This is a genomic window from Ensifer sp. GW101-20A05, assembly GCF_059424735.1.
The window spans coordinates 139,001-195,983 of sequence record NZ_JBWKZT010000007.1 but is presented as its reverse complement, the minus strand read 5'-3'; the positions used below and the strand labels follow the sequence as shown (position 1 = coordinate 195,983).

At 62.2% G+C, this 56,983-nt stretch carries 49 protein-coding genes and 1 pseudogene (1 of these 50 only partly in view); 25 read left to right on the top strand and 25 right to left on the bottom strand.

All coding sequences use genetic code 11. From position 1 onward, the window contains the following. A protein-coding gene (locus AC070A_RS19225) for an SDR family oxidoreductase (RefSeq protein ID WP_057252655.1) crosses the window boundary here: on the bottom strand, positions 1-231 show its 5' portion. It extends 534 nt beyond the left edge of the window; 231 of the gene's 765 nt are visible here — the first part of the coding sequence; the start codon lies at positions 229-231; the stop codon falls past the left edge of the window. A gap of 368 nt (positions 232-599) precedes the next feature. Here AC070A_RS19225 and AC070A_RS19220 point away from each other — a divergent pair, with 368 nt between their 5' ends. Next, positions 600-1,238 (top strand): outer membrane protein, encoded by a 639-nt coding sequence (locus tag AC070A_RS19220; RefSeq protein ID WP_057252653.1) that lies wholly within the window; start codon positions 600-602, stop codon positions 1,236-1,238. 61 nt (positions 1,239-1,299) lie between these two features. Here the strand turns inward: AC070A_RS19220 and AC070A_RS19215 are convergent, their stop codons facing one another. The 4 genes from AC070A_RS19215 to AC070A_RS19200 all read right to left on the bottom strand — a co-directional run bounded on the left by AC070A_RS19215 (position 1,300) and on the right by AC070A_RS19200 (position 4,053). Further along, positions 1,300-1,890, bottom strand: coding sequence for a glutathione S-transferase (locus AC070A_RS19215; protein WP_057252648.1), 591 nt, complete (start codon positions 1,888-1,890; stop codon positions 1,300-1,302). 82 nt (positions 1,891-1,972) lie between these two features. Beyond that, positions 1,973-2,689 (bottom strand): ribonuclease T2 family protein, encoded by a 717-nt coding sequence (locus AC070A_RS19210; RefSeq protein WP_113479461.1) that lies wholly within the window; start codon positions 2,687-2,689, stop codon positions 1,973-1,975. Positions 2,690-2,691: 2 nt separating this feature from the next. Next, positions 2,692-3,132, bottom strand: a complete 441-nt coding sequence (locus tag AC070A_RS19205) for a hypothetical protein (RefSeq protein WP_113479462.1) — start codon at positions 3,130-3,132, stop codon at positions 2,692-2,694. 51 nt (positions 3,133-3,183) lie between these two features. Beyond that, the gene (locus AC070A_RS19200; protein WP_057252642.1) at positions 3,184-4,053 is read right to left on the bottom strand and encodes a 23S rRNA (adenine(2030)-N(6))-methyltransferase RlmJ; all 870 of its coding nucleotides are present in this window, start codon (positions 4,051-4,053) and stop codon (positions 3,184-3,186) included. A 68-nt stretch (positions 4,054-4,121) separates the two neighbouring features. Between AC070A_RS19200 and AC070A_RS19195 the strand changes: the two genes are divergently transcribed. The 5 genes from AC070A_RS19195 to AC070A_RS19175 all read left to right on the top strand — a co-directional run bounded on the left by AC070A_RS19195 (position 4,122) and on the right by AC070A_RS19175 (position 12,022). Next, a complete protein-coding gene (locus AC070A_RS19195; protein WP_058320208.1) occupies positions 4,122-6,257 on the top strand; it encodes a molybdopterin-containing oxidoreductase family protein in 2,136 nt (711 codons plus the stop codon). A 33-nt stretch (positions 6,258-6,290) separates the two neighbouring features. Further along, positions 6,291-7,184 (top strand): cation diffusion facilitator family transporter, encoded by an 894-nt coding sequence (locus AC070A_RS19190; RefSeq protein WP_110878174.1) that lies wholly within the window; start codon positions 6,291-6,293, stop codon positions 7,182-7,184. 146 nt (positions 7,185-7,330) lie between these two features. After that, positions 7,331-7,927: an NUDIX domain-containing protein gene (locus AC070A_RS19185; protein ID WP_058329471.1), complete on the top strand. Its 597-nt coding sequence runs from the start codon at positions 7,331-7,333 to the stop codon at positions 7,925-7,927. Positions 7,928-8,030: 103 nt separating this feature from the next. After that, positions 8,031-10,640: a bifunctional lysylphosphatidylglycerol flippase/synthetase MprF gene (gene mprF, locus AC070A_RS19180; RefSeq protein ID WP_093232191.1), complete on the top strand. Its 2,610-nt coding sequence runs from the start codon at positions 8,031-8,033 to the stop codon at positions 10,638-10,640. Next, positions 10,637-12,022 carry a virulence factor family protein gene (locus AC070A_RS19175; RefSeq protein WP_113479463.1) on the top strand — a complete coding sequence of 462 codons (1,386 nt, stop codon included), beginning with the start codon at positions 10,637-10,639 and terminating at the stop codon, positions 12,020-12,022. The genes mprF and AC070A_RS19175 overlap by 4 nt, the downstream gene beginning before the upstream one ends. Positions 12,023-12,081: 59 nt before the next feature. Here the strand turns inward: AC070A_RS19175 and purN are convergent, their stop codons facing one another. Further along, positions 12,082-12,750 carry a phosphoribosylglycinamide formyltransferase gene (gene purN / locus AC070A_RS19170; protein WP_113479464.1) on the bottom strand — a complete coding sequence of 223 codons (669 nt, stop codon included), beginning with the start codon at positions 12,748-12,750 and terminating at the stop codon, positions 12,082-12,084. Next, positions 12,747-13,817 (bottom strand): phosphoribosylformylglycinamidine cyclo-ligase, encoded by a 1,071-nt coding sequence (gene purM / locus AC070A_RS19165; RefSeq protein WP_057252631.1) that lies wholly within the window; start codon positions 13,815-13,817, stop codon positions 12,747-12,749. The genes purN and purM overlap by 4 nt, the downstream gene beginning before the upstream one ends. 372 nt (positions 13,818-14,189) lie before the next feature. Here purM and AC070A_RS19160 point away from each other — a divergent pair, with 372 nt between their 5' ends. The 4 genes from AC070A_RS19160 to ppx all read left to right on the top strand — a co-directional run bounded on the left by AC070A_RS19160 (position 14,190) and on the right by ppx (position 19,812). Continuing rightward, positions 14,190-15,311, top strand: coding sequence for an AI-2E family transporter (locus AC070A_RS19160; RefSeq protein ID WP_057252628.1), 1,122 nt, complete (start codon positions 14,190-14,192; stop codon positions 15,309-15,311). Between the two features lie 25 nt (positions 15,312-15,336). Continuing rightward, the gene (hdaA, locus tag AC070A_RS19155) at positions 15,337-16,026 is read left to right on the top strand and encodes a DnaA regulatory inactivator HdaA (protein ID WP_093232193.1); all 690 of its coding nucleotides are present in this window, start codon (positions 15,337-15,339) and stop codon (positions 16,024-16,026) included. A 64-nt stretch (positions 16,027-16,090) separates the two neighbouring features. After that, positions 16,091-18,277: an RNA degradosome polyphosphate kinase gene (locus tag AC070A_RS19150; RefSeq protein WP_057252898.1), complete on the top strand. Its 2,187-nt coding sequence runs from the start codon at positions 16,091-16,093 to the stop codon at positions 18,275-18,277. An 11-nt stretch (positions 18,278-18,288) separates the two neighbouring features. After that, complete coding sequence (gene ppx / locus AC070A_RS19145; protein WP_058329393.1) at positions 18,289-19,812, top strand: exopolyphosphatase; 1,524 nt, start codon at positions 18,289-18,291, stop codon at positions 19,810-19,812. Between the two features lie 65 nt (positions 19,813-19,877). On the opposite strand, the gene AC070A_RS19140 is transcribed toward ppx, so the two are convergent. Then, positions 19,878-21,236, bottom strand: a complete 1,359-nt coding sequence (locus tag AC070A_RS19140) for an esterase-like activity of phytase family protein (protein ID WP_113479498.1) — start codon at positions 21,234-21,236, stop codon at positions 19,878-19,880. A gap of 105 nt (positions 21,237-21,341) precedes the next feature. Further along, positions 21,342-22,238, bottom strand: a complete 897-nt coding sequence (locus tag AC070A_RS19135; RefSeq protein WP_082663721.1) for an AraC family transcriptional regulator — start codon at positions 22,236-22,238, stop codon at positions 21,342-21,344. Here AC070A_RS19135 and AC070A_RS19130 point away from each other — a divergent pair. Further along, the gene (locus tag AC070A_RS19130) at positions 22,237-22,644 is read left to right on the top strand and encodes a DUF2000 family protein (protein ID WP_058320201.1); all 408 of its coding nucleotides are present in this window, start codon (positions 22,237-22,239) and stop codon (positions 22,642-22,644) included. The genes AC070A_RS19135 and AC070A_RS19130 overlap by 2 nt on opposite strands. Positions 22,645-22,666: 22 nt before the next feature. Here the strand turns inward: AC070A_RS19130 and AC070A_RS19125 are convergent, their stop codons facing one another. The 4 genes from AC070A_RS19125 to AC070A_RS19110 all read right to left on the bottom strand — a co-directional run bounded on the left by AC070A_RS19125 (position 22,667) and on the right by AC070A_RS19110 (position 27,973). Further along, complete coding sequence (locus tag AC070A_RS19125) at positions 22,667-23,716, bottom strand: adenylate/guanylate cyclase domain-containing protein (protein WP_058320200.1); 1,050 nt, start codon at positions 23,714-23,716, stop codon at positions 22,667-22,669. A 289-nt stretch (positions 23,717-24,005) separates the two neighbouring features. Beyond that, a complete protein-coding gene (rnd, locus tag AC070A_RS19120; RefSeq protein WP_058320199.1) occupies positions 24,006-25,157 on the bottom strand; it encodes a ribonuclease D in 1,152 nt (383 codons plus the stop codon). 78 nt (positions 25,158-25,235) lie between these two features. Then, positions 25,236-26,636, bottom strand: a complete 1,401-nt coding sequence (locus tag AC070A_RS19115) for a multicopper oxidase family protein (RefSeq protein ID WP_113479465.1) — start codon at positions 26,634-26,636, stop codon at positions 25,236-25,238. 95 nt (positions 26,637-26,731) lie between these two features. After that, positions 26,732-27,973: an MFS transporter gene (locus AC070A_RS19110; RefSeq protein ID WP_057252893.1), complete on the bottom strand. Its 1,242-nt coding sequence runs from the start codon at positions 27,971-27,973 to the stop codon at positions 26,732-26,734. Positions 27,974-28,296: 323 nt separating this feature from the next. On the opposite strand from AC070A_RS19110, the gene aspS reads away from it, so the two are divergent. Further along, positions 28,297-30,084, top strand: coding sequence for an aspartate--tRNA ligase (gene aspS / locus AC070A_RS19105; protein WP_057252612.1), 1,788 nt, complete (start codon positions 28,297-28,299; stop codon positions 30,082-30,084). Between the two features lie 168 nt (positions 30,085-30,252). Here aspS and groL read toward each other — a convergent pair whose 3' ends face one another. The 5 genes from groL to AC070A_RS19080 all read right to left on the bottom strand — a co-directional run bounded on the left by groL (position 30,253) and on the right by AC070A_RS19080 (position 36,455). Then, positions 30,253-31,878 carry a chaperonin GroEL gene (gene groL / locus AC070A_RS19100; RefSeq protein WP_057252609.1) on the bottom strand — a complete coding sequence of 542 codons (1,626 nt, stop codon included), beginning with the start codon at positions 31,876-31,878 and terminating at the stop codon, positions 30,253-30,255. A gap of 112 nt (positions 31,879-31,990) precedes the next feature. Next, complete coding sequence (locus AC070A_RS19095) at positions 31,991-32,224, bottom strand: hypothetical protein (protein WP_057252607.1); 234 nt, start codon at positions 32,222-32,224, stop codon at positions 31,991-31,993. 134 nt (positions 32,225-32,358) lie between these two features. After that, positions 32,359-33,366, bottom strand: coding sequence for a lysophospholipid acyltransferase family protein (locus AC070A_RS19090; protein WP_057252605.1), 1,008 nt, complete (start codon positions 33,364-33,366; stop codon positions 32,359-32,361). After that, positions 33,353-34,786, bottom strand: coding sequence for a cytochrome P450 (locus tag AC070A_RS19085; RefSeq protein WP_113479466.1), 1,434 nt, complete (start codon positions 34,784-34,786; stop codon positions 33,353-33,355). The genes AC070A_RS19090 and AC070A_RS19085 overlap by 14 nt, the downstream gene beginning before the upstream one ends. A gap of 469 nt (positions 34,787-35,255) precedes the next feature. Beyond that, positions 35,256-36,455, bottom strand: a complete 1,200-nt coding sequence (locus tag AC070A_RS19080) for an aq_1923 C-terminal domain (RefSeq protein ID WP_058320196.1) — start codon at positions 36,453-36,455, stop codon at positions 35,256-35,258. Positions 36,456-36,880: 425 nt separating this feature from the next. Here AC070A_RS19080 and parC point away from each other — a divergent pair, with 425 nt between their 5' ends. Further along, complete coding sequence (gene parC, locus AC070A_RS19075) at positions 36,881-39,157, top strand: DNA topoisomerase IV subunit A (RefSeq protein WP_057252599.1); 2,277 nt, start codon at positions 36,881-36,883, stop codon at positions 39,155-39,157. Between the two features lie 168 nt (positions 39,158-39,325). Then, a pseudogene (locus AC070A_RS19070) lies at positions 39,326-39,652 on the top strand (helix-turn-helix domain-containing protein); the annotation flags it as partial. A 105-nt stretch (positions 39,653-39,757) separates the two neighbouring features. Here AC070A_RS19070 and AC070A_RS19065 read toward each other — a convergent pair. The 4 genes from AC070A_RS19065 to hemB form a co-directional block, all read right to left on the bottom strand. Beyond that, positions 39,758-40,654 carry a DMT family transporter gene (locus tag AC070A_RS19065; protein ID WP_113479467.1) on the bottom strand — a complete coding sequence of 299 codons (897 nt, stop codon included), beginning with the start codon at positions 40,652-40,654 and terminating at the stop codon, positions 39,758-39,760. Positions 40,655-40,657: 3 nt separating this feature from the next. Further along, a complete protein-coding gene (locus AC070A_RS19060) occupies positions 40,658-41,446 on the bottom strand; it encodes an arginyltransferase (protein WP_113479468.1) in 789 nt (262 codons plus the stop codon). A 140-nt stretch (positions 41,447-41,586) separates the two neighbouring features. Further along, the gene (locus AC070A_RS19055; protein ID WP_110878182.1) at positions 41,587-42,051 is read right to left on the bottom strand and encodes an RDD family protein; all 465 of its coding nucleotides are present in this window, start codon (positions 42,049-42,051) and stop codon (positions 41,587-41,589) included. A gap of 147 nt (positions 42,052-42,198) precedes the next feature. Continuing rightward, positions 42,199-43,215, bottom strand: coding sequence for a porphobilinogen synthase (hemB, locus tag AC070A_RS19050; RefSeq protein ID WP_113479469.1), 1,017 nt, complete (start codon positions 43,213-43,215; stop codon positions 42,199-42,201). Positions 43,216-43,401: 186 nt separating this feature from the next. Between hemB and AC070A_RS19045 the strand changes: the two genes are divergently transcribed. The 7 genes from AC070A_RS19045 (at position 43,402) to AC070A_RS19015 (ending at position 50,015) form a co-directional block, all read left to right on the top strand. Further along, positions 43,402-43,839 (top strand): DUF6163 family protein, encoded by a 438-nt coding sequence (locus AC070A_RS19045; RefSeq protein ID WP_110878184.1) that lies wholly within the window; start codon positions 43,402-43,404, stop codon positions 43,837-43,839. Between the two features lie 130 nt (positions 43,840-43,969). Then, positions 43,970-44,482 carry a transcriptional regulator LdtR gene (gene ldtR, locus AC070A_RS19040; RefSeq protein WP_058320190.1) on the top strand — a complete coding sequence of 171 codons (513 nt, stop codon included), beginning with the start codon at positions 43,970-43,972 and terminating at the stop codon, positions 44,480-44,482. Positions 44,483-44,977: 495 nt separating this feature from the next. Next, positions 44,978-46,303, top strand: coding sequence for a L,D-transpeptidase family protein (locus AC070A_RS19035; protein WP_113479470.1), 1,326 nt, complete (start codon positions 44,978-44,980; stop codon positions 46,301-46,303). Positions 46,304-46,486: 183 nt separating this feature from the next. Then, positions 46,487-47,782 carry a serine hydroxymethyltransferase gene (gene glyA, locus AC070A_RS19030; protein ID WP_058320188.1) on the top strand — a complete coding sequence of 432 codons (1,296 nt, stop codon included), beginning with the start codon at positions 46,487-46,489 and terminating at the stop codon, positions 47,780-47,782. A 10-nt stretch (positions 47,783-47,792) separates the two neighbouring features. Further along, positions 47,793-48,266, top strand: a complete 474-nt coding sequence (gene nrdR, locus AC070A_RS19025) for a transcriptional regulator NrdR (RefSeq protein WP_034803756.1) — start codon at positions 47,793-47,795, stop codon at positions 48,264-48,266. 19 nt (positions 48,267-48,285) lie between these two features. After that, on the top strand, positions 48,286-49,395 hold the full coding sequence (gene ribD, locus AC070A_RS19020; protein ID WP_113479471.1) for a bifunctional diaminohydroxyphosphoribosylaminopyrimidine deaminase/5-amino-6-(5-phosphoribosylamino)uracil reductase RibD: 1,110 nt from the start codon (positions 48,286-48,288) through the stop codon (positions 49,393-49,395). Then, positions 49,395-50,015: a riboflavin synthase gene (locus AC070A_RS19015; RefSeq protein ID WP_113479472.1), complete on the top strand. Its 621-nt coding sequence runs from the start codon at positions 49,395-49,397 to the stop codon at positions 50,013-50,015. Before ribD ends, AC070A_RS19015 begins: the two co-directional genes overlap by 1 nt. Positions 50,016-50,107: 92 nt before the next feature. On the opposite strand, the gene AC070A_RS19010 is transcribed toward AC070A_RS19015, so the two are convergent. The 3 genes from AC070A_RS19010 to AC070A_RS19000 all read right to left on the bottom strand — a co-directional run bounded on the left by AC070A_RS19010 (position 50,108) and on the right by AC070A_RS19000 (position 51,835). After that, entirely contained in the window at positions 50,108-50,458 is a 351-nt protein-coding gene (locus AC070A_RS19010; protein WP_058320185.1) for a hypothetical protein, read from the bottom strand. Positions 50,459-50,743: 285 nt separating this feature from the next. Then, positions 50,744-51,310, bottom strand: coding sequence for a GNAT family N-acetyltransferase (locus AC070A_RS19005; protein WP_057252574.1), 567 nt, complete (start codon positions 51,308-51,310; stop codon positions 50,744-50,746). A 24-nt stretch (positions 51,311-51,334) separates the two neighbouring features. Then, positions 51,335-51,835, bottom strand: a complete 501-nt coding sequence (locus AC070A_RS19000; protein WP_110878185.1) for a cupin domain-containing protein — start codon at positions 51,833-51,835, stop codon at positions 51,335-51,337. A 625-nt stretch (positions 51,836-52,460) separates the two neighbouring features. On the opposite strand from AC070A_RS19000, the gene ribH reads away from it, so the two are divergent. The 4 genes from ribH (at position 52,461) to AC070A_RS18980 (ending at position 56,968) form a co-directional block, all read left to right on the top strand. Further along, positions 52,461-52,922, top strand: coding sequence for a 6,7-dimethyl-8-ribityllumazine synthase (ribH, locus tag AC070A_RS18995; protein WP_034803742.1), 462 nt, complete (start codon positions 52,461-52,463; stop codon positions 52,920-52,922). Further along, positions 52,919-53,401: a transcription antitermination factor NusB gene (gene nusB / locus AC070A_RS18990; RefSeq protein WP_058329384.1), complete on the top strand. Its 483-nt coding sequence runs from the start codon at positions 52,919-52,921 to the stop codon at positions 53,399-53,401. Before ribH ends, nusB begins: the two co-directional genes overlap by 4 nt. A 5-nt stretch (positions 53,402-53,406) precedes the next feature. Beyond that, on the top strand, positions 53,407-54,636 hold the full coding sequence (locus AC070A_RS18985) for an MFS transporter (protein ID WP_162730578.1): 1,230 nt from the start codon (positions 53,407-53,409) through the stop codon (positions 54,634-54,636). Positions 54,637-54,832: 196 nt separating this feature from the next. After that, complete coding sequence (locus AC070A_RS18980) at positions 54,833-56,968, top strand: sodium-translocating pyrophosphatase (RefSeq protein ID WP_058320181.1); 2,136 nt, start codon at positions 54,833-54,835, stop codon at positions 56,966-56,968. Positions 56,969-56,983: the final 15 nt, after the last annotated feature.

Sequence of the window (56,983 nt, the reverse complement as noted above, 5' to 3'; positions counted from 1 at the left end):
GGCGCGTGCGATGAGCGTCGAAGTCTCCGCCGTATCGGTGAGGTCGGCGCGAAGCGCGATGGCCTTCGTTCCACCTTTCGAGAGTGCTTCGACCAGAGCTTCCGCTTCGTCAAATGAGGCGTCGGCATGAATGGCGACCGAAAAGCCATGGGCCGCGAGGTCCTCAACTATAGCTTTGCCGATCCGCTTGGCGCCCCCGGTCACGAGGGCGGCCTTTCGTGCTTTCTTCAACGTTTCATCCCGCTTTTTCGAATCTTCGCGTCAGCCGCCCAAGATATAGGCAAGAAACGTGAGCCTGAAACACTCCCTGACAGTTCCTTGCCGAAAAATTAATGGAATTGGCGTAAATTGTATTATTTTGTATGTGTATAGTATATCTTTCGTTAATCTTGAATCATGGTTAATAAATCCCCTGTTGCGCCAAGGCAACATCAAATTTCGGGCGTGTTTGTGCCACCAAAATTTCACATTTTGGCTCTTGTGAATCCGCATTTGCTGACCAATTTCAGCTCAACCGGGCGGGTTAATTGAAAGTTGTCCGATGTTTCACTGTGGGACCCCAAGCCCAAGGGGGCATCGGTACGAAAAGGAGAATATTTATGCGTACGCTCACCACCACCCTCATGGCTTCGGCTATGACCCTCATCGCCTTCCAGGCCGCCCAGGCTGCTGATGCGATCGACGAAGTTCCGGCTGCTCCGCAGGCCGAATACACCGAGCCGGCGCAGAAGAACTGGTCGGGCGCCTATGTCGGTGGTACCGCCGATTGGCACCATGGTCAGTTTGACGCGACCGGCAGCAACACGGCAGCCGGCTTCGGCGGCGGTCTCTACGGCGGCTACAACATGCAGAGCGGCCAGATCGTATACGGCGGCGAAGCGGATGTCGGCTACTCCGGTCAGGATTCGAGCAAGGGCAACCTGCGCATGAAGCAGGGCGTCAACGGCTCGCTGCGCGCACGCGTCGGCGTCGATCTGAACCCGGTTCTGCTTTACGGCACCGCCGGTCTCGCCGTCGGCCAGGCCAAGGGCACCGTTGGTGGCGCTTCCGACAAGAACACCATGGTCGGCTGGACCGCAGGTGCCGGCGCGGAAACCTTTGTCACCGACAACATCACCGCACGCGTCGAGTACCGTTACACGGACTACGGCTCGAAGGACTTCCGGATGGGCGGCACCAACGTCTCCTCCGGTTACGACGAACACAGCGTTCGCGTCGGTATGGGCGTGAAGTTCTGATCGGCTCTCGCCGGATCAAACAAGAAGGCCGGGGCGACCCGGCCTTTTTTGTGCGCGTTTCCTACGCTTTGAACTTGGAATAGTCGGGAAAGTGCTTTTCGAACTTCGCCGGCCAGTTCTTGAGTTTGGCGCGACCCTTCTGCCATTCGCCGGCAAAGCGCAACTCGATGTAGCGCAGCATCGCCGCAAGGGCGAAATGGCCGCCATGGAGCTTGGCTCCGGTCTTCGGCAGGTTGGCGTTCAGATGGTCGAGGCTGCGTTCGACCTTTTCCCATTGCCGGTCGATCCAGGGCTGATGCACCTTCTCCGGCGGGTGTGAACGTTTCTCGTAGACGATCGCCAGCAGGCTGTCGCAGACACCGTCGCACAAAGCTTCGAGGATCTCGACATCGGTCCGCTTGCCCGCGTTCTTCGGGTAAAGCTTGCCCTTCGTTTCCCGATCGATGAAGTGCATGATCGCGCGGCTGTCATAGACCGAACGCCCATCGTTAAGGATGAGTGTCGGTATCTTGCCGAGCGGATTGTTGCCGATCAGTTCGGGTGGATTGGCTCCGGTGTCGGTCAGCACGCTGTCGGCCGAGAACCCGGCATAATGCGCCGCCATCCGAACCTTGTTCGAATAGGGCGAGGCAGGAGAGTACAGTATCTTCATCGAGCGTCTTTCTTCTGGTCCAGAGCAATTCCGACAAGAGTGCGAAGCGGAATTGCGTCCGGAATTGCCTAAGAACAAATACCTATGGAGCCGGAGGCAGTGAAACGCTGTCTTTCCTGCATGCCTGGCGATCGACCGCCGGGCATGATCGGAAATTCAGCGACTTGTCGAAGCAGATCCGGATTTCTTCGAGCATGTTGCCTTCGCACGTGACCGCGACCGCGTCTTTTGTCATGCCAGGGTTTTTGGCGGCGAGCGCACTTTCGATCGCGTTGACGGACATGTTCGTTTGTTGCCGGGGCGGGGAGAGTTCTGGCGGCAGGGAGAGACTATTCCAGGCCGCGCGTGTGACGGCGAAATAGTCCTCCTGACTGAGCCCGGAACAGGTGCCGTGCTTGCGCCACTGATGGCCGATCAGGCCCATCGACGGAATGAGATCGAGATACTGCTTGCCGAGCGAGGAGGGCACACGGTCCGATTGCCGCGTCGGGCAGAAATCCGGGTATCCTTTTTCGTTCTGAGGCCATAGGCCGTGCACAATCAGGCCACGGTTGCCGCCGATTTCGCATTGGCTGGATTTTCCGTTGGGATCGTTGTCGCCGCACCAGGTCGGCGACCAGGAGAGCGAAAGCACATAGAAATCGAATCCGCTGCCGACCGGCACCGCGGCGATCGCTTTTGCAGGTTTCGTCTCGGCAGCCGGCGGCGCCTTCTCGGTACTCTGATCGCTGCAGCCGGCCAGGCTAGCCGCAACGAGAAGCGCCGGCAGAAGCCGGCGCGCATTCCGGATTGCTTTCATGGTTAGCGGAGCGAGGCGCAATGCGCGCCATAGACATACCAGGGATCAAGCCCGCCGACGCAGAACTCGATGCTTCTGCCGACGCCGGCAAAGCCCCAGGGGCGTTCGATGAGGTAGTAGAGCGAGCGCTGCTGGCCGTCGGTCATGACCGCCGTAGCATAGCAATATTCACGCTCGACCAGATGAGTCTCATCGCGGAACTCTTGCCGGTTCTGTCCCATGTTGCGGATATCGGCGATCGACAGATTGGCGTGCAGGTAGTTCGCATCCCGGTATTCGAAGCGCGAAGTGATGAAACCGAGCACCGAGGACTCGCTGCAAACACCTGCGTTATAGGATTGGACCTGGCCGCTGCCGATATAGTCGGCGGCGAATGCGCCCGGCGCTGCGGCGGCGGCGAGGGAAAGCGAGATGAGAAGCGTTGCTGCGAGCGTGCGAGTCATGGGCGTCTCCCTATATCGTCACAGGAGATTGCGGTGTGTCGCGCCCGTCCGTCAAGCCCCTCGGGTTGCCTGTTCTTCACCGCGCAGCCAGAAGCAGCGGGCGGAGGCGAAGCGATCCTGCGCCAACCGTGCTTTCAGGAACGGCAGCAGCAGATCGAGTTCGCCCTTCAGCGTGAAGGGCGGATTGACGATGATGAGACCGGAGCCCGAAAGGCCCGTGGTTTCGCGGTCGCTCCGGACCGACAGTTCGGCGCAGAGCATCTTCGGAATCTCGAGCGCCTTCAGTGCTTCGTGGAAAGCCTTGATCGGCGCGCCCTGCTTCAAAGGATACCAGAGGCAATAGATGCCGCCGGCAAAGCGCCGGTAGGCGCGCGCCAGGCCATCGGCGAGGCGTTCGTATTCGCCTTCCTTTTCAAAGGGCGGATCGACGAGGATCAGCCCGCGCTTCTCTTTCGGTGGCAGGTGGGCGCCGAGCGCCAGCCAGCCGTCCAGTTCGGTGATCCGGCTCTGGAAGTCGCCGTCGAAAAGCCGATGCAGGGTTTCATAGTCGTCCGGGTGCAACTCCATGGCAGACAGCCGGTCCTGCGGACGGAAGAGCATGCGCGTAAGCTTCGGCGAGCCGGGATAAAGCTTCAGCTCGCTGCCGGGATTGAGCGTACGGATGGTTTCGAGATACGGGGCGAGGATCGCAGCGATTTCGGCGGGTAGATCACCCTCGAGAAGCCGGCCGACGCCGTCGCGCCATTCCCCGGTCTTTTGCGCTTCTTCGCTCGATAGGTCGTAAAGCCCGGTGCCGGCATGGGTGTCGAGCACGCGAAACGCCTTCTCCTTCTGTTGAAGATAGCTGACGAGCCGCGCCAGCACCGCGTGCTTCAGGACGTCGGCGAAATTGCCCGCATGGTAGATGTGCCGATAGTTCATGAGCGCCGCCGATGGCTGGATCAATTGTTGCGATGGGTGAACGATTGGCTCTTTGAGCCCGTTTGTCGATGCCATATAGAAAAGCCATGAACGTTGCGACCCCCATCAAAGCAGAAAAATCGATCGGCCATTCGGTCTGTCCGCACGACTGTCCCTCCGCTTGCGCGCTGGAAGTGGATCTGACTGCCGAAGGGCGGATCGGCCGCGTGCGTGGCGCTTCCGCCAACACCTATACCGCCGGTGTGATCTGCGCCAAGGTGGCGCGCTATTCCGAGCGCATCTATCATCCGGCCCGTCTCATGGTGCCGCAGCGCCGCAAGGGTGCCAAGGGCGAGGGGAACTGGCAGGACGTCAGCTGGGAAGCGGCGCTCGACGAGATCGCCGACCAGTTCATCCGCGCCGAGCAAAAGCATGGCGCAGAGGCCGTCTGGCCATATTTCTACGCAGGGACGATGGGCCAGGTGCAGCGCGATTCCATCGAGCGCCTGCGCCACGCCAAGCGTTACTCCGGCTTCTTCGGCTCGATCTGCACCAACATGGCCTGGACCGGCTTCGCCATGGCGACCGGCGCCTTGCGCGGACCTGATCCGCGCGAGATGGCCAAGGCCGATTGCGTGGTGATCTGGGGGACGAACGCTGTCGCGACCCAGGTCAACGTAATGACGCACGCGGTGAAGGCCCGCAAGGATCGCGGCGCAAAGATCGTCGTCATCGACATCTACGACAACCCGACGGTCAAACAGGCGGATATGGGCCTGGTGCTGAAGCCCGGCACCGATGCGGCGCTGGCCTGCGCCGTCATGCACATCGCCTTTCGCGACGGCCATGCCGACCGGGCCTATATGACGGAATTCGCCGACGACCCAGCCGGCCTCGAAGCGCATCTCAAGTCGCGCGGGCCGGACTGGGCTTCCGCCATCACCGGTCTTTCGGTCGAGGAAATCGAAGCCTTCGCCAAGCTCGTCGGCACGACGCCGCGCACCTACTTCCGCCTCGGCTACGGCTTTACCCGCCAGCGCAACGGTTCGGTCGCCATCCATGCGGCGGCCTCCGTCGCCACCGTTCTTGGCTCCTGGAAGCATGAAGGCGGCGGTGCCTTCCACTCCAACAACGACATCTTCAAGCTCGACAAGCGCGAACTGATCGGCTCAGCCTTCCACGATCCGGATGTCCGCATGCTCGACCAGTCGCAGATCGGCCGCGTGCTGACCGGTGATGCCGAGGCGCTGCGCCACCGTGGTCCAGTGACCGCGATGCTGATCCAGAACACCAATCCGGTGAACGTCGCGCCGGAACAGCGGCTGGTGAAGCGTGGCTTCCTGCGCGATGATCTCTTCGTCGCGGTGCACGAGCAGTTCATGACCGATACGGCGGCGGTCGCCGATATCGTGCTGCCGGCCACCATGTTCCTCGAACATGACGATCTCTATCGTGGCGGCGGTCACCAGCACATCCTGATCGGCCCCAAGGTGGTGGAACCGCCGTCGTCCGTGCGCACCAATCTCTTCGTCATCGAGGAACTGGCCAAGCGCTTGGGCGTTGCCGACCATGCCGGCTTCGGCCTGACGGAGCGCCAGCATATCGACCGGCTGCTTGCCAACTACGGCATCGGCTACGAGGAGATGAGACAAGAGAAGTGGCTGGACTGCCAGCCGGCATTCGAAGACGCGCACTATCTCAAAGGCTTCGGTCATCCGGACGGCAAGTTCCGCTTCAAGCCGGACTGGACGGGAACGCCGGCGGCGAACCGGCCGCCGAAGTCCATGGGCATTCAGGGGCCGCATGCAGCGCTGCCGGAGTTTCCTGACCATGTCGACCTGATTGAGGTCGCTGATGCCGAGCATCCCTTCCGCCTCGCGACCTCGCCGGCCCGTTCCTTCCTCAACTCGACCTTTGCCGAGACGCCTTCCTCGATTCAGAAGGAAGTGCGCCCGGAAGTCATGCTCCATGCGGAAGACGCCGAGGCACTCGGCATCGCCGATGGCGATATCGTTCAGCTCGGCAATCAGCGTGGTGAGATCCGCCTGCATGCGAAGATCGGCGGGGGAACGCGTCGCGGCGTTGTGATCGCCGAGGGGCTCTGGCCGAACGGCGCCCATCTCGACGGGGAAGGGATCAACGTGCTGACCGGCGCCGATGCGGTGGCGCCCTATGGCGGTGCCGCCTTCCACGACAACCGGGTCTGGGTCAGGATGGCGCGCTAAATCAGGTTGTTCAACGGCAGACGGAAATCCTCCATGAGCGGCGACCACCACCATGCAGATGTCGGTAGCACGCCGGTTTCGAGGCTCTGGGCGTCGCTCGGCCTGACCGGCGGCTTCATGCTGGCGGAGGTCGTCGGCGGTGTACTGACCGGCAGTCTGGCTTTGATCTCCGACGCGATGCACATGTTGACCGACACCGCGGCCCTTGCGATCGCGCTCGTCGCCATCCATGTGGGCCGCCGCCCATCCGATCTGCTGCGCACCTACGGTTATGCGCGTTTCGAAATCCTCGCGGCCGCCTTCAACGCGCTGCTCTTGCTCGCCGTTGCCTTCTACATTCTCTACGAAGCCTGGAAGCGGCTGTCGGAGCCGCAGGAGATCCAGTCGGGCGGCATGCTGGTGATCGCCGTCATAGGCCTTCTCGTCAATCTCGCCTCGATGCGGCTCCTGACGAGCCACAAGGACGAGAGCCTCAACGTCAAGGGTGCCTATCTCGAGGTCTGGTCGGACATGCTCGGCTCGCTCGCCGTCATCGTCGGTGCCGCGGTCATCTGGTTCACCGGTTGGAAATGGGTGGACTCCCTGCTCGCCGTCGGTATCGGCTTCATGGTCTTCCCGCGCACCTGGGTGCTACTGAAGGAGTGCATCAACATCCTGCTCGAAGGCGTGCCGCCGGGCGTGCGGCTCGCCGATGTCCACGCGACGATCGCCGCCGTGCCTGGTGTCATCTCGGTGCATGATCTTCACCTCTGGGCAATCACCCAAAACCAACCGTCGTTGACCGCCCATGCGGTGCTCGCCGAGGGCGCCGATGGTGAAACGGTGCGCCGGGCGATCGAAGAGCGGCTGCGCCAGGAGTTCGACCTGCATCACACGACATTGCAGATGGAGCGCGAAGACCGCGCGACAACGGAACACATTCACTAGAACGCCGTGCGTTCAGACGAACGCACAAAGGACGCTCTAGCACTTTGATTGTAGAGCATCTTTCAGCTTTCGAGTGCTTCCACTTGAAAGCGGGATGCTCTAGAGGCAGGAACGGCCGGATGGCTGCCGCCAACGAAGGATTTCGCATGAGCACACATCACGATCCGCGCGTCAGGATCATCGGTCGCCGCACGCTTTGGGACGGGTTCATCCATCTTGAGGAAGTGACGCTCGAACAGGACATGTCGAACGGCATGACCGCGACCTTGAAGCGCGAGGTTCATGATCATGGCAGTGCCGCGACCATCCTGCTCGTCGACGCCAAGCGGCAAAGCGTGGTGCTTGTGCGGCAGCTGCGCGTTCCCGTGCTCTTGCAGGGGGACGAGGCCTACATGATCGAAGCGGTGGCCGGGTTGTTGGACGACGACACCCCGGAAGTTGCGATCGCCCGCGAGGCGTTGGAAGAGACCGGCTACCATGTCGAAGGCGCCACCCACCTTTTCGATGCCTATATGAGCCCGGGCGCGCTCACCGAGCGCACGAGCTTTTTCGTCGGCCACATCGACGTCACGGAAAAGCGTGGGGATGGCGGCGGGCTTGCGCATGAGGGAGAGGACATCGAAGTTCTCGAAATACCGCTTGATCGGGCCTTCGCTATGATCGCCACCGGCGAGATTTGCGACGCCAAGACGATCATGCTGCTGCAATGGGCAAAGCTCAACCGCAACGAACTCAGCGGCTAAATCATTGTTTTATAAGAAGATAATTTATTACGGATATTTCACTTTTTGATCGGTATCGGGTAAGCTAAAGCGCTGATGTTCTCATCATTGACATGGGCGCCCCATGACATCCTCCCTTTCGGAAAGCGCAACCGACGACGAGCAGCAGGCGGAGGGGGGCTGGATTTCCTTCCTGCGCCGCAACCGTCGCTCTCTTTCGGCCGCTGGTACGCTATTTGTGATCGCTCTCTTCGGCTTTGCGATCTTTCACCTGACATCCGAAGTTCAGTACGATGAAGTCGTCCAAGCCTTGGCAGATACGCCCTGGGCGTCGCTTGCGGCGGCGGTGTTCTTCACGGCGCTGAGCTTCCTGGCGCTGACCTTCTATGACGTCGGCGCGCTCGATTATGTCCGGCGCAAGCTGCCCTATGCCGATGTGGCGCTGACGGCCGCTTGCGCCTATGCGGTCGGCAACACCGCCGGTTTTGGCGCCTTGAGCGGTGGCGCGATCCGCTACCGGTCCTATTCCCGCCTCGGCATCGAGCCGGAAAATATTGCCCGGATCATTGCCTTCGTGACGCTTGCCTTTGGGCTCGGCCTTCTGACGGTGACCTGCCTCAGCCTGCTGGCGGTCGGCGAATATGTGGCGCCGATGACCGGGCTCGATCCGCTTTTGCTGCGCCTGATCGCCGTCGTCATCCTCGGCGGGTTGTTCACCGTGTTCTTCCTTGCGCGCGACGGCCGCGAGGTCAGCCTCGGACGCCTGACATTGCGGCTGCCGGATTCGCGCACGGTCTCGCGCCAGTTCCTGGTGACCGCGCTCGATCTCGCCGCTTCGGCAACCGTCCTCTATGTGCTCCTGCCGGCCGGCACCATCGGCTGGCCGGCTTTCCTCGCCGTCTACTCGCTCGCCGTCGGCGTCGGTGTTCTCAGTCACGTTCCAGCCGGCCTCGGCGTCTTCGAGACGATCATCATCGCGACGCTCGGCCACAACACCGATGTCGACACCATTCTCGGCGCGCTGGTTCTCTATCGCGTGATCTATCACGTGCTGCCGCTGGTGATTGCGATCGCCGTCGTTATCGGCATCGAGCTCCGCCAGCTCTCCGGCCATCCGGTCGCCTCAAGTGTGCGCCGCGTTGGCGGCCGGATGACGCCGCTGCTGCTGGCGACGCTCGGCGTCGTGCTCGCGATCATGCTGGTGCTTTCGAGCGTGACGCCGACACCCGACGAAAATCTGGCCTTTCTTGAAAGCCTGCTGCCCCTGCCGATCGTCGAGGGCGCCCATTTCCTCGCAAGCCTGCTCGGCCTTGCGCTCGTCGTCGTCTCCCGCGGCCTGGCGCTGCGCCTGGATGGTGCCTGGTGGGCGTCGATCGTGATTGCGATCGCCGCACTCCTGCTGTCGCTGATCAAGGCGATCGCGGTGGTGGAAGCGGGCATGCTCGCCTTCTTTCTCCTGGGGCTGCTCGTCAGCCGTCGCCTGTTCGTCCGTCCGGCATCCCTCTTTGGCCAGGCGCTCACCATACCGTGGCTGACGGCGCTTGGGGTCATCTGCCTCGGCGGACTGGTCGTCCTGCTCTTCGTCTACCGCGATGTCGAATACAGCCACGAGCTCTGGTGGCAGTTCGAATTTTCGGCCGAGGCGCCGCGCGGGCTGCGGGCGCTCCTTGGCGTCACCATCGGTGCCAGCATGCTTGCGATCTGGAGCCTGATGCGCCCGGCAACCGGGGCGGCGGAGCCCGCGTCCGACGATGCGATGGAGCGCGCCTTGGCGATCGTCGAGGCGCAAAACATGTCCGACGCCAATCTGGTGCGCATGGGCGACAAGAGCATCCTGTTCTCGGCCGACCGGCGGGCCTTCATCATGTACGGGCAGCGGGCCCGTTCCTGGATTGCGCTCTTCGATCCGGTCGGACCAATCGACGCCTGGCCGGAACTGATCTGGCATTTCATCGAGAAGGCGCGAGCCGCCGGCTGTCGTGCGGTTTTCTACCAGGTGTCGGCCGAAGGGCTTGCCTACTATGCCGATGCGGGGCTGCGCGCCTTCCGGCTCGGTGAACTGGCGCGCGTCGATCTCGCCCGTTTCGAGATGAAGGGCGGCAAGTGGGCAAACTTGCGCCAGCAGGTCAGCCGCGCCCAGCGCGACGGGCTGGAGTTCCAGGTCGTGCCGCCGGCGGACGTTCCTGAAATCATGGCCGACCTGACGGCTGTTTCCGATGCCTGGCTCGCCCATCACAACGCCAAGGAAAAGGGCTTCTCGCTCGGCGCCTTCGATCCGGACTATCTGACGGAGCAGCCGGTTGCGATCCTCACATGTAACGGACGCATTGTCGCTTTCGCCAATATCCTCGTGACCGGGACGAAGGAGGAGGGCACCGTCGATCTGATGCGCTTCTCGCCGGACGCGCCGAAGGGAGCCATGGATTTCCTCTTCGCCCAGGTAATGGAATATCTGAAGGGGGAGGGGTTCCGCGCCTTCAATCTCGGCATGGCACCCCTGTCCGGCATGTCGACGCGCCAGATCGCGCCGGTATGGGATCGGGCCGGCCGTACCTTCTTCGAACACGGCGAGCGCTTCTACAACTTCAAGGGCCTGCGCGCCTTCAAGTCGAAGTTTCATCCGCAGTGGCAACCGCGCTATCTTGTCGCCAGTGGCGGCATCAATCCGATCCTCGCCTTGATGGATGCGACATTCCTGATCGGCGGCGGTCTCAAGGGAGTGGTGAAGAAATGATCCGTGTCGCGAACGCCTGGAAATGCCTCACCTCGGCGGCGTTGCTGCTTTCGGTTTCCATTCTTCCTGCTGCCGCGGAAGGCGCGCCGAAGAGCTACGATACCGGGATGATCCCGTCGCCGCGCATCATGTTGCCCAAGGAAAAGGCGACCGCACTGGTCGTGCTGCTTTCGGATGCTTCAGGCTGGACGGACAAGGAGCAGGCGGTCGCTGATACGCTCACCGGTGACAAGACCATCGTCATCGGTGTCGATCTCAAGGCTTATCTCGCGTCGCTCGCCAAGGATGACGGCGACTGCATCTACATGGTCTCCGATATCGAATCGCTCAGCCAGCAGGTACAGCGCGCCATCGGCAGCGATGCCTACCAACTGCCGATCGTTGCCGGTGTCGGCGCCGGTGGCGCCATGGCGCTCGCGATTGCCGCCCAGACGCCGCCAGCCACGATCGGCCAGACGCTGGCGGTCGATCCGGAGGAGGGCATCGCGCTCAGGAAACAGCTCTGCACTCCGGCCGATAAGGTGAAGAAAGGCGACCGCATGGTCTATGGCTTGACCGATGGTGCCTTGCCGGACCCGGTCTCCGTCGTCTTCTCGCCGGCAGCCTCCGCGGATGGGCGCTCGCATGTGGCCGCGCTTATCGCAAAGCATCCGGATGTCGATCAGGAAGACAGTGACGATGATGCCTTCACGGCATTGTCCGACCATCTCTCGGATATCATCGACAGCGAAAGCGACGCCGGCAACCCGTTCGGCCTGCCGCTGACCATTCTCGACGCCAAGCCGACGCGCGATACGATGGCGGTGATCTATTCGGGTGACGGCGGCTGGCGTGACATCGACAAGGAAGTCGGCGACGTCCTCCAGCAGCAGGGGGTGCCGGTCGTCGGCTTCGATTCCCTGCATTATTTCTGGTCGGAACGCGATCCCCAGGCGACGGCGGACGACCTTGCCAAAGTGATGAGCTACTACCGCAAGCACTGGAACGTGCGCAACGTACTGCTGATCGGCTATTCCTTCGGTGCCGACGTTCTGCCGCGAACCTTCAACCTGCTGCCATCAGGCGAAAAGGCGCATGTCCGCCAGGTGACGCTGATGGCGCTGTCGCACTTGGTCGACTACAAGGTGTCGGTGCTCGGCTGGCTGGGTGCGGAAGGCGATGGCAAGGGCGGCGATCCGCTCGACGACATCAAGCGCATCGATCCGGCGCTGGTGCAATGCATCTACGGCACCGACGAAGAGGATGATGCCTGCCCTGAATTGAAGGGAACGGGCGTCGACGTCATCGGCATCGACGGTGGCCATCACTTCGACGAGGACTATCCGGCATTGACGCGGCGTGTGCTCGATGCGCTCGATCGCAGGCTGGCGTCGGCGAAGTGATGAATTGATCCAGCGCATCTTCCGCTTCCAGTAATTTCACTGAAAGCGGGGTGCTCTAATCAGGCGGCAGGCGAGATCAGCGTGGCGGTTGCTTCGGCAGCGCTATGGCTCACCGCGCGACCATCTTCCATGCGCACCTTGCCCTCGGCCATCAGCCGGAGCGCCATCGGATAGGTGCGGTGCTCGACGGTCAGCACCCGCGCTGCAAGGCTTTCGGATGTATCGCCGGGGAGAACCGGCACCACTGCCTGCGCGAGGATCGGGCCTTCGTCCATGCCTTCGGTCACGAAGTGCACCGTGCAGCCGGCGACCTTCATGCCGGCGTCGATCGCCCGCTGATGGGTGTGCAAGCCGGGGAAGAGCGGCAGCAGCGAGGGGTGGATGTTGAGGATCCGCCCTTGATGGCGCTGGATGAAGGTTGCCGAAAGCAGCCGCATATAGCCGGCCAGGCAGATGATATCCGGCGATAGGCGATCGAGCTCGGCAAGGATTGCCGCCTCGTGGGCGTCCTTGCTGTCGAAATCCTTGCGCAGGAAACTGCGTGTGGCAATACCGAGTGCTGCCGCCTTGACGAGGCCGCCGGCATCCGCCTTGTCGGCGATGACCGCAACGATCTCGGCGGGAAAACCTGGCTCGGCCGCGGCTTTCGCCAGCGCCAGCATGTTGGAGCCGCCACCCGAAATGAAGACGGCGACCCGCTTCTTGCCCGTCGAGACCTCAGTCGTCATAGGGCGAGGGTGCCCTTGTAGATCGTGCCGGCAGCACCTTCGTCGCGCGCGACCATCCGGCCGAGCGTGAAGACGGTTTCACCTTCGCCGGTCAGCACAGAGGCGATCTCCGCAGCCTTGTCCGCCGGGACGACGACGATCATGCCGACGCCGCAGTTGAAGGTGCGCAGCATCTCGTTGGCAGCAACGCCGCCGGTCTGTGCAAGCCAGGAGAACACCTTCGGCGCCTTGATCGCATCGAGGTCGATCTCGGCGGCGAGGTGCTTCGGCAGCACGCGCGGAATGTTCTCGGGGAAGCCGCCGCCGGTGATATGGGCGAGCGCCTTGATCGCGCCGGTCTCGCGGATCGCCTTCAAGAGCGGCTTCACATAGATGCGCGTCGGCGTCATCAGGAGATCGGCAAGCGTGCCTTCGCCGAACGGCGCGGGTGCGTCCCAGGCAAGGCCCGAGAGCGTGACGATCTTGCGCACCAGCGAATAGCCGTTGGAGTGAACGCCCGACGATGCGAGGCCGAGGATGACGTCGCCTTCGCCGATGTCTCCGGCCGGCAACAGTTGTCCGCGCTCGGCGGCACCCACGGCGAAGCCGGCAAGGTCATAATCGCCACCCGAATACATGCCGGGCATTTCGGCCGTCTCGCCGCCGATCAGCGCGCAGCCCGCTTCGCGGCAGCCGCTGGCGATGCCAGCGACGATCGCGGCACCCTGGTCCGGGTCGAGCTTGCCGGTCGCGAAATAGTCGAGGAAGAACAGCGGCTCGGCGCCCTGGACCACGAGGTCGTTGACGCACATGGCGACAAGGTCGATGCCGACAGTGTCGTGCTTGTTGGCATCGATGGCGATCTTGAGCTTGGTGCCGACGCCGTCATTGGCGGCAACCAGAACCGGGTCGGTGAAGCCTGCCGCCTTCAGGTCGAACAGACCGCCGAAGCCGCCGATCTCACCGTCGGCACCCGGACGCCTCGTCGAGCGCACATGCGGCTTGATCTTCTCGACCATCAGGTTGCCGGCGTCGATATCCACGCCCGCATCGCTATAGGTGAGGCCGTTCTTTCCCGACTGGCTCATGCTCGTTCTCCAAGGCTCGTCGTGCGACAGATATTTTGCGGATGCGATTGGCACGGCAGGCAAGGGAGTGCAAGCCGAGAGCACGGATTGGCGGCGTTTTTTCAACATTTTGCCCATATCCCACGGTAGAAGCGAAGCAGCATGGCTCCAAACCGTGCGGCCTTGCCCGGTTGGACTTGACCGGCGCCCGCGCCGCCCCCTATCTCCTTGCAGGGTTGTGATACGCGATCGGCGCATGCGGCGCGCCAGCGCGGGATGTGGAAAAGTGTGCGCGGTTTTCCGCCCGCACCCCGCTCCCGCTTGTGACAAGCGACCACGGTTATGATTTCAGGTCGATCCGACCTAAAATCATCGCGATCTAAAGGGAGTGTCATGGATATCAAGGTCAGCGGTTCCGGATTGCAGCGCCAGGTCATTTTCTGGCTGCTGGTGCTTGCCGCCTTCATTGCCTTCCTCATGGTTTTCAGCTCGATCCTGCTGCCTTTCCTTGCCGGCATGGCGCTTGCCTATTTCCTCGATCCGGTCGCCGACCGTCTCGAGCGGCTTGGCCTCAGCCGGTTGATGGCGACGGTCGTCATCCTGATCGGCTTCGTCGTGGTCTTCGTGCTGGCGCTCATGGTCATCATTCCTGTTGTCGTCAGCCAGGCGGCCGATTTCATCGCGAACATCCCCGGCTACGCCTCGAAGCTGCAAGTGCTGGTCAACGAAGCGCAGACGCGTCTGATCCCCGATTGGCTGGCGAGCCAGATGCCGTCGCTCAAGCAGAGCTCCGGCAAGCTGCTGGAACAGGGAGCCGCTTTCGTCGGCACGCTCTTCCAGCAGATCTGGAACTCCGGCGTGGCGCTGCTCGATGTCATTTCGCTGCTGGTCGTTACCCCTGTCGTCGCCTTCTATATTCTGCTCGACTGGGACCGGATGGTGGAGAAGGTCGATAGCTGGGTTCCGCGTGACTACGTCTCGGACGTGCGCCAGATCGCCCGCGACATGAACACGACGATCGCCGGCTTCGTGCGCGGGCAGGGCTCGCTCTGCGTCATCCTTGGCCTCTATTACGGTATCGGCCTGTCGCTGGTCGGTCTCAATTTCGGCCTGCTGATCGGCCTCTTCGCCGGCATGATCAGCTTCATTCCCTATGTCGGATCCATGGTCGGCCTGGTGCTCGCTGTTGGCGTTGCCCTGGTGCAGTTCTGGCCGGACTATCTTTGGATCGGCCTCGTGCTTGCAGTTTTCTTCAGCGGTCAGTTCATGGAGGGCAACATCCTCCAGCCGAAGCTGGTGGGTAAAAGCGTCGGCCTGCATCCGGTCTGGCTGATGTTTGCGCTCCTTGCCTTCGGCGCGCTCTTCGGCTTCGTCGGTCTGCTGGTGGCGGTGCCGGCAGCAGCCGCCATCGGCGTGCTTGTCCGCTTCGGCATCCAGCGGTACCTTGATAGCGACCTCTATCACGGGCACGGCAAGGCGGTGGAAAAGAAGGCGAAGAGCGACAAGGCCGCCTGATTCCGACGATTGTCCCGAGTACAGCATGACAAAACGCCCATTCGAACAAATACCCCTGGCCTTCGGCCACGACCCGGCGACGGGCCGTGAGGACCTGCTCGTCTCCGACAGGCTGAGCGCTGCGATCGCCATCGTCGACCACTGGCCGGACTGGCCGTCGCCGGTCGTCATCATCGCCGGGCCGGTCGGCTCCGGCAAATCGCATCTCGCCAGCATCTGGAAAGAGCGGGCAGGGGCCGAAACGATCCATCCGCTCGCCGGCTCCGATGCCGCCCTGATCGCCGCGGAAAAGCCTGTCCTCTTCGAGGACGCCGACCGCAGCGGCTTTGACGACACGACGCTTTTCCACGTCATCAACAACGTGCGCCAGCATGGCACCGGTCTCCTGATGACGACGCGGCTATGGCCGATGTCCTGGCCGGTGACGCTGCCGGATCTGCGCTCGCGCCTGAAGGCGGCGACCATCGTCGAGATCGGCGAGCCGGATGACGAGTTGCTGACGCAGGTGCTGATCAAGCTTTTCGCCGACCGCCAGCTCTTCGTCGACGAGCGGCTCGTGGGCTATATCGTTCAGCGCATGGAGCGGTCGCTGGAGGCGGCGCAGACGATCGTCGAGCGCATCGACCATCTGGCACTTTCCCGCGGAACGAAGCTCAGCCGGGCACTTGCTTCCGAAGTTCTCGAAGAACTGGGGAATCGGCGGCGGTCCGATTGACTGTCACAGAACCGTCGTCAAACTGAGATAGCCGGTGCAACCGGAGCAATGGGATCGAATGAGCATGGATAACGCGGTATCGGCGGTGAACGAAAACCAGGCGGCAGTGGAGGACATCGATCTGCTGACCAGCCCGCGGCGCTTCATCAACCGCGAATTCTCCTGGCTGCAGTTCAATCGTCGCGTGCTCGAAGAAACGCTGAATACGGCACATCCGCTGCTGGAGCGGATTCGCTTCCTGTCGATCTCCGCTGCCAACCTCGACGAGTTCTTCATGGTGCGCGTTGCGGGCCTGGAAGGGCAGGTGCGCCAGGGCCTTTCCATGCGCTCGCCCGATGGTAAGACGCCGGTCGAACAGCTCGAAGACATCCTCAAGGAAATCGACAATCTGCAGATGGAGCAGCAGGCCTCGCTTGCGGTCCTGCAGCAGTATCTCGCCAAGGAAGACATCCTGATCGTGCGCCCGGCGTCGCTGTCGGCGCAGGACAGGAGCTGGCTTGCCAACGAGTTCGACCAGTCGATCTTCCCGGTGCTGACGCCGCTCTCGATCGATCCGGCGCACCCGTTCCCGTTCATTCCGAACTTAGGCTTCTCGATGGGCCTGCAGCTCGTCAGCAAGACTGGCCGCGAGCCGATGACCGCGCTCTTGCGCCTGCCGGTCGCGCTCGACCGCTTTATCCGGCTGCCCGACGTCAAGAACGTCATCCGCTATATTACGCTCGAAGATATGGTCAGCCAGTTCATCGATCGGCTGTTCCCCGGTTACGAGGTCAAGGGTTCCGGTACCTTCCGCATCATCCGCGACAGCGATATCGAAGTGGAGGAAGAGGCCGAAGACCTGGTGCGCTTCTTCGAAACCGCGTTGAAGCGCCGTCGCCGTGGTTCGGTGATCCGCATCGAGACCGATTCGGAAATGCCTGCGTCGCTGCGCCAGTTCGTCGTGCAGGAACTCGGCGTTCCGGAAAACCGCATCGCCGTCCTGCCCGGCCTGCTGGCGCTCAACACACTCTCTGAAATCACCAAGGCGCCGCGCGACGATCTGCGCTTCGACCCCTACAATCCGCGCTTTCCCGAGCGCGTCCGCGAGCATGCCGGCGATTGCCTGGCGGCGATCCGCGAGAAGGACATGGTGGTCCACCACCCCTACGAATCCTTCGACGTCGTCGTGCAGTTCCTGTTGCAGGCGGCACGCGATCCTGAAGTGGTCGCCATCAAGCAGACGCTCTACCGCACCTCGAACGACAGTCCGATCGTGCGCGCGCTGATCGATGCGGCTGAAGCCGGCAAGTCGGTGACGGCGCTGGTCGAGCTCAAGGCCCGTTTCGACGAGGAGGCCAATATCCGCTGGGCGCGCGACCTCGAGCGCGCCGGCGTGCAGGTCGTTTTCGGTTTCATCGAACTCAAGACTCACGCCAAGATGTCGATGGTGGTGCGGCGTGAGGAAGGCAGGCTCAGGACCTACTGCCACCTCGGCACCGGCAACTATCACCCGGTGACGGCGAAGATCTATACCGACCTGTCGTTCTTCACCTGCAACCCGGTGATCGCCCACGACATGGCGAACATCTTCAACTTCATCACCGGCTATGGCGAGCCGGAAGCCGGCATGAAGCTCGCGGTTTCGCCGCACACGCTGCGCCCGCGCATCCTCAAGCACGTCGACGAAGAGATCGAACATGCCAAGGCCGGGCGCCCGGCGGCGATCTGGATGAAGATGAATTCTCTCGTCGACCCGGAAATCATCGACGCGCTCTACAAGGCGAGCCGCGCCGGCGTCGAGATCGACCTCGTGGTGCGCGGCATCTGCTGCCTTCGGCCGCAAGTCCCCGGGCTCTCCGACAACATCCGTGTCAAGTCCATCGTCGGCCGTTTCCTCGAACATTCCCGCATATTCTGCTTCGGCAACGGCCATGGGCTTCCATCGGAAAATGCCCTTGTCTATATCGGCTCGGCGGATATGATGCCGCGCAATCTGGACCGGCGGGTCGAGACGCTCGTGCCTCTCATCAACCGGACTGTGCACGAACAGGTTCTGTCGCAGATCATGCTGGGCAATCTCATCGACAACCAGCAGAGCTACGAAATTCTTCCTGATGGCACCTCTCGCCGGATGGAAGTCGGCAAGGACGCCGAGCCTTTCAACGCACAGCACTATTTCATGACCAATCCCAGCCTCTCCGGCCGGGGTGAAGCCCTGAAGTCCAGCGCACCGAAGCTCATAGCTGGCTGGAAGAGCGGCTGGCACAAATAAACTGGAATTGCATGGTCGAATCAGAAGCGCAGGGGCGTCTGCCCGGCATCCGCCCGGTTTCCGTTATCGATATCGGTTCGAACTCCATCCGCCTTGTCGTCTATGAAGGCCTGAGCCGCTCGCCGGCCATGCTGTTCAACGAAAAGGTGATGTGCGGTCTCGGCAAGGGCATCGATGCGACCGGACGCATGGACGAAGAAAGCGTCGAGCGCGCGCTCAGGGCGCTGCATCGCTTCCACGCGCTCTCGAAGCAGGCGCGTGCCATATCGATGTATGTGCTCGCCACGGCGGCAGCACGCGAAGCGAGCAACGGTCCGGCCTTCATCGAGAAGGCGGAGGCGATCCTCGGCCATAAGGTCCGTATCCTCACCGGCGAGGAGGAGGCCTATTATTCTGCGATGGGTATCGTCAGCGGCTATCACGATCCTGATGGCGTCGTCGGCGACCTTGGCGGCGGTTCCCTTGAGCTCGTCGACGTCTCGGGCACGAAGATCGGCAAGGGTATCACCCTGCCGCTCGGCGGCATCCGGCTGTTCGAACACAGCAATGGCTCGCTCACGAAAGCGCGCACCTGGGTGCGCAAGTTCATGAAGAACTCGGCCGTGCTGAGGACCGGTACGGGCCGCACCTTCTACGCCGTCGGCGGCACATGGCGCTCGATCGCCAAGCTGCACATGGAGACCCGGGACTATCCGCTGCACATGATGCAGGGCTACGAGATTTCCTACGACGAGGCGATGGCGCTGCTGCCTGAAGTGATCGAGCCGAAGAGCATCAAGCCGTCGGCCTATGCGACGATCTCGAAGAGCCGCCGCAGCCTTCTGCCCTTCGGGGCGATCGCCATGCAGGAAGCGCTCTCGATCATGAAGCCGGAGCGGATTTCCTTCTCGGCACTCGGTGTGCGCGAAGGCTATCTGTTCTCGTTGCTGAAGGACGAGGAACGCGCCCAGGATCCGCTGCTGACGGCGGCGAATGAAATCGCCATCCTGCGCGCCCGCTCACCCGAGCATGCGCGTGAACTGGCCGACTGGACGGGCCGCATGGTGCCGTTCTTCGGGATAGAAGAGACGGAAGAGGAAAGCCGTTATCGTCAGGCCGCGTGCCTGCTCGCCGATATCAGCTGGCGCGCGCATCCCGACTATCGCGGCCTGCAGGCGCTGAACATCATCGCCCACTCGACCTTCTCCGGTATCACCCATGCGGGCCGCGCCTATATCGCGCTTGCCAACTACTACCGCTTCGAAGGGCTGAACGATGACGGCGCCACGAACGCGCTTGCCGGTATCACCACGCCGCGCTTGCTGGAACTGGCGAAGCTGCTCGGCGGCCTGCTGCGTGTCGCCTACCTGTTCTCGGCGTCGATGCCGGGGATTACGCAGAACCTGACGTTCCGCAAATCGTCCCAGCCGGACGTGGATCTCGAGATCGTCGTTCCGGCCGCCTATTCGGAGTTTGCCGGCGAGCGGCTGGATGGGCGCCTGCAGCAACTCGGCAAGCTCACCGGCAAGAGGCTCGCTTTCCACTTCGAAAGCTGAGGCTGAGGAAAATCTTGTTTCTTGCGGAAAGGGCGCGCCAACCTGGGCTGGCGCGCCCTTTTTGATTATTCGGCCTTCAGGAAATCGCCGACTTCGAGCAGCACGAATTCATTGTCATCGGCCTTGTCGAGCGCGCGACCGGCCGAGAACGGCAGGTTGTTGTCGTTGCCGACGATGATGTGGGTCTCATTGACGCGGTCGACGTTCTCGATGGTGACGAAGGGCATGTCGTAGAAGCCTTCGCCGCCGCCCTGGCGCTTCTTGTTATCCGGGTCGGCGATCTTGAGCAGGTCGATGTAGCCGATCTTGCGGACGGCCTTGCCGACATTGCTGTCATCGAAGGCGATCTTGTAGATGCGCTTGACCTTGGAGCCGGTGGCGAAGCAGTCCGGCTTCGGGTCCTTCGGGTCGGCACACGCCTTGTCGACCGTGCCGGCGCCGTTGTCGCGTTCGATCACCAGCGCGGTCTTGTCGTCGAGCATGTTGAAGTCGCCGATCGCCTCGCCGCCTTCAGCCAGCGGATAGAGCCAGCTGCGACCGGTCCAGTCCTTGCTCGCGACATCGAGTTCGATGATGCGCAGCGCCGGGCGACCATCGGCCTGCTCGACCGTTTCGCCGTCCGTCCAGAGGGGGCCTTCGAGCAGGCCATAGAGCTTGCTGCCATCCTTGGAAAGGGCCATGCCTTCATAGCCGCCGGAGCGCTTCAGGTTGAAAGCGGGCGTCTTCTTCGACGGGTCGGCCTGCAGCGTCAGCGTCGGATTGTCGGGCGACAGGACCGGCTTGCCATCGACCGTCGTCGCAACGACGTCCGTCAGCTTGCCGTCGAGATCGAACTTGAGGATGTAGGGTCCGAATTCTTCGCCAACCCAGAAGCCGTCGGCGACCGGCTGGATCGATTCGACGTCGAAATCCGCCCCGGTGAGATAGCGCTTGTCAGAACCTTCCATGACGATCGGGAAGGGTGCCTTCTTGTCCGGGTCGGTGAGGAAGAGGGTCTTCAGCGCTTCGACCTTGCCCCCATCCCAGTCCATCTTGACGTGATGCAGCATCAGCATGGCGTCGGTGGAGTTCAGCTTGTTGCCGAAGCCATTGTCGGAGAGGCTCCAGAACGTACCGTCCTCCATCGCCTTGATGCCGGAAAAGCCTTGCATCGGCTGGCCGTTGAAGGGCAGCGAAAGCCCGGTCGGGCGAACGCCGTCCTTGCCCGGCACGGTGCCGAGCGCTTCTGCGCGCTTGCGGTCCGCGGAGGTGAACTTGCCGGAGGTCTTCAGGTAATCGGGTGCATCCGAGGGAGCGGCGATGATCGTGTTCGCCGGCAGGATCGCGTGACCCTTCAGCGTTGCGGTGAAGGACTTTTCCTCGGCCGAGGCGGCCATCGTCATCAAAAGTGAGAGCGCCGCGGTGGCGAGAAGCGTTTTCGTCATAAAAGTCACCATGGGTTGGATGCCAAAGACCGCAACCCGATAGGCGGCTTAGATGACGAAGGGGTGATGCTTGTCTGACAGACCGATGAAGCTTTGGTGACAGGCTTAGCCGGCAATGGCGAGGCTCGCCCAGCGCCCGGGCGTTATGCCATAGGCCCGCTTGAAGTGGCGGGTGAAATGCGCCTGGTCGGCAAAGCCGGTTTCGAGCGCAGCACCTGCAAGACTTTCTCCCCTGGCAATCATCTGCCGGGCGCGCTCCAGCCGGCGCATCAGGAGGTAGCGATGCGGGCTTGTGCCGAGAACTTTGCGGAACTGCCTCGCCAGCGTGAAGCGATCGAGCCCGCTGACGGCCTCGAGTTCCTGGGAACCCACGGGCCGCTCGAGATTGGCGCGAAGGTATTCGGTTGCCTCCAGAACGGCGTGCTTGTCGGCCTTTCCGGGCTTGATGTCCTTGGCGCCGGCATGCCGGTAGAGGCCCTCCGCGATCCGAACGAGGATGTCGTCAAGCGCCAGCTCGTCGATGCCATTGTCGAGGTCCATCACGGCTTCTCCGACCGCCTGCCGCAGGGCCTCGTCACCCACGACAGGTGCTGCGACGAAGGGCAGGGCGCGCCCCGTTTCTCCGAGCGCGGCGAGCAAGCGTTCCGGCTGCAGATACATCATCCGATAGCGCAGCCCGATCTCCGTTCCCGCGCCGCCATCGTGGATCTCGTCCGGGTGGAGGATGATGATGCTCCCGGGTTTGCTGAAGCGGCTTTCGCCGCGGTACTGGAACGTCTGGATGCCGCCCAGCGTCACGCCGATCGCATAGGTGTCGTGGCGGTGCGGCTCAAAGAATTTCCCATGCAGGCGCGCTTCTATGCGCTCGATGCCATCGACGGCGGGAGCGACCCGGATACCGTCACCTTGAGTCCCGCACAATCGTTCAAGATCGACGGCAGCACCCTCCGATAATGCGTCTTCCGGCACGCCCTGTCGGGCTGAAATGGAGATGACCGTCATGTTCGATACCAAATTTGCGATCGTATTGCGCGAAGACCTGGCAACCTGGCAAAAGCTGAACGTCACCGCCTTCCTCGCCACCGGTATTGCCGGGCAGAAGCCCGATATCATCGGTGAAGACTATCGCGATGGCGCTGGCAACGTCTACAACGCCTTGAGTGTTCAGCCGATCATCGTGCTCGCCGCAGATGGGAAGACGCTTGGCAACATTCAACGGCGTGCGATCGAAAGGGATGTGCGGACGTCGATTTATGTCGACGGCATGTTCGCCACCGGCCACGACAATGCCAATCGCGCGGTTTTCGCGGAAACCAGCCCGGACGATGCCGCGGTCGCCGGCATCGCCATCCATGCGGACAAGAAGCTGGTCGACAAGATTACCAAGGGCGCAAAACTGCACGGCTGAAGCGGCTACGGCCCGACGGTGACTATTCCGCCGCACTGGGCGCAAGGGCGGACGTCGAGCCTCCGACACGCAGTGCCAGAACGCCGAGCTTTTGACCGCGGCCCTTGATCGCGTGCTCGCCGAGATCCTCGACCCGGACATAGTGCGGCAGACGCATCTTGCGGGCGAGGTCGGTGGAGATCAGCACCTGGTGGCCGAGTGTCTTGCAAAAGCCTTCCAGCCGGGCGGTGGTGTTCACCGTATCGCCGAAATAGGTGATCTTGTGCCTGTCGAGGCCGATTTCGGCAGCGACGATGGTGCCGCCATGAAGGGCTGCGCGCAGGCGCGGGACCTCGCCGAATTCCTTCTGCCAGCGGTGCGCCTCCGCATCGATTATTTCCAGAATGTCGAAGACGCAATGAATGCAGGCCGCATTGTTGGTGGCGCGGTCGAAGGGCCAGGTGATGACGGCAGCGTCGCCCACATAGTCGTCTATCGACCCCCGATAGCGCAGCACAGGGTCGGCAATCGTCGCGAACAGCCGGCCGAGATATTCCTGCATCCTGAGGTCGCCGTGTTTCTCGGCGTAGCTGGTCGAGCCGGCGAGGTCGACGAACAGGAAGACGCGCTCTTCCTGAACCGGATTGCGGTAACGGCCCGTCAGCAGGCTCAGAAAGACGTCGCGGCCCAACAGTTCACGAACCCGGAGGATGAAGACGAGCGAACCCGAGATGCCCAATGCGAAGAGCAGGACCGTCTTGGATGGCGTCATCGCCTCCATCCAGTTGTCGTCCATAACGCCGCTTGTCTGCATGATCAGGCCGGCCGCCGCGTAGCCGACGTCGAGAAGCACAAAGTAGATCGCAAGCGAGGCGACAAAGAAGACAGGCGTCGAGAAGGCGTGGATCCGCCGATTGAGGCGCCGGAAGATGATGCGCCTCTCGAAAGCAATGATCGGCAGGCACATAAAGAGCGCGTAGGTGGCGCCGATCAGGGCGCCCTTTCCATAGAAAACCCATGCGTAAACTGCCCCTGCGCCCGCGATGACGAGCAGCAGCAGAAGTCCTTCGAAAGTGGAGAAGCGCCAACGCATAGAAAGCCCCGGTACGGAAGAAGCGGCATACGTGTCAGTCGGCACGCAACGTTGCCGCTCTGCCACGCCAACAGCGGCGCGCGTCTTATCAGACGCGCAAGGGTCGCTGTGGCACTTTGAATTTCTGCATGTTTTTGCCCTTTAATCGGGTACGATTAAAGGAAACATGCAGTAATCACCTTCGTTCGAGACGATGGTGATTCTGTTCCGCCCGACTTTCAGCTAGAGCCGGAATCGGGCGGAAACTTGACTCTGCCCGATACCGTTTGCCGCCTGTCGCAAACGCGATCTAGCTGCCGAGCTCCACCGTCTCGATCTTCTTGTCGACGAAACGAAGAGCCACTTCGCCGTTGATGAGCTTCAGCGCGGTTTCACCGAAGAGTTCGCGCCGCCAGCCCTTGAGCGCGCCGACATCGGCCTTCTCGCCCTCGGCGGCGATCCTGTCGAGATCGTCGCTGTTGGCGATGATCTTCGCGGCCACGCCTTGCTTTTCGGCGATAAGCTTCAAAAGAACCTTGAGCATTTCGCCTGCGGCAGCGGCGCCTTCCGGCGTATGGTTTTGGCGCGGTAGCTTCGGCAGATCGGTCTTCGGGATCGCGAGCGCCTCGTTGACCGCCTCGATGACCGCAGTTCCGGCGCTGGAGCGTTCCCAGCCCTTGGGAACGGTCCTAAGCCGTGCCAGGGCTTCCGCGTCCTTCGGCTGCTGCTGGGCAATCTCGTAGATGGCGTCGTCTTTCAGGATGCGGCCGCGCGGTACGTTGCGGGCGCGCGCCTCGCGTTCGCGCCAGGCAGCGACGGTCTTGAGGACGGCGAGTTCGATCGGTTTCTTGACGCGCATCTTGAGACGCTGCCAGGCGTCGTCCGGATGCAGGTCATAGGTGTCGCGTGCCTCAAGGATCGCCATCTCTTCAGTCAGCCACAACGAGCGCCCCTCGCGTTCCAGCTCTGCGGCCAGGTACTTGTAGATGTCGCGCAGATGCGTGACGTCGGCGAGCGCATAGTCGAGCTGCTTGTCGGTCAGCGGCCGGCGGCTCCAGTCGGTAAAGCGTGAGGACTTGTCGATCTGCGTGCCAGTCACGCGGTTGACGAGCTGGTCATAGGAGACGCTATCGCCGAAGCCGCAAACCATGGCCGCGACCTGTGTGTCGAAGATCGGGTGCGGAATGAGGTTGCCGAGATGGAAGATGATCTCGATGTCCTGACGCGCGGCATGGAATACCTTGATGACTTCAGGATTGGCCATCAGCGCGAAGAAGGGCGAAAGGTCGATGCCTTTGGCCATCGGGTCGACAATGACGGCGAGATCCGGACTCGCCATCTGGATCAGGCAGAGCTCCGGCCAGAAGGTCGTCTCGCGCAGAAATTCGGTGTCAATCGTAATATAATTTGAACGGGCCAGCTGCTCGCAGGCGGCCTCAAGGTCTGTGGTTGTTTCAATCATCAGATTTAAATCACTGTGGCAAAAATGCGGCTTAGATTTTCGTGTAGCTCTTCGCGGCATCTGTCACAATGGAAATTCTCAGACGATCTTGAAATAACCCGTCATGCCGGTCTTCTGATGCTCGATGATGTGGCAATGGATGACCCAGTCGCCCGGATTGTCCGCTACTAGCGCCACTTCCGCCTGTTCGTCGGGCAGGAGCAGGATCGTATCGGTCGGCGGCGGCAGGAAGGTCCGTTTGTTCGAGTTGAGAATACGGAAGCTCAGGCCGTGCAGATGGATCGGATGCGCATGCGGCGTCCGGTTGGCAACCTCAAGAACATAGCTCTTGCCGAGCTTCATTTCCTCGATCGGCGCGATCGGATCGGGCGTGTCGCCCGGCCACGGCACCTTGTTGATCGCCCAGAACGTATAGCCGAGAGAGCCGCAGATCGAAGGTGCCGCCTTGTGCTCGGCCGTCGCCGTCAGCTCGATTAGCACACGGGTCGCGGTGGAAAGGTCCGCTTCGGCGATCGGGTTGGCGGGCAGGGGGGCGACATCCCTAAGGTCGCGTTTCAGCGACGCGCCGGTTGCCCGGAAGCGTGCGATGGTCCAGGGATGCGATCCGCGGAAATTGCCGAGGGAAACGGTCTGGCCCTCGCCATCGGGCATGCGCAACGCCAGGTCGACGCGCTGGCCTGGGCCGAAGTCGTAGCGATCGAGGGAAAAGGGTTTGTCGACCGGGTTGCCGTCGAGCGCGATCACCATCGCCTCAGCGCCGTCGAGGCCGATGGTGTAGATGCGCGTGACGTCGGTCGCGGCGATGCGCACGCGAATGAGCCCGCCTGCCGGTGCGTCGTAAGTCGGTTCCTGCTGCCAGTTGGCGGTGCGCACCGTGCCATAGGTCCCGCCGCGCGCGGCATCGCGCGGCTTGAACGGATCGATGAAGGCGCCGCCGGTGCCAAGCCGCCAGTCACGGAGGTTGAGCACGATCTCGGCATCGAAATCCGGATCCTCGGGGTTCTCGACGACAATCACGCCGGTGAGCCCGCTGCCCATCTGGGTCAGCGTGTTGCAGTGCGGATGGTACCAGAAGGTGCCGGCGTCCGGCGGCGTGAAGAGATAGTCGAAGTGGTCGCCCGGATAGACATAGGGCTGCGTCAGCTCGGGAACGCCATCCATGGCGTTGGCGATGCGAAGGCCGTGCCAGTGCACCGTCGTCGGCTCGTCGAGCCGGTTGATGAGACGCGCGGCGTAAGGCTCACCCTTGCGCATGCGCAGGACCGGCGGCACGCCGCTGTTCTCAGCCTCGCCCAAACCGTAGGTCATCACCTTCGGCGTCACGCCATCCCTGGCGATCTGCGCCTCGGTGAGACGTGCCGTCAGGGTCTGCGGATCCGGCGCGGCCCCGGCGCGTGCCGCCATGCCCGCCCCGAGCGCAAAGGCACCTCCCAGAGCAGCGGAGCCTTGAAGAAAAGTACGGCGGCTGATGACGGGCATTTCGGCAATCTCGGCTGCTGTTCAGGTTGCTGCCGGTTCTAAACCTGATTGTGGAGTTCAGCAATTATCCGAACTGCGCGCATCTTGCCGCAGGCTCAGCCATCCTTGCGCTTGTGGTTGTTGCCGGTGGCGAGCTTGTTGAAGAAGGACGAGGTGCGCAAAAGGTTGCGGAACGGCATCGCACGCTCTCCGGCGGGCACTGGCCCGCGCGCCGTCATGCGCTGCAGGGTGTAGAGCATGAACAGGAAGAGGATCGCCGCCGTGTAGATGAACAGCGCCTGCGGCCCGAAGATGTCGAGCAGGAAGGACGCAAAAAGAGGCCCGATGATCGCGCCGAGCGACCAGAAGAACAGCATGCCGGCAGATACCAGCGCATGCTGCCCCTCGGCTGCGTGGTCGTTGGCATGCGCCGAGCAGAGCGAATAGAGCGGCATGGCAAAAGCGCCGAAGAGGAAGATGCCGGCAAAGTTCAGCCATTCGTCGTTGCCGGCGCCGAAGGCCAGGAACAGGCCGGCGAGCAGCGAGCCGAAAGTGGCGATCAGGATGATCAGCCGGCGGTCGATCCGGTCGGAATAATGGCCGAGCGGATATTGCAGCACGACGCCGCCGATGATGCCGGCGCTCATGAAGGTGGCGATCGCCGTCACGGAAAGGCCGATGCCCTGGGCGTAGATGGGCCCGAGCGAGCGGAAGGCGGCGTTGGTGAGGCCGACGACGATGCAGCCGACGGTCGCGAGTGGCGAAATGTTCCAGAGCGCCTTGACGTCGAACCGGATCGCTTCCGGTGCCACCGGGCTCGACCGGTCGGCAAAAGAGATCGGCACGAGCGACAGTGTCAGTGCCATGGAGATGATGGCGAAGAGTTCGAACCCCTCGAGGCCGATGCCGGGGATGACATATTGCGCCGCCGTCACCGATCCAAGGTCGACGAGGCGATAGACGGAAAGCGTACGCGCCCGGTTGGCGTTGGTGACGCTGGCGTTCAGCCAGCTTTCGACGGTCGCAAACAGGCAGGCGAAGCAGATGCCGGCAAGCAGCCGCATCAGAAACCACATCAGCGGGTTGATGACGAGCACCATCGAAATGGCCGCGGCGGAGGCAATTGCCGCCATGGCCGAGAACGTGCGGATGTGGCCGATGGCGCGCAGCATGCGGGTGACATAGACGCAGCCGAGCGCGAAACCGATATTGTAGCCGGCCCCGACGACGCCGATCAGGGATGTCGAGAAACCTTCCTCCAACGCACGAAGCGAGATGAAGGTGCCCTGCAGGCCATTGCCGCCGATGAGGATGCCTGCGGTGACGAGGAGGGGGATGAGCGGGCGAATCTGAGACATGGGGCAGGCGACATCCGGGAAAGCGGCCGCGACTCGGGGGATCATTGTGAGGCCTTCCAATGTGTAGCCCCGCATTCCGTGGCCGGACAGCCCCGAATTGTGACGATTGCCGTTCTTTTCGCGGCATTTCGGCCTGCTTCTGTCTCAAGCGGTCTTGGACTGGCCGTTTCCTTGGTTTAGAACGCATCTCCATCTGGGGCGGCGGCGGTCGCGCGGCTTGACAAAGCCGGCGCATCATGCGCTTTTCCGCCCGATTTTGACCATGTGCCGCGCGCCGTGTCCCACGAGCCTGCGCGGCTCTTTCGCAATTCCGGGATAAAACGATGCATCGTTACCGCAGCCACACCTGTGCCGCCCTCCGCAAGTCGGACGTCGGCTCCACCGTTCGCCTTTCGGGCTGGGTCCACCGTGTCCGTGACCATGGCGGCGTGCTCTTCATCGACCTGCGCGACCACTACGGCATCACCCAGGTCGTCGCCGATCCGGACAGCCCGGCCTTCAAGTCGGCTGAAACCGTTCGCGGCGAGTGGGTCATCCGCATCGACGGCCGCGTCAAGGCTCGCACCGACGACACCGTCAACAAAGGCATGCCGACCGGCGAAATCGAGCTCTACGCGCAGGAGATCGAGGTACTCTCGGCCGCCAAGGAACTGCCGCTGCCGGTCTTCGGCGAGCCCGACTATCCGGAAGACGTGCGTCTCAAGTACCGCTTCCTCGACCTGCGCCGCGACACGCTGCACAAGAACATCGTCAAGCGCACCCAGATCATCTCGTCGATGCGCCGCCACATGGGCGAAGTCGGCTTTACCGAATACACGACCCCGATCCTGACCGCATCGTCACCGGAAGGCGCACGCGACTTCCTGGTTCCGTCGCGTATCCACCCCGGCAACTTCTATGCCCTGCCGCAGGCGCCGCAGCAGTACAAGCAGCTCTTGATGGTTGCCGGCTTCGACCGTTACTTCCAGATCGCGCCGTGCTTCCGCGACGAAGACCCGCGCGCCGACCGTCTGCCGGGCGAGTTCTACCAACTCGACCTGGAAATGAGCTTCGTCGAGCAGGAAGACGTGTGGTCGACGATGGAGCCGGTCATCCGCGAGATCTTCGTCGAGTTTGCCGATGGCAAGCCGGTGACGGAAAAGTTCCCGCGCATTCCTTACGACACGGCGATCCGCAAATACGGCTCCGACAAGCCGGACCTGCGCAACCCGATCGAGATGCAGGCCGTTACCGAGCACTTTGCCGGCTCGGGCTTCAAGGTCTTCGCCAACATGATCGCCTCGAACCCGAAGGTTGAAGTCTGGGCGATCCCGGCCAAGACCGGTGGCTCGCGCGCCTTCTGCGACCGCATGAACGCCTGGGCGCAGAGCCAGGGCCAGCCGGGCCTCGGCTACATCTTCTGGCGCAAGGAAGGCGAAAAGCTCGAAGGCGCCGGTCCGCTTGCCAAGAACATCGGCGAGGAACGCACCGATGCGATCCGCACCCAGCTTGGCCTCGATGACGGCGACGCCTGCTTCTTCGTCGCCGGCGACCCTTCGAAGTTCTACAAGTTTGCTGGCGAAGCCCGCACACGCGCCGGCGAGGAGCTGAACCTCGTCGACCGTGACCGCTTTGAATTCTGCTGGATCGTCGACTTCCCGTTCTACGAATGGCTGGAAGACGAAAAGAAGATCGATTTCGCCCACAACCCCTTCTCGATGCCGCAGGGTGGCCTCGAGGCGCTGAACACCGAAGATCCGCTGTCGCTCAAGGCCTACCAGTACGACATGGTCTGCAACGGCTTCGAGATCGCCTCCGGCTCGATCCGTAACCAGCTCCCGGAAGTCATGGTCAAGGCCTTCGAGCTGACCGGCAAGTCGCAGCAGGAAGTCGAAGAGCAGTTCGGCGGCCTCTACCGTGCGTTCCAGTACGGCGCGCCTCCGCATGGCGGCATGGCATTCGGCATCGACCGCGTCGTCATGCTGCTCGTCGGCGCGAAGAACCTGCGCGAGATTTCGATCTTCCCGATGAACCAGCAGGCGGTCGACCTCCTGATGGGGGCGCCGTCCGAGGCGACGCCGGCCCAGCTGCGTGAACTGGCGCTTCGCCCGATCCCGCAGAAGAAGGATTGAGGTCGAAGAGACCTGTCAAAAACGAAAGCCCGGCGATCGTTTCGCCGGGCTTTTTTCATGGTCTGCCTGTGATCTGGGTTCACTGCTTGCCGTAGAACGGCGCGGCTGAATTGGCCCCAAGCCCTCGACGGTCGCGTTCGCCATGCGAGAATGAGCGTCTGGCGGCCGTCAGAAGTCCATTCCAGCACCAGACGGCGGCGTCGGTCCGTTCTTTTTCGGTTTTTCGGCGATCATGGCCTCGGTCGTCACCAGCAGGCCGGCGACGGAAGCCGCATCCTGCAGCGCCGCGCGCACGACCTTTGCGGGGTCGATGACACCCATGCGGAACAGATCGCCGTACTCTCCGGTCTGGGCGTTCCAGCCGTGGGCAAAGTCACTGTTCTCCCGCAGCTTTCCAACGATCACCGAACCTTCAGCGCCAGCATTCTCGGCGATCTGGCGCGCCGGCGCCTCGAGCGCCCGCCGAACGATCTCGATGCCGACGCGCTGATCGTCATTGGCGGCCTTGAGCCCGTCGAGCGCGTGGACGACCCTCAGCAGCGCGACGCCGCCGCCGGGCAGAATGCCTTCCTCTACCGCGGCTCGCGTCGCATGCAGGGCATCGTCGACCCGGTCCTTCTTTTCCTTCACTTCGACTTCGGTCGAGCCGCCAACCCGGATCACCGCAACGCCGCCGGCGAGTTTGGCGAGCCGTTCCTGCAGCTTTTCCCGATCATAGTCGGAGGTCGTTTCCTCGATCTGTGCCTTGATCTGGCTGACACGTCCGCCGATATCCGCCTTCGTTCCGGCGCCATCGACGATCGTGGTGTTTTCCTTCTCGACCATCACCCGCTTGGCGTGCCCGAGCGTGTCGAGCGTCACGTTTTCAAGCTTGATGCCGAGATCCTCGGAAATGACCGTGCCGCCCGTCAGGATGGCGATGTCCTCGAGGATGGCCTTGCGCCGATCTCCAAACCCGGGGGCCTTGACGGCTGCGATCTTGAGACCGCCGCGCAGCTTGTTGACGACGAGCGTGGCAAGCGCTTCGCCCTCCACATCCTCGGCGATGATCAGCAAGGGACGGCTCGCCTGGATGACCGATTCGAGAATCGGGATCATGGCCTGGAGGTTAGAGAGTTTCTTCTCGTGGATGAGAATGTACGGGTCCTCAAATTCGACGCGCATCTTCTCCTGGTCGGTAATGAAATAGGGGGAGAGATAGCCGCGGTCGAACTGCATGCCCTCGACGATCTCAAGTTCGATCTCGGCGGTCTTGGCCTCCTCGACGGTGATCACACCCTCGTTGCCGACGCGCTCCATCGCCTGTGCCAGATAGTTGCCGATTTCCTTGTCGCCGTTGGCGGAGATCGTGCCGACTTGGGCGATTTCCTCGTTGTTGGAAATCTTGCGGGCATGGATCTTCAGTTGTGCCACGATCGCCTCGACGGCGAGGTCGATGCCGCGCTTGAGGTCCATCGGGTTCATACCCGATGCGATTGCCTTGACGCCTTCCCGGACTATCGCTTGAGCAAGCACCGTGGCCGTCGTCGTTCCGTCGCCGGCAACATCGCTGGTGCGTGACGCCACCATGCGCAGCATCTGCGCCCCCATGTTCTCGAACTTGTCTTCGAGCTCGATCTCCTTGGCAACCGAGACGCCATCCTTGGTGACACGCGGCGCACCGAAGGCCTTGTCGATCACCACGTTCCGCCCCTTCGGGCCGAGCGTCACCTTCACGGCATCGGCGAGGATATCGACGCCACGCAGCATACGGTCGCGGGCATCGCTACTGAACTTGACTTCCTTGGCTGCCATCGTTGACCTCCCTCAACACAAAACACGTGGCCTGATGCTCCCGCCGCCCGCCGCGCGGGGGCAACCTTGCATGCAATCAAAAATCACTAGCGCAGCCTCGCCGCCTGATCGGCTAGGTCGCGAAGTCCCGTTCCTCGTCATTGTCCGGCGTCAGGATATCGATCAACGCCGCAACCCGGCCAGCCGGCAAGTGGCGGCCTTCGCCGATCAGCGCCTCGTCGTTGTTGACCCAAGCAATGGCCTCGGCGAGTTCGCCGGCCGTGGCCCCCGTCGCCAGCAACTCGGCCATCAGTGTCTCGTCGACCGGGCCAAGGATAGCGGTGATATCCGCATGCTTCAGTCCCATGGGCTCCTCCTTCCGTTTTATCGGTCAGGAATGCGGGGACCTCGGATCCCCGCCCAATGTAAATAGGCCGGGGTCTGAAGGCATCAAGCGCTGATCATATCATGGAAGCCAAGTGGGCGGAAAACCATGAGGCGTCATTCCGGCCGAAGCGCGTTGTCCAGGAAATACCATTGGTCGAGATGCGCGCGAACGACGGGCTCGATCGCATCGTTCAACAGCAGCATATCTTTCACGAGGCGTGCATTCGGCTCATCGGAAGCCGGAAGCCGGAGGGGCTCCAGCGCCTGGCATTCGAAACGGAAACCGTCGGTGCGCAAGCCGTACCAGGGGCAGATCGTGGCACCCGTCATGCGCGCCAGGCGGATGGCAAGCGCGAGATTGCCTTCCTGATGAGGTTTGCGATCGAAGAACGGTCCGCGGATCATGCCGCCAAAGCCTTCGTCGCAGAACATACTGACGACGCCGCCGCTCTTCAGGATCTTGATCGCCGGTCGGATTCCTTCCATGCCCGGCGGCAGAAACCGCAATCCGGCCTTGCTGCGGACGCGCTCGGCGATCCATGCTTTGGCACGGCTCTTGGGTGGTACGTAGAAGGCATGAGGCTGGAGACCGAGACTGCGGAACGCGATCGTCCCAACTTCCCAATTTCCGAGATGAAGCCCGACGAGGACGACGGGGCCGTCTTTCGCCACGTCGCGGATCGGAGCAAGGCCATCGGTCCGCAACCTCTCGCCATGCCGCTGCAACCTGTTGATGACGGAAAATTCTGTCATCAACCGTCCCTGGGCCTGGCAGTTTTCGAGGAACAAGGCTTCCTGTTCCTCGGGGCTCAGGTCCGGACGCAGATGTTTGATCGTATCCCGGGCGCGCTGCGTGGCGATCTTGTGAAAGCGCGGCACCACGAAAAGGCCGAGTGCGGCCCCCAGGCGTGAGCATGCATCCATCGGCAGAAGCTTCATGCCGAAATGGGCAGTGAGATTGGCAAGGTTCCACAGATTGTCGGTAATCCAATAGCGCCGGAAGGCCCGGGACCGGTCACCGCCTGCCAATGCGTCCCCAAGACGCGGCGGTTGCTCCTCAGCGAAAGTCCAGGCCTTGCGCTTGGCAATCGGTCCCCTGACGCCAGGATTATCCGGCGCCATGCGACGTGCCTTCTCGCCTGTGTAAAGTGACCGGAAGCCCGCCCTTCGGTCTGAGGGTCAGCCGGCAGATCGGCTCGACCGCGTGGCGTTCGCGCAGGCGAACCCGGTAGCGCTGAGCGATGATCGCCAGGCAGAGGATCGCTTCCGTCAGGCCGAAATGCAGGCCCGGGCAGACGCGGGGGCCGCTGGCGAAGGGAATGAAGCTGTAGGGCGTCGGGCGACGGCCTTCGGTGAACCGCTCCGGATGGAAGTGGTGTGGGTCTTCGAACAGACTTTCCGTGCGGTGCAAGAGCCATGGCACGATCAGGACGAGCGAGCCCGGCTCGGCGGCAACGTCGCCGATCATGTCCGCCTCGCGCGTCTGTCGCGCCAGGATCGGAACCGGCGGGTAAAGGCGAAGCGTTTCTTCAATGACGGCCCGGCACCATTCGAGCCGCGGCACGTCGTCGATCGTCGGCGTCCGGTCGCCGCAGACCCTGGCGATCTCGTCGTGCACGGCCTTCTCGATCCAGCCTGCTTTCGAAAGCAGATACCAGGTCCAGGTAAGTGTGGCTGCCGTCGTCTCGTGACCGGCCATGAAGATGGTCGCGGCTTCGTTGCGCAAGGCGACGAGGTCGAGCTTCAGCTCCGGATTTCGCTGCTGCCGCCGGATGAGCAGTTCGACCATCGAATTGTGGTCGCCGCGGCCGGCAAGGTGATCCTCCACCACCTTGTCGATGGTCCCATGGATGCGCTTGACCGAGCGGCGCAGGCTCGGTGTGCGCAGGACGGGCAAGCCGTCGTCGAAGCCGAGGAAATAGCCGATGTTGATGGAATCGACCAGCGACTGGTAGCTGGTGAAGCCCTCGGTCACGGCAGCCGCACTGTCGTCTCCGAGTTGGTTGCCGAAGACGCTGCGTGCGATGATCTCGGCGGTCAGGCCCGCCATTTCGTGCAGGGCGTTGACCTCGGCACCGTCGGGCATCTGGTTCCAGCGCTCGACCAGTTCGCTGGTTGTCGTCTCCATGACAGGACCGAAGGACGGCACTCTCTTGGCGTGGACGATGTCGGCCACCAGCGGCCGGCGTTGCTTCCAGGTGTCTCCATCCGAGATGAACAACCCGTCGCCGAGCAGAAACTCGAGCGCCCGGCGCATCTGCGGGCTCTTGCGCTCGAAGTTCTCGTGTCGCTTGACGACCACCTGTCGGATCAGATCGGGCGAGTTGACGACGATGATCTGCCGGCCGAGGATCCGGGTCTGCGAGACGTTTTCGGTATAGTCGCTGGCGCGCCAGATCGACAGGAAATCCGTCCGCGCCTGAAGCAGGAGCCGTAGCGGCTTACCTGGCGGACCCGAATAGTAATCGGCACGGACGGGGGCGAATTTCCCCTCCAGCAATTCTTCCCTGAAATTTACAGATTGCTGGAGCCAGGCGAGCATTTACGTCCGATCTGCCGTAATATGAAGATGATATTCAGGCGTATATTTGTATTTCTTACACAGAGTCCGAGAATTCCTCGTCGAGGCTGAAATGCTCTCAAGTTCACGGAACGTCGAATTCTCGGCCGCCTGAGTGTGGCATGCACGATTTTGATGAAAAACGCTATCGCCCGGCGGTGAAATTTTCTTGGCGCCATGAACGACGTTCGGAGAGAGTAACGGCCACTGCAACCGAAGCGCGCGCCTTCAAGACGTACGGTGCCGACCGTTCGCATGGCCGCAAGTAGAAACAGCCCTTGTCCTGTGGAGGGCCGGCGGGTGCAAAATACAGATCTGCTGAATGAAGCTGGACCAGAGGTCCTGTGGGCTACGGCAAATCAGGTAGGCTGAGCCGCTAAAGTTTGCGCGCCCGGTGGGCGCGCAAAGCTCGTGGTAAGGTCGGTTGCTCCGGGCGGAGCAAGCGGAGCGATCAGTCGTTCGCGGTCACCTTGACGCCGAGCACCGACGGAATGGTGTTCGGTGCGCCCATGGCAGCGCCCATGATCATCGGGAACGGAACCGGCTTTTCCGGTGCCGCGCTGATCGTCAGGCTCTTCGGTCCATCGAGATAGGCGTTGACGGCGGCCGACACCTGGTTCTGCAGTTCTGGCACATTGAGCTGCGCCATCATGATCGGCACCAGGCCCTTCAGCGACTGAGCCATCTGCTCACCCGAAACGCCCTGCTGCGAACCGGCATAGTCCAGCGCCTTCTTGGTGATCGAGGCATCGTCGAAGCGGACTTCGGCGCTGTTGAAGGTCAGCTGCTGCATCAGGCCCATCATGGCAAGGCCCATGGCTTGGTTCGCCTCTTCCTTGTTCGGATTGGCCTCGGCGGCCTTCATCGCTTCCTGCATGGATTTCACGAAGGCAAGCGTGTAGCCGGAAATGTCCAGGGCAAAGTTCAGCCGGCCGACGTTCTTGAAGTCGAGGGCATATTCTTCGAGTGCGACATTGCCGCTTTCGACCTCCCAGCTGCCTTTCATCGTCAAGGCGCCGTCGATCGTGGTGAGGCCGAGCTTTTCGATCGCCTCCTTGGTCTTGGCGTCCTCGACGGTCGACAGGTCGGCCTTGATGCCCGAGGCGGTCGCGTCGAAGTCGAAGCCGGCGTCATTTTCCTGGCGTGCCAGGTTCGCTTCGGTGCTTTCGAGCGAGAAGACTTCCTTGCCCTTGGCGTTGAGAGCGATCGGGCCGGTGCTGGCGCTTTCGTAGAGAAGAATGTCGTTGATCGTTCCACCGTTGGCATTGGCGGGGATCGTCAGGCCGGAAAGCAGGATGTCCTTGACCGAAATGCTTCCCTCGTCCTGGCTGACATTGACGTCAGGGAACGACACGGTTTCGGCGTAGTAGCCGCCACCTTCGGTTTCCTCGACACCTTCGAAGGTCAGATCACCGATCTTCAGGCTCGTCGGTTCGCCCGGCTGGCTGGCGACCTTCAGCTGCACGCCGGTCACCGTCACCTTGTCGCCGTCCACTTCGGCCTTGTCATAGGTGATGGAGGTGCCGTTCGCGTTCGTTGCCGCGTCGAGCTTCTTCATCAGGTCCGCGCCGTCGAGTGCGAAGGCCGGGCTGGTAAGCGTGAGGAGCGCGGCGCTCGCCATCATCAGGCGGATCTTGCGCGTGTGCATCATTGTCGAGTTCCTTCGTAAAATCTTTGATTGTGTAACTGTTTCGAAGATGAGGCGTGGCTAATCTGGTTTGTCTCCGCAGAGGGCGTCAACTGGGAGCGAACGGCAACATCCGGAAGTTTTCGGCGGCCAGTTCGTGTCTTGCAATCCCCCTCACAAATCGTCCAAATCAACTACAGCCGAAGCTATTACGAAACAGGGCGAAATTATATTCGCTTGGCCAAACCGCACATGTTCCTGGTCGGGCATGCTTTCCGGGATGTTACCAAGCGCTCGCCTCCGACGCATAGCCGTCCGACCGTTACACGAACATTGCGCCGGAGCAAGCGGATCGCTTCACGCGCCAACTGTTGGCGGGTAAGGGGTTCTCCACAATCGCATCCCCTGAAAACCTTGCTGTTCCGGGTTTGTTGCGCTAGCAAGGTCCCATGGGACAAAGCCTTAATCCCCCGTCAGGCGGGGACGACAATATTCAGCCGGTTGACCTCAAGGCGGCGCTGGAAGAGCGTTATCTTGCCTATGCCTTGTCGACCATCATGCACCGCGCGCTTCCGGACGTCCGCGACGGGTTGAAGCCCGTGCATCGCCGTATCGTGCATGCGATGAGCGAAATGGGCCTCAGACCCAACTCGTCGTTCAAGAAATGCGCCCGCATCGTCGGCGACGTCATGGGTAAGTTCCACCCGCACGGCGATGCCTCGATCTATGACGCGCTCGTGCGCCTGTCACAGGAATTTGCAATCCGCTACCCGCTCGTCGACGGCCAGGGCAACTTCGGCAACATCGATGGCGATAATGCCGCGGCGATGCGATACACCGAAGCGAAGATGACGGACGTCTGTTCGCTCCTTCTCGACGGGATCGACCAGGACGCGGTGGATTTCCGCCCCACCTACAACGAGGAAGACCAGGAGCCGACCGTGCTCCCTGGGGCCTTCCCGAACCTGCTCGCAAACGGCGCAACCGGCATCGCGGTCGGCATGGCGACCTCGATCCCGCCGCACAACGCGCATGAACTGTGCGACGCGGCGCTGCACCTCATCCGCCATCCGCAAGCGACCGTCGAAGATCTGCTTTACGATCCGGCCAATCCGCAGAAGGGCGGCATCGAGGGGCCAGACTTTCCGACCGGTGGGGTGATCGTCGAAAGCCGCGAAAGCATGGCCGAATCCTACCGCACCGGCCGTGGCGGTTTTCGTGTCCGCGCCCGCTGGGCCCAGGAGGATCTCGGCCGTGGCGGTTATCAGATCGTCGTCACCGAGATTCCCTATCAGGTTCAGAAGTCGCGCCTGATCGAAAAGATTGCCGAGCTTCTGGTTGCGCGCAAGCTGCCGCTGCTCGAAGACATTCGCGACGAATCCGCGGAAGACGTTCGCATCGTTCTCGTGCCGAAGAGCCGCTCGGTCGATGCCGGCATCCTGATGGAGTCGCTGTTCAAGCTGACCGAACTTGAGAGCCGCATCTCGCTGAACATGAACGTGCTGTCCATGGGGCGCGTGCCGCGGGTCATGGCGCTCAACGAGGTGCTATCGGAATGGCTGGCGCATCGCCGCGAGGTGTTGCAGCGCCGGTCCCGCCATCGCCTGGCGGCGATCGATCGCCGGCTCGAAATCCTCGCCGGCTATCTCGTCGCCTATCTGAACATCGACGAAGTCATTCGCATCATCCGCGAAGAAGACGAGCCGAAGCCGGTCATGATGGAGCGGTTCTCTCTCACTGATCTGCAGGCCGAGTCGATCCTCAACATGCGCCTGCGCTCCTTGCGCCGGCTCGAAGAGTTCGAGATCCGCACCGAATTCGACGCCCTGTCGAAGGAGAAGGCCGAGATCGAAGCGCTGCTCGCTTCGGAGGAGAAGCAGTGGCAGACCGTCGCCTGGGAGATCGGCGAGGTCAAAAAGAAGTTTGCCAAGGCAACCGAGATCGGCAAACGCCGCAGCACCTTCGCGGATGCACCGGAGGCCGACGTCGAGGCGATCCAGCAGGCGATGATCGAGAAGGAACCGATCACCGTCGTCATCTCGGAAAAGGGCTGGATCCGGGCGCTGAAGGGCCACATCTCCGACACGTCGTCGCTCCAGTTCAAGGAGGGGGACGCGCTCAAGGTGGCGTTCCCGGCGCAGACGACCGACAAGATCCTGGTCTTCACGACCGGCGGAAAGGTCTACACGCTCGGCGGCGACAAGCTGCCTGGCGGTCGCGGCCATGGCGAGCCGCTGCGCATCATCGTCGACATGGAGAACGACCAGGACGTCCTGACCGCCTTCGTCCACGATCCGGCGCGCAAGCTCATCGTCTCGTCGGCTGCCGGCAACGGTTTCGTCGTGACGGAAAGCGATATCGTCGCCAACACCCGCAAGGGCAAGCAGGTGATGAACGTCTCCATGCCGGACGAAACCAAGCTGGTCGTGCCGGTCAAGGGTGATCACGTTGCCGTCGTTGGCGAGAACCGCAAGATGCTCGTCTTCCCGCTCGTCCAGATCCCCGAGATGGCGCGCGGCAAGGGCGTCCGGCTGCAGCGTTACAAGGATGGCGGCATCTCCGATATTCGCTGCTTCACGATCGCAGAAGGGCTCATCTGGGAAGACAGCGCTGGCCGCGTCTTTACCAAGACGAAGGATGAGCTGATCGAATGGCAGGCCGATCGCGCATCGGCCGGTCGCGTCGTTCCGAAGGGCTTCCCGCGCAGCGGAAAGTTCAGCGGCTGACCACAAAATACCAGTCGTGCGGCCGATGAGCCGCATGGCTGGTGTCCCAATCCGGGGCATTGAATTCACGCATTAAGGTATTGGAAATACAGTCGAACTTGAGCGAAAAGCGGCGCTTGTATGTGCCGGCGTATCGTGGATGACTGCCCATCCAACAGGATGGATACGATGCCGAACGCCAATGCCCTCGACGAAATTCTCCTGGCGCTCGCCAGCCCGGTACGCCGGCGGATCTTCGAGATCCTCTTTGCCGGTGAGGCGCGTGTCGCCGATATCGCCTCGGCCGTTGCGGTGCGAGGCGAAGAATTGGAGAAGCACATAGCACTCCTCGAGGCAGCGGGCCTCATCACGCGCCTGCGGCGCCGCGAAGGAGAATCCCTAAGCGGAAATCCGGCGCCTTTGAGTGAGGCGGCCACCTGGATCAACACCAACCGCGAGCTTTGGGCGATGCGTGTTCAGATGCCGGAAACCCGGCTGGCCTCCGGCGCGCCGGAGCCTGTACCCGAGCGGACGCCGATTCGCGACCGCCGCAGCGAAACCGAACAGAAGTCGCGCCGCCCCCGGCCGACCGGTCCTCGCCGTGAAAATTGATCGATAGCGCTACTCGGTGCAGGCCACCGCGGACCTCAGCGCTCTGCTGCGCATCTGCCAGAGCGAATGGCCGATGAGCGCGAAGATCAGGATCGCGCCACCCATCAAGGTCTGCGTTGTCGGGGTTTCGGCAAAGACCAGCCAGACCCAGATCGGCGCCAGGATCGTTTCCAGCAGGTAGAACATGCCCACTTCCGGCGCCGAGAGGTAACGCGGTCCCGTCGCCAGGCAGAAAAAGGCGAGCGGGATCATCACGAGACCGTTGAAGAAGATATAGCCGGGTTCCGCAATCGTGAATCCCGAAGGGGACAGCATCAACAGAGCGACCGCTGCCGGGAAGATCGCCGTGACCAGCGGCACCAGTGCCATGTCGCGCTTGCTCGCGCGGCTGATCGTGATCGCGCTGGCAAGCAGGAAGGCGGAGGATGCTGCCATCGCATCGCCGAAGAGGTGGCCGCTTTCCAACCCGTCCTGAACGATCAATCCGACGCCGAACACCATGATCAACATCGTCACGAGCGTGGCGTTCGATGGCCGTTCCTTCAGGAAGATCCAGGAAAGAATGGCGGCAAACATCGAGGTGAAGGCGAGGATGAAGACCACATTCGCCGTCGATGTGTTGAAGACCGCGAGCAGGAACGTGCAGGAATTGACGCCGTAGAACAGGCCGACGACGAGCCCGGTCTTGCCCGGCAACAGTGAAATCTTCCGGCCGAACACGCGGTTGATCACGAACCACGCGCCGAGCGCGATGACGAACGTCGACAGGCTGCGCACCGCGAGCAGCGACCAGACGTCGCCACCGGCGGAACGGATGAGCGGGATATCGAAGGAAAGGGCAAGGCCACCGAGGCCGGTGATGGCAAGGCCGCGCCGGTGCATCGCGGCATCAGAAGATGAACTCAATGTCTAACCCGTTTTCGTAGGAGCGGCTTCCAAGGTGGCGTCTCCGCCTTCATAGCGTTCCCAGCCACGGGCCATAAGGTGTTCTTGCGGCAAAAATTTTGTTTTATACCCCATCTTCCGCGATCCCTTGACCCAATAGCCAAGATAGACGTGGGGCAGGCCGCGCTCGCGGGCGCGACGAATGTGGTCGAGAATCATGAAAGTGCCGAGCGAGCGCTCCTCTCGCGCCGGGTCGAAGTAGGAGTAGACCATCGAAAGACCGTCGCCCATGCGATCGGTCAGCGCTGCTGCGATGAGTGGCCCGCGTGCCTTCTCGCTGATGCCGTCGCCTTCGACCCGCAGGCGGTACTCGATGATCTTCGTGTGCACGTGCGTATCTTCGACCATCATTGCGTAGTCGAGCACCGACATGTCCGACATGCCGCCCTTCTGATGCCGGCGGTCGAGATAGCGGCGGAAGAGATTGTACTGTTCGCTGGAAGGCTCAGCCGGATACTCTGCCGAGATCACATCCTGATTGGTGGCAAGCACCCGGCGCATGGAGCGCGTGGGCTTGAACTCGTTGGCAAGAATGCGCACCGAAATGCAGGCGCGACAGGTCTCGCAGGCTGGGCGGTAGGCGATGTTCTGCGACCGGCGGAAGCCGCCCTGGGTCAGGAGATCGTTGAGTTCCGGCGCACGTTCGCCCACCATGTGGGTGAAGACTTTTCGCTCCATCTCGTTCGGCAGATAAGGGCAGGCTGCCGGCGCAGTCAGGTAGAATTGCGGAGACGGTGTGGTCTGTGTGTTCATCGAGTGCGGAGGTCACTCTGCGCGCGGTTGTTCATGACAATAGCATGGCGGAAGAATGGAAAACGTCAACTCACTCGTTTGCAGCTTCCGCCTCCGCCGTCCAGTTATTTTAGAGTTGCCGACAATGGGCCGCGTTCCGGTCAGTACATGTCGCGGCGGACCGTGACGGTGCCAATCAGGAGGTCGTGCAGCAGGCGGCTGCGGTCGGTAAAGAGGCCGATCAGCAGGATCAGCGGCGTCAGCAGAGCGTTGGCGATCCAGAAGATGACGAGGTGGACGATGGCGGTCAGGAAGTCCATCGGGCGCCCGTCTGTGCGGGCAATTGCCAGCCCCATCATGCGCATGCCGGGGGAGGCCTGTTCGCGGCCGCCGACCGTGAGGCCGAAATAGAGCATGGCGACGATCGCAAAGAGCGCCGGGTAAAGCATAAAGCCGAGGCCGAGCGTCAGGATGCCCAGGAAAAAGACGACGACCGCCGCCGGGATCCACAGAAGCGCGATGATGGCGTAATCGAGCAGGAAGGCAAAGATGCGTCGCGACAGCACGCCCTGATAGGCGCGCCAGTCATTGCTCGGCAGCCTCAGTTCTTCGTTGTGCATGGTCATCCGTCTAAGCCTCGCTTGGTTGCATGCAGGATATGGGATGGTGATGCCCGCAAAACAAGGATTGGAGGCTCACCACAGCGCCGCGCGTCCTATCAGACGCGCAAAGGTCGCTGTAGAAGATTGATTTGCTGCAACAGAAGCTCGCGCTTAACGGCCCTTGGCAAGGATACGAGCCACCTCGACGGCGAAATAGCTGAGGATGCCGTCGCAGCCGGCGCGCTTGAAGGCGAGCAGTGTTTCCAGCATCACCTTCTCGCCGTCGATCCAGCCGTTGGCGGCGGCGGCTTTGACCTGCGAGTATTCGCCGGAGACTTGGTAGGCAAAGACGGGCAGGCCGAAGGCCTCCTTCATGCGCCAGCAGATGTCGAGATAGGGCAGGCCGGGCTTCACCATCAGCATGTCGGCGCCTTCCTCGACGTCGAGGGCAGCATCGCGGATCGCTTCGGTGCCGTTGGCCGGGTCGATATAATAGGTCTTCTTGTCGCCCTTCAAAAGGCCGCCGGTGCCGATCGCCTCGCGATAGGGGCCGTAGAACCCGGACGCGAACTTTGTCGCATAGGACATGATGCCGACATTCTGGTGCCCGGCGGCATCGAGCGCCTGGCGGATCGCGCCGATGCGGCCATCCATCATGTCGGAGGGGGCGATGATGTCGGAGCCGGCATCCGCCTGGGCGACCGCAGCCCTTGCGATCATCTCGACGGTTTCGTCGTTGACGATCTCGCCATCGCGAAGGATGCCGTCATGGCCGTGGCTGGTGAAGGGATCGAGAGCGACGTCGGTGATGATGCCGATCTCGGGCACCGCTTTCTTGAAGGCCCGCGTCGCCTGATTGATCAGGTTGTCGGCGGCAAGGCTGTTGGAGCCGGTCTCGTCGCGCAGCCCCAAGTCGATGTTCGGGAAGGTCGCAATCGCCGGAATGCCGAGATCGGCCGCTTCCTTGACCGCTTCCACCGCTTTGTCGATGCTCATGCGGTTGACGCCGGGCATCGCCTCGATCGGCTGGACGATGTTGCTGCCCGGCACGATGAAGATCGGCCAGATCAGATCGTCGACGGTCAGGCGGTTTTCCTGCACCAGTCGCCGCGTCCAGTCGGCCTTGCGGTTGCGGCGCATGCGGCGGTGGCCGGTGATCCTGTCCACAAGATTTGTCCTGTCGTTCATCGCGCCCACGCCTTTCCGGTCAAAATCATCGTTAGCCAAGCGCTTTATCATGGGGCGGCGGCAATTGGGAACCGCGCGCTGGGCGAACGAACTGCGGCATTTCTTCTCTTCAAAAAGATAGCAGCAGGGAAGGGGAAACTGCGATCCCGCTGGCGGATGAGGAAGACCCGCCCTATCTTGCCGGCCATGCTTCATGATTCTGCCCATGTGCTGAAACCATCGCTGACCGAGATCCTCTTCGGTATCTTCCTACGTCTGGTCTCTGCCTCGTGCATCTGGTTCGCACTTAACTACTGGGCCATGCTGATCGGCTTTTCCCATGGTGGCGCCGGTCGCTTCGATCTGTTGTCGCCGGAGTGGCGCGCGGCTGCGACGGCGCTCGCCGTCGTCTATCCCGTTGCGGCGCTCGGCCTCTGGTTGCTCGTCTCCTGGGGGCCTGTGGTCTGGGTGGTCGCAGCGGCGATCGAGATCGCCATGTATGAGTTCTATCCGGCCAGTTTCGGTGCCCGGCCTTTGCTGGTCGTGCTGCATGTGGCGGTTGCCGTAACCTTCGTTCTTTTCCGGGCGGCACTCTTCTTTCTGCGCTGGCGGCAGGCCAAACAGGTAAGAGTTGATTCACCCTGAGACAGGCTCGTCAAATTGCAAGCTCTTGTTAAGGCTGCGGTTTAAGTAGAATTTTAGACGTATTCGATAGGGTCTCACTCAAGGCGGGAAGACAAACAGACACCGCCAAACAAAACAGTGAGGCAGTCAAATGAACACGAAGATGAAGCCGCAGGCGGCTCAGCCCCGAGACCCTCAGGAAGAAACCATCCGCGGTCTCTACATGGAATCCCTCCACCTCGTCGAGCGTCTGCATCGCCGTCTGCTCGACGTCATCAAGGACGAGTTCGACCGCGATGGCCGCAGCGACGTCAACGCCGTCCAGGCCCTGTTGCTGTTCAACATCGGCAACTCGGAACTGACCGCCGGCGAACTTCGCTCCCGCGGTTACTACCTGGGCTCGAATGTCTCCTACAACGTCAAGAAGCTCGTCGACCTCGGCCTGATCAACCATCAGCGCTCCCGCGTCGATCGTCGCTCGGTTCGTATCAGCCTGACGGAAGACGGCCAGGAAATCGCCGAAACCGTCGCCAAGCTCTACGAGCGCCACATCGGCTCGATCCAGAAGGTCGGCGGTATCGGTTCGGACGAGTTCACCCAGATGAACAAGCTCCTGCAGCGCCTCGATCGCTTCTGGAACGACTCGATCATGTACCGCCTGTAATCCGGGTCAAAACCTCCAGTTCAAGGGTCGGGCGCAATCCCTGCGTGTCCGACCTTTGCCATTTGCCGGCTTCTCATCCTGTTGCGGAAAAGCCGCACCACTTCTGCGCGCCATTCCTGCGTTCGGACGGCTTTCCAAACGGAAAATATTAGAAAATCAAAATGTTGCCGTCTGCAGCTCGTCCGCCGGCTTGTCCGCTACGGCGAAAAGCAAAAGGCGTGCCATGTCGCCGTTCAACCTGTCCGAGACACGAATTGGCCATATTGCTGTGACAGCGACGACGACATGCGGTAGGTGCGGCCACGTGTTTTCTTGAGCGTGGATTCGTTTCGCGTTTCGCCTGCCGGATGAGGGTCCTCACTCGCGGTGTCGTGAAATCTTGTGAGGGCAGGGTGGCTCGTTGGTTGACCTTTGTTAACCACGATCGTGTTAGGGCTCCGGCAACGTGCGTGTCAGCGCATAGGGCGCGTGCCAACGCATTGGGATGGTAGGAATATGTCGAAAAAGAATGGAATTGATGCATTCTCGCGCCGCGCCTTTCTGCGCTCGGTAGCAACCTTGGGCGCCGTGGCAGTCGCCGGCGCGGCAAGCGCACAGGACGCCCTGAACGAGATCATCAATTCGCCACGCCGCGGCTCCTGGGACGACCAGTACGACGCCAAGGCATCGCGCACCGCGACGACGGTCGTTTCGAACACGCCGGTCTTCGGCCCGGAAACGATCGCCCACGTGCAGCAGGCAATCTTCGACTACCAGAACATCGTTTCGCAAGGCGGCTGGCCGATGGTCCAGACCAGCGTCAAGCTCGAGCTCGGCGTCACGGATCCGTCGGTGCAGCAGCTTCGCCAGCGCCTGATGGTCTCCGGTGACCTGCCGCAGTCGGCAGGCGTCTCCTCGTCCTTCGATTCCTACGTCGAAGGCGCGGTCAAGCGCTTCCAGGCTCGCCATGGCCTCCCGGCTGATGGCGTCATCGGCGAATATACGCTGAAGGCGATCAACGTCGACGCCAACACCCGCCTCGGCCAGCTCCAGACCAACCTCGTTCGCCTGCAGTCGATGTCCGGCGATCTTGGCCGCCGCTACGTGATGGTCAACATTCCGGCCGCCTATATCGAAGCGGTCGAGAACGGCCGCGTGGCGCTGCGCCATACGGCGATCGTCGGCAAGATCGACCGCCAGTCGCCGATCCTCAACTCGAAGATCTACGAGGTCATCCTCAACCCCTATTGGACCGCGCCGCGCTCGATCATCCAGAAGGATATCATGCCGCTGATGCGCAAGGACCCGACCTATCTCGCACGCAACTCGATCCGTCTGTTCGACGGCAGTGGCGGCGAAGTGTCGCCGGAAACGGTCGATTGGAACGCCGAGAAGGCGCCGAACCTGATGTTCCGCCAGGACCCGGGCAAGATCAACGCGATGTCGTCGACGAAGATCAACTTCCACAACGAGCATCAGGTCTACATGCACGATACCCCGCAGCAGGGTCTGTTCAACAAGCTGATGCGTTTCGAGTCTTCCGGCTGCGTTCGCGTGCAGAACGTGCGCGATCTTTCGACCTGGTTGCTGAAGGATACGCCCGGCTGGTCGCGCCAGCAGATCGAGGCGACCATCAAGACCGGCGTCAACACGCCGATCACGCTCGCCGAGGAAGTGCCCGTGTTCTTCACCTACATCACGGCCTGGTCCGCAAAGGATGGCGTGGTGCAGTTCCGCGATGATATCTACCAGCGCGACGGTGCCACCGAGCTGGCGCTGCAGTCGCCCTATGGCGTCGAGCAGTCGCCCGGCTCGGTCGATCAGGACGCGCTGCCGCAATAAGCGAATTTGCGACACGAGATCGACAAGCCGCGCTTCCCCTGGAAGCGCGGCTTTTTCATGCGCCAGCGCTCGCGATATTTCGGCGCGGCAGATGGGGGAAATGGCGCAATCCGCACAGCAGATATTGCTCTTGCCGTGCGAGGAAGCTAAAGAACTGCCACCCTTGAGAGGAGCCTCGCGCCGATGCTTGAACAATCCAATGACGCCTTCTTCACCCGCTCTCTGGCCGACAGCGATCCGGACATCTTCGGTGCGATCGAGAAGGAGCTGGGTCGTCAGCGCCACGAGATCGAGCTGATCGCCTCCGAGAACATCGTTTCCCGCGCCGTGCTCGAAGCCCAGGGCTCGATCATGACCAACAAATATGCCGAGGGTTACCCGGGCAAGCGCTACTATGGCGGCTGCCAGTTCGTCGATATCGCCGAAGAACTGGCGATCGAACGCGCCAAGAAGCTCTTCGGCGTCAACTTCGCCAACGTTCAGCCGAACTCCGGTTCGCAGATGAACCAGGCCGTGTTCCTGGCGCTCTTGCAGCCGGGCGACACTTTCATGGGCCTCGACCTCAACTCGGGCGGTCACCTGACGCACGGTTCGCCGGTCAACATGTCCGGCAAGTGGTTCAACGTCGTCTCCTACGGCGTACGTGAAGACGATCACCTGCTCGACATGGACAACGTTGCCGAGCAGGCGCGCAAGCACAAGCCGAAACTGATCATTGCTGGTGGCACTGCCTATTCGCGCATCTGGGACTGGAAGCGCTTCCGCGAAATCGCCGACGAAGTCGGCGCCTGGCTGATGGTTGACATGGCGCACATCGCCGGTCTCGTTGCCGGTGGCCAGCATCCGTCGCCGTTCCCGCATTGCCACGTCGCCACCACGACGACGCACAAGTCGCTGCGCGGCCCGCGCGGCGGCATGGTTCTGACCAACGACGAAGATGTCGCCAAGAAGATCAACTCGGCCGTCTTCCCGGGTCTCCAGGGCGGCCCGCTGATGCACGTCATCGCCGCCAAGGCTGTTGCTCTCGGCGAAGCGCTGCATCCGTCGTTCAAGGACTATGCGGCCCAGATCGTCAAGAACGCCCGCACGCTCGCAGAAACGCTGAAGGCCAACGGCCTCGACATCGTCTCCGGCGGCACGGACAACCACCTGATGCTCGTCGACCTGCGCAAGAAGAACGCAACCGGCAAGCGCGCGGAAGCCGCCCTCGGCCGTGCGTTCATCACCTGCAACAAGAACGGCATCCCGTTCGACCCTGAAAAGCCGTTCGTCACCTCGGGCGTCCGTCTCGGCACGCCGGCCGGTACCACCCGCGGCTTCAAGGAAGCCGAGTTCAAGGAAATCGGCGAGTTGATCGTCGAGGTCCTCGACGGCCTGAAGGTCGCCAACTCCGACGAAGGCAATGCCGCCGTCGAAGCCGGCGTTCGCGAAAAGGTCCTCAAGCTGACCGACCGCTTCCCGATGTACGGCTACATGTGATCGGTCGCTCATGCGCTGCCCCTATTGCGGTTCTGAAGACAGTCAGGTGAAGGATTCCCGTCCTGCAGAGGACGGGAACGCCATTCGCCGCCGCCGGATTTGTCCGGATTGCGGAGGTCGTTTCACCACCTTCGAACGGGTGCAGTTGCGTGAACTGATGATCATCAAGAAGACCGGTCGGAAGGTTCCTTTCGACCGGGATAAACTTTTGCGGTCGTTCGAGATCGCGCTCAGGAAGCGCCCGGTCGATCGCGACCGCATCGAGCGGGCGGTCTCCGGCATCGTTCGGCGCCTCGAAAGCTCCGGCGAGACCGAGATCCCCTCGGAGGAAATCGGCCTGCAGGTGCTCGAGGCCCTGAAGAGCCTCGATGACGTTGCCTTCGTGCGCTACGCTTCGGTCTATCGCGATTTCTCGCATGCCGAGGATTTCGAGAAGGTCATCACCGAGATCAGCGCCAAGATCGCGCGCGATCCGGGCGAATAGGCGAAAGCTGGATAGAGCCATGGCAGGACCCACCCGTGAAGACGAGAGGTTCATGGCCGCGGCGCTGAGGCTGGCCCGCCATCATCTCGGACAGACTTCCACCAATCCCTCCGTCGCCTGCCTGATAGTCAAGGAAGGCGTCATCGTCGGCCGCGCCGTGACGGCGCGAAGCGGTCGTCCGCATGCGGAAACCCAGGCGCTGGCAGAGGCCGGAGAGACGGCGAGGGGCGCGACCGTCTATGTGACGCTGGAGCCCTGCTCGCATCACGGCAAGACGCCGCCTTGCGCCGACGCCCTTGTCGCATCCGGCGTTGCCCGCGTGGTGATCTCGATCCTCGATCCGGATGAGCGTGTCGCCGGGCGCGGCGTCGTGCGCCTGCGCGATGCCGGCATCATCGTCGATGTCGGCGTTCTCGCTGAAGAGGGGCAGCACGCACTCGAAGCCTATCTCATGCGCCAGGTAAGCCGGCGGCCCTATGTGATTCTCAAGCTTGCTGTTTCCGCCGACGGCATGATCGGCCGTAAGGGGGCAGGGCAGGTCCGCATCACCGGTCTCATCTCCCGGGGGCAGGTGCAAATGCTGAGAGCCGAGACGGACGCGATCCTCGTCGGGATCGGCACGGCGACGGCCGACGACCCGGAATTGACCGTGCGGCTACCCGGGCTCGAAAATCGCTCGCCGCTGCGCATCGTCCTCGACCGCCGGCTCGACCTGCCGCTTTCCTCGAAACTGGTGCGAACGGCGCGGGATGTTCCGGTGATCGTGGTCTCCAGTGACGGATCCGGCGGTCCGGACGCGGATGTCGATGACGGCCGGGCCGCACGCAAGGCGGCCCTGGAGGCCGCCGGCGTTGAGGTGCTCGAAGCCGGTTCGATTGCGGACCTTCTGACGGCCCTCGCCTCGCGCGGTATCTCCTCGCTGATGGTCGAAGGTGGAGCGGTCGCGGCGCGCGCCTTTCTCGATGCGGACCTCGTCGACCGTATCCAGCTTTACACCGGGCCGGGGACGATTGGCGAAAACGGCATTGCATCCCCATTTGACCGTAAGTCCGTGCCGACCGGCTTCACGCGTGTCGCCGAAGCGCGCTACGGAGAGGATCTGTTCGAGGAATACGAAAGAGAAAACTGATGTTCACAGGCATTGTTACCGACATCGGCACCGTCGATGCCGTCACCCCGCTCAAGGAAGGCATCAAGCTGCGTGTTGCCACGAGCTATGATCCGAAGACCATCGACATGGGCGCCTCCATCGCCCATTCCGGTGTGTGTCTGACGGTGACCGCCTTGCCTGAAGCCGGCAGCAACGAGCGCTGGTTCGAGGTCGAGGCCTGGGAAGAAGCGCTGCGGCTGACGACGATTGCGGGCTGGACAAAGGGCACGCGGATCAACCTCGAGCGGTCGCTGAAGATTGGCGACGAGCTCGGCGGCCACTTGGTCTCCGGTCATATCGATGACAAGGCGGAAATCCTCTCGGTGGAGTCGGAGGGCGACGCGGTGCGCTTTCGCCTTCGGGCACCGGAACATCTGGCGCGGTTTGTCGCACCGAAGGGCTCCGTCGCGCTCGACGGTACGTCGTTGACGGTCAACAAGGTCGATGGCGCCGAATTCGACGTGCTGCTCATCCGCCATTCGCTGGAGGTCACCACCTGGGGCGACCGCAAGGCTGGTGATTTCGTCAACTTTGAAGTCGACGCCATGGCCCGTTACGCGGCGCGCCTGGCCGAGTTCCCGGCGCCGAAGCCGGCATGAGCGAAGTCTGAGATTCTTTGCCGAATATATCTCAAAAAAAGCAAACCGCCCCCGATTGGGGGCGGTGGCGTTTTGAGAGGGCGATTGGCGGCTCAGCGTAGATAGAAGGTCAGGCTGCCATCGGCCGCCTGTTCAGCGCCCGCGATGTTGTTCATCTCGACGTTCTGGCCCTTCAGCTTGGCTGCAAGCGGCTTGTTGGCGTTGACCGCTGCGTGGAGGGACGAGAGTTGTTGCGGCGTGGCTTCGTCGATCCACAGGCGCGTCTGGCTCGATTCCTTGAGCGTGTTGACGTCAACGACGGTGAACTGGTCGCCCTTGAATTCGCGAACCGTGTGGTCGATCTCGGCCGGCCAGTTCATCGCGGCGCCTGCCGCGTAGGAAACGCCGCCGAAGGACAGGGCGGAGAGGGCAGCGATGACGGAAAGCTTGGCTATGCGGTTCATGGTCATGCTCCTTTGTTTGCTTGCGACATCGCGACTGCCGGGCTCCTACCCGAACGGGTGACCCTTATGGGCCTCGGAGACCGGTCACCATCTCGTGCCGCAGCGGCCAGCAAACGTCGATTGCGGGTGGCGTCACCCGCATTGAGACGTGCTGGACGGTTTCGACTGATTGGGGCGGCGTTTCCTCGGCTTGGGGCGGGGGCGCGTCGTGCCAACGCCTAGAAAGCTGGCCCGGAATCTGGCCGTTTCCGTGGCGTAAAGGTCTGGAAAACAATTAAAAATTGTTCATGTTTCGGCGTGCGCACGCAACTTGTGCGTCGTCGTTGCCTTCTGGTGGCGCTCGAACATGATCACGTGGTTGCCATGGTAGGTCGTCCGCCAGAATTCCTTGAAGCCATGCTTCTCCGCAACCCGGATTGAGGCACGGTTGCCGACATCGATGATGCAGGTTTTGCGGAGCGTGGGAAACTGGTGATCGGCCCATTTCAGCGCCGCACTGACCGCTTCTGTCGCAAGCCCCTGGCCATGGGCCTTTGGTGAAAGCGCCCATCCGGTCTCCATCGTGCCTTCAAGCGAGGGCGTGATGGCGCGGTGTACATCGTGAAACCCGGCCTCGCCAAGAAAAGCGCCTGTTTCCCGATCCTGGATGGCAAAGAAACCGAAGCCGAAATAGTGCCACATGCCGACCTGGCGCAGGAAACGCGTCCAGGATTGTTCACGCGTAAAAGGAACCCCGCCGACATAGCGGATCACCTCGGCATCGCCGAACAGAGCGGCGTAGGAGGGGAAGTCGTCACGGCGATAGGGGCGCAGGATGAGGCGGTCGGTCTCGATGATAGGCACGCTATGCATGTTCGATCCTATGCTGTGGTGAACTCAGGCGCCGGGCTCGCCGTCCCAATAGTCGACAGTGTCTTCCGGTCTGCCAATGAAGCGGAATCGCCTCTGGCCATCAGCACTGCGCGTCTTGGCGAGGAACTTGCCCGAGTCCGGGTACTCGCAGATCTCGGTGGCCGCCATGGTCGAAATAGACAAGTATTTGAGCGCCACGCTGCCAGTGTTGATCAGGTGATGCGCCGTTTCCGGCCCGCCTGCAGGCGCGCCAAGAATGTCGCCCGGTCCAACCGCATGGCGCTCGTTGCCGAGGCGATACGTGCCTTCGCCTTCGAGGATGATGAAAAGCTCCTCCTCGACGTGGTGATTGTGGAACGGGCAGCCGGACTTGCCCGGCGGCACTTCACCGTAGCCGATACCGAGATCCTTAAGGCCCAGCAACGCGCCGAAGGAGGCGTCGCTCGATTCGAATCCTTCGCCTTTCGTCCAATGGTCGAGGTTGAGGGTCTTCGGATTGACGATCGGTCTTCGCGTTTCCGTCATGTCTATCTCCCTGACGCCGTGCATTTCGCAAGAAGCATCCACGGTCCGTTCCTATCCGTGTCGCGCGATCGAGGGAACGTCAACCGACAAGCGTCGAAATTGATAAACGTTACGTTGCTTATGCCTCGATTTTGCAATCCTATGGCGGTAACTGCGGCGGCGGAGCGCGCTGTGCCTCAGCACGGACCGCGTCGCGTCGCCCGGGAGGCCGATCGTGTCGAGATAGAGCGAGGCGGGCATCTCGTAGCCGAAATCCGGTGCGGTCCGCATCATGGCGTCGCGGGCAAGCGCCTCGGCGTCGAAGAGCAGCCCATCCATATCGAAGAGGACCGCTCGAGGGGCGTGGGGGAGGCGGATCGTTGATGGGTCTCAAGCATGCGGATGCCTCGTTCAATTCCTGTCTGGTACCTGAACTTGCTGTTCTGCGCTGCAAACCGCAAGCAACCATGCGATTGTGTTCGAAGCCCGAACGGCAAGGATAGCCCTTCGGGCCTGGTATTCTGGCGCTGTTCGGCGCGGCAAAAGGCCGTTTGCGGCGGAATTTGCTTGCCATTCGGCGCCGGGCATGGTTTGACCGCCGCCTGCCGGTCGCAACCGGCGACGAACTCTCAAAGACAGGTGATCCATGGCAGAGACCACGGCAGCCCACATTCTGATTGTGGAAGCGCGTTTCTATGACGATATGGCCGATGCATTGCTCGACGGCGCCAAACATGCGCTGGACGCAGCCGGGGCCACCTATGATATCGTGACGGTTCCGGGCGCGCTCGAAATCCCGCCGGCGATCGCCATGGCACTCGACGGTGCCGACGAAGGCGGTACGGAATATGACGGCTTCGTCGCGCTCGGCATGGTCATTCGCGGCGAGACCTATCATTTCGATATCGTCGCGAACGAATCTTCGCGGGCCATCATGGATCTCGCCGTGAGCGAAAGCCTCGCCATCGGCAACGGCATCCTGACGGTCGAGAATGACGATCAGGCCTGGGCACGCGCCCGCCGTTCGGAAGGTGACAAGGGTGGCTTTGCTGCGCGTGCGGCGCTCACCATGATTGAATTGAAGAAGAAACTGGGCACGGAAAAGTGACGAAGACACCCTCGGATCAGCCACTGAAGCAGGTCAACCAGCGCGGCGCAGCGCGCCTTGCCGCGGTGCAGGCGCTCTATCAGATGGACATTGGCGGCACCGGCGTGCTCGAAGTGGTTGCCGAGTACGAAGCCCATCGCCTCGGCCAGGACGTCGACGGCGACACCTATCTGAAGGCTGACGCCTCCTGGTTCCGCTCGATCGTCGCCGGCGTCGTGCGCGACCAGCGCAAGCTCGATCCGTTGATCGGTTCGGCGCTTCAGGACGACTGGGCACTGTCGCGGCTCGATTCTACCGTGCGCGCCATCCTGCGTGCCGGCACCTTCGAAATGCTGGAACGCAAGGACGTGCCGGTTCCGGTGATCGTCACCGAGTATGTCGAGATCGCCAAGGCCTTCTTCGAGGATGACGAGCCGAAGCTGGTCAATGCCGTTCTCGATCGTATTGCCAAGCAGGTTCGTAGCGAGTCCAGGAAGTAGAGTTTATGGTTGCGGTTGCTGCGGATGACATGGGGGCCACCCTTCGCGAAGCGCGCCGCAACGTTTTCCATCTGACTGCCGCGCAGGCCATTCTCGGCGTCGTCGGACCGATCTGCTTCTCCATCGGCGGTGTCGCCGGCTACCAGTTGCTGGCGGAAGACAAGTCGCTGGCAACAGCACCTCTCACCGCCTTCAACGTCGGCATGGCGCTTGGCGTCGTGCTGGTCGCGATGCTCTCGCGCCTGATCGGCCGCCGGTTTGCCTTCATGACCGGGACCGGGATCGCTGCCGCAGGCGCGGCGCTCGCCGCCGTCGCGCTCTTCCGCGAAAGCTTCTGGCTTTTCGCCTTTGCTCTCGCGATGCTCGGCTCGTCGAACGGCTTCACCCAAAAGCTGCGTTTCGCCGCCGCCGATGCTTCCCCGTCGTTCTACAAACCCAAGGCGATCTCGCTGATCCTTGGCGGCGGTATCGTTTCGGCCGTACTCGGCCCGCAGATCGTCATCTTTGCCGGAGACCTGTTTGCGCCCGTCGCCTTTGCCGGCGCTTTCGTCGTGCTGCTGCCGATCTGCCTGCTCGCGGCGTTCTTCTTCGCACCCCTGCGGTTGCCCGAACCGGGTGCGATCGTGAAAGATCACCACCATGAGGTCGTGCGTCCTCTCGGCGTGATCGTGCGCAGCCAGCGCTTCGCCACCGGCATGGTCTGCGGCATCTCCAGCTATGCGCTGATGACCTTCATGATGACCGGTGCTCCCGTCGAGATGGTGGTGGGCTGCGGGTTTTCGACCGAGCTTGCGACGCTCGGCATCCAGTGGCACGTGCTGGCGATGTTCGCTCCGAGCTTCTTCACCGGCTGGCTGATCAGCCGCTTCGGCGCCGAGCGCATCGTCGGCTGCGGCCTGCTTCTCTTGATGGCCTGTGCGACTGTGGCGCATATGGGCATCGAACTCTGGAACTTCTGGGGTGCGCTGGTGCTGCTCGGCCTCGGCTGGAATTTCGGCTTCATCGGCTCGACGGCGATCGTCGCCAGCAGCTACCGTCCGCAGGAGGCCGACAAGGTCCAGGCTTTCCACGACATCATCCTCTTCACCACCGTGGCGCTGTCGTCTTTTGCCTCGGGCAAAGTGCTGTCCGCCTATGGATGGGACATGCTGAACGCGGTCGTGTGGCCGGTCACCATCGTCTGCCTGGTACTTCTGCTGCTCCTGAAGCGCACACCGCGGAAGGCCGCCGCCTAACTCCATTCTCTCGACAATCAAAGTCGCCGGAGCGCCTTCTCACTGGCGTTTTCCGGGGCTTGACGATCTCCCGTTGCAACCGCACTCTGGCCGCGCCGTGGGGGGTGCTGCTTGAGGAGGTGGCGCGTGATTCGCGGCTTTTGAGGGGCCCGTGGCCGGGAGTGAGTCCGCGGGTTGTAACGGAGGGTAATGCGAAATGACCATTTTATTGGGCGTTATCGCATGCGGGTTGCTCGCGGTGGTTTATGCCATCTGGGCAACACAGTCGGTGATGGCCGCCGACCAGGGGAACGCCCGCATGCAAGAAATCGCAGGCTACATTCGTGAAGGGGCGCAGGCCTATCTCACGCGTCAGTACAAGACCATTGCCATCGTCGGTGTTGTCGTTTTCATCGCCGCTTGGGTTCTTCTTTCTCCCGCCGCCGCTTTCGGCTTTCTGGTCGGTGCGGTCCTTTCGGGCGCTGCGGGCTTCATCGGCATGCATGTTTCTGTTCGGGCAAACGTCCGCACTGCCCAGGCGGCTTCCGTTAGCCTTGCCTCCGGCCTCGACATCGCTTTCAAGTCAGGCGCGATTACCGGCCTTCTCGTAGCGGGCCTGGCGCTTCTCGGCGTCTCCGTATACTACGTCGTCCTCACGGTCGGCCTCGGGCATGAGCCCGCCTCGCGCGAAGTCATCGACGCGCTGGTCGCGCTCGGTTTCGGCGCTTCTCTGATCTCCATCTTCGCCCGTCTCGGCGGGGGCATCTTCACCAAGGGCGCCGACGTCGGTGGGGACCTCGTCGGCAAGGTGGAGGCCGGCATTCCGGAAGACGATCCGCGCAATCCGGCAACGATTGCCGATAACGTCGGCGACAATGTCGGCGATTGCGCCGGCATGGCGGCCGACCTGTTCGAGACCTACGCCGTCTCGGTCGTCGCGACCATGGTGCTGGCGGCGATCTTCTTCGCCGGCACGCCGGTGCTCGCGACGGTCATGGTCTATCCGCTGGCCATCTGCGCAGCCTGCATCATCACTTCGATCGTCGGCACCTTCTTCGTCAAGCTCGGTACCAACAATTCGATCATGGGCGCTCTCTACAGGGGTCTGATCGTCACCGGCGTGTTGTCGATCCTCGGTCTCGGCGCAGCCACGTCCTTCACGATCGGATGGGGCACCATTGGTACGGTTGACGGCAAGGACATCACCGGTTGGAATCTGTTTTTCTGCGGCATTCTCGGCCTGATCGTGACGGCCCTGATCGTGGTGATCACGGAATATTATACCGGCACCAACAAACGCCCGGTGAACTCGATCGCCCAGGCTTCGGTCACCGGCCATGGCACCAACGTGATCCAGGGGCTTGCCGTCTCGCTGGAATCGACGGCCCTGCCGGCGATCGTCATCGTTGGCGGCATCATCTTCACCTACCAACTCGCCGGCCTCTTCGGGACCGGCATCGCCGTCACCGCCATGCTCGGTCTTGCCGGCATGATTGTGGCACTCGATGCCTTCGGTCCGGTGACGGATAATGCCGGCGGCATCGCGGAAATGTCGCATCTGCCGCCGGAAGTGCGCAAATCAACGGACGCGCTCGATGCTGTCGGCAACACGACCAAGGCCGTCACCAAGGGCTATGCGATCGGCTCGGCCGGTCTCGGCGCGCTGGTGCTCTTCGCGGCCTATTCGAACGACCTCCGCTACTTTGCGGCGAATGGTGACAAGTACCCGTACTTTGCCGATGTGGGCCAGATCTCCTTCGATCTCTCCAACCCCTACGTTGTGGCAGGCCTGATCTTCGGCGGTCTCATCCCCTACCTCTTCGGCGGTATCGCGATGACGGCGGTCGGCCGTGCGGCCGGATCCATCGTTGAGGAGGTTCGTCGACAGTTCCGCGAAAAACCCGGCATCATGGAAGGCACTGAGCGGCCGGACTATGGTCGCGCCGTCGACCTTCTGACGAAGGCGGCGATCCGTGAAATGGTCGTTCCCTCGCTGCTGCCGGTGCTCGCACCTATCGTCGTCTACTTTGGCGTGCTGCTTCTGTCGGGCTCGAAGGCCTCGGCCTTCGCAGCACTCGGCGCATCGCTTCTCGGTGTCATCGTCAACGGCCTGTTCGTGGCGATCTCGATGACGTCGGGCGGCGGCGCCTGGGACAATGCCAAGAAGAGCTTCGAGGATGGCTTCGTCGACAAGAACGGCGAGCGTCATCTCAAGGGCTCGGAGGCGCACAAGGCATCCGTCACCGGTGACACGGTGGGCGATCCCTACAAGGATACGGCCGGTCCGGCGGTGAACCCTGCGATCAAGATCACCAACATCGTGGCGCTGCTGCTTCTGGCCGTCCTCGCCTGATTGTATCGCTGAAAC

What these genes read in the sequence shown, in the direction of transcription:
- ribD (WP_113479471.1), top strand. Translation starts at nt 48,286, where the DNA reads ATGGCAGGACCCACCCGTGAAGACGAGAGGTTCATGGCCGCGGCGCTG.
- AC070A_RS19055 (WP_110878182.1), bottom strand. Translation starts at nt 42,051, where the DNA reads ATGACCATGCACAACGAAGAACTGAGGCTGCCGAGCAATGACTGGCGC.
- AC070A_RS19015 (WP_113479472.1), top strand. Translation starts at nt 49,395, where the DNA reads ATGTTCACAGGCATTGTTACCGACATCGGCACCGTCGATGCCGTCACC.
- AC070A_RS19200 (WP_057252642.1), bottom strand. Translation starts at nt 4,053, where the DNA reads ATGAACTATCGGCACATCTACCATGCGGGCAATTTCGCCGACGTCCTG.
- AC070A_RS19140 (WP_113479498.1), bottom strand. Translation starts at nt 21,236, where the DNA reads ATGACGAAAACGCTTCTCGCCACCGCGGCGCTCTCACTTTTGATGACG.
- purM (WP_057252631.1), bottom strand. Translation starts at nt 13,817, where the DNA reads ATGAGCCAGTCGGGAAAGAACGGCCTCACCTATAGCGATGCGGGCGTG.
- ribH (WP_034803742.1), top strand. Translation starts at nt 52,461, where the DNA reads ATGGCAGAGACCACGGCAGCCCACATTCTGATTGTGGAAGCGCGTTTC.
- AC070A_RS19205 (WP_113479462.1), bottom strand. Translation starts at nt 3,132, where the DNA reads ATGACTCGCACGCTCGCAGCAACGCTTCTCATCTCGCTTTCCCTCGCC.
- AC070A_RS19135 (WP_082663721.1), bottom strand. Translation starts at nt 22,238, where the DNA reads ATGACGGTCATCTCCATTTCAGCCCGACAGGGCGTGCCGGAAGACGCA.
- nrdR (WP_034803756.1), top strand. Translation starts at nt 47,793, where the DNA reads ATGCGCTGCCCCTATTGCGGTTCTGAAGACAGTCAGGTGAAGGATTCC.
- AC070A_RS19110 (WP_057252893.1), bottom strand. Translation starts at nt 27,973, where the DNA reads ATGTCTCAGATTCGCCCGCTCATCCCCCTCCTCGTCACCGCAGGCATC.
- ldtR (WP_058320190.1), top strand. Translation starts at nt 43,970, where the DNA reads ATGAACACGAAGATGAAGCCGCAGGCGGCTCAGCCCCGAGACCCTCAG.
- hdaA (WP_093232193.1), top strand. Translation starts at nt 15,337, where the DNA reads ATGACAAAACGCCCATTCGAACAAATACCCCTGGCCTTCGGCCACGAC.
- purN (WP_113479464.1), bottom strand. Translation starts at nt 12,750, where the DNA reads ATGACGACTGAGGTCTCGACGGGCAAGAAGCGGGTCGCCGTCTTCATT.
- AC070A_RS19000 (WP_110878185.1), bottom strand. Translation starts at nt 51,835, where the DNA reads ATGACGGAAACGCGAAGACCGATCGTCAATCCGAAGACCCTCAACCTC.
- AC070A_RS19215 (WP_057252648.1), bottom strand. Translation starts at nt 1,890, where the DNA reads ATGAAGATACTGTACTCTCCTGCCTCGCCCTATTCGAACAAGGTTCGG.
- AC070A_RS19210 (WP_113479461.1), bottom strand. Translation starts at nt 2,689, where the DNA reads ATGAAAGCAATCCGGAATGCGCGCCGGCTTCTGCCGGCGCTTCTCGTT.
- AC070A_RS19150 (WP_057252898.1), top strand. Translation starts at nt 16,091, where the DNA reads ATGGATAACGCGGTATCGGCGGTGAACGAAAACCAGGCGGCAGTGGAG.
- AC070A_RS19195 (WP_058320208.1), top strand. Translation starts at nt 4,122, where the DNA reads ATGCCATATAGAAAAGCCATGAACGTTGCGACCCCCATCAAAGCAGAA.
- mprF (WP_093232191.1), top strand. Translation starts at nt 8,031, where the DNA reads ATGACATCCTCCCTTTCGGAAAGCGCAACCGACGACGAGCAGCAGGCG.
- ppx (WP_058329393.1), top strand. Translation starts at nt 18,289, where the DNA reads ATGGTCGAATCAGAAGCGCAGGGGCGTCTGCCCGGCATCCGCCCGGTT.
- AC070A_RS19035 (WP_113479470.1), top strand. Translation starts at nt 44,978, where the DNA reads ATGTCGAAAAAGAATGGAATTGATGCATTCTCGCGCCGCGCCTTTCTG.
- AC070A_RS19010 (WP_058320185.1), bottom strand. Translation starts at nt 50,458, where the DNA reads ATGAACCGCATAGCCAAGCTTTCCGTCATCGCTGCCCTCTCCGCCCTG.
- aspS (WP_057252612.1), top strand. Translation starts at nt 28,297, where the DNA reads ATGCATCGTTACCGCAGCCACACCTGTGCCGCCCTCCGCAAGTCGGAC.
- AC070A_RS19190 (WP_110878174.1), top strand. Translation starts at nt 6,291, where the DNA reads ATGAGCGGCGACCACCACCATGCAGATGTCGGTAGCACGCCGGTTTCG.
- groL (WP_057252609.1), bottom strand. Translation starts at nt 31,878, where the DNA reads ATGGCAGCCAAGGAAGTCAAGTTCAGTAGCGATGCCCGCGACCGTATG.
- rnd (WP_058320199.1), bottom strand. Translation starts at nt 25,157, where the DNA reads ATGATTGAAACAACCACAGACCTTGAGGCCGCCTGCGAGCAGCTGGCC.
- AC070A_RS19005 (WP_057252574.1), bottom strand. Translation starts at nt 51,310, where the DNA reads ATGCATAGCGTGCCTATCATCGAGACCGACCGCCTCATCCTGCGCCCC.
- AC070A_RS19060 (WP_113479468.1), bottom strand. Translation starts at nt 41,446, where the DNA reads ATGAACACACAGACCACACCGTCTCCGCAATTCTACCTGACTGCGCCG.
- AC070A_RS19130 (WP_058320201.1), top strand. Translation starts at nt 22,237, where the DNA reads ATGTTCGATACCAAATTTGCGATCGTATTGCGCGAAGACCTGGCAACC.
- AC070A_RS19220 (WP_057252653.1), top strand. Translation starts at nt 600, where the DNA reads ATGCGTACGCTCACCACCACCCTCATGGCTTCGGCTATGACCCTCATC.
- AC070A_RS19175 (WP_113479463.1), top strand. Translation starts at nt 10,637, where the DNA reads ATGATCCGTGTCGCGAACGCCTGGAAATGCCTCACCTCGGCGGCGTTG.
- glyA (WP_058320188.1), top strand. Translation starts at nt 46,487, where the DNA reads ATGCTTGAACAATCCAATGACGCCTTCTTCACCCGCTCTCTGGCCGAC.
- AC070A_RS18980 (WP_058320181.1), top strand. Translation starts at nt 54,833, where the DNA reads ATGACCATTTTATTGGGCGTTATCGCATGCGGGTTGCTCGCGGTGGTT.
- AC070A_RS18985 (WP_162730578.1), top strand. Translation starts at nt 53,407, where the DNA reads ATGGTTGCGGTTGCTGCGGATGACATGGGGGCCACCCTTCGCGAAGCG.
- AC070A_RS19080 (WP_058320196.1), bottom strand. Translation starts at nt 36,455, where the DNA reads ATGATGCACACGCGCAAGATCCGCCTGATGATGGCGAGCGCCGCGCTC.
- AC070A_RS19045 (WP_110878184.1), top strand. Translation starts at nt 43,402, where the DNA reads ATGCTTCATGATTCTGCCCATGTGCTGAAACCATCGCTGACCGAGATC.
- AC070A_RS19185 (WP_058329471.1), top strand. Translation starts at nt 7,331, where the DNA reads ATGAGCACACATCACGATCCGCGCGTCAGGATCATCGGTCGCCGCACG.
- AC070A_RS19160 (WP_057252628.1), top strand. Translation starts at nt 14,190, where the DNA reads ATGGATATCAAGGTCAGCGGTTCCGGATTGCAGCGCCAGGTCATTTTC.
- AC070A_RS19085 (WP_113479466.1), bottom strand. Translation starts at nt 34,786, where the DNA reads ATGCTCGCCTGGCTCCAGCAATCTGTAAATTTCAGGGAAGAATTGCTG.
- AC070A_RS19090 (WP_057252605.1), bottom strand. Translation starts at nt 33,366, where the DNA reads ATGGCGCCGGATAATCCTGGCGTCAGGGGACCGATTGCCAAGCGCAAG.
- hemB (WP_113479469.1), bottom strand. Translation starts at nt 43,215, where the DNA reads ATGAACGACAGGACAAATCTTGTGGACAGGATCACCGGCCACCGCCGC.
- AC070A_RS19095 (WP_057252607.1), bottom strand. Translation starts at nt 32,224, where the DNA reads ATGGGACTGAAGCATGCGGATATCACCGCTATCCTTGGCCCGGTCGAC.
- parC (WP_057252599.1), top strand. Translation starts at nt 36,881, where the DNA reads ATGGGACAAAGCCTTAATCCCCCGTCAGGCGGGGACGACAATATTCAG.
- AC070A_RS19125 (WP_058320200.1), bottom strand. Translation starts at nt 23,716, where the DNA reads ATGCGTTGGCGCTTCTCCACTTTCGAAGGACTTCTGCTGCTGCTCGTC.
- AC070A_RS19115 (WP_113479465.1), bottom strand. Translation starts at nt 26,636, where the DNA reads ATGCCCGTCATCAGCCGCCGTACTTTTCTTCAAGGCTCCGCTGCTCTG.